Source organism: Paenibacillus sp. FSL K6-1122 (genome assembly GCF_037977015.1).
Taxonomy (GTDB): domain Bacteria; phylum Bacillota; class Bacilli; order Paenibacillales; family Paenibacillaceae; genus Paenibacillus; species Paenibacillus amylolyticus.
On record NZ_CP150272.1, the window covers coordinates 6,681,253 to 6,738,923 of the forward strand.

Consider the following 57,671-nt stretch of genomic DNA (forward strand, 5'->3'; position numbering starts at 1 on the left):
ACGATAAATATTATGGGGCAGACCATACGGAGGACCCCATTCAGTATGAGATGACAATTCCAACATCGGGGCCGCATAATCCGCATGATATCAAGTTTGGATTTTACACCGACTTCCCGGGCTATAATTATCTGGTACACAATCTGGAGCACGGGGACATCATCATCTATTATCGTGAGAACGCCAGCGAGGATTTGAAGGAACATCTGAAATACCTCGCCAAATTCCGCGAAGCTGGAGCAGGTATTCTGGCTGTACCCAACAAGGATATTTCCGAAGGCAGTGAAGTCGTGGTGACCGCATGGACCAAAACGATGAAACTCGACCAATTCGACGATGCCAAGGTGGGTACTTTTATCAATAAATATATTAATCAGGGACCTGAAAAGATTCCTGCCTCTGTTCGCCAGGGCGGCGGAACGATGTAATGACGTAATCACCCAGTCATGTGAAGCCCCTCTATGTAGTGACAATGAGATGTGTTCCAATGATGAGCATGGTCAATATAGGATTGAAACAAAACCAGCTCCCGGATCAAATTGACTCGGGAGCTAATTCTTTATGGACCGGATGCCGATATTTCAAGTAGAAAACTGTATATTTGATATACAATACATACGAACCAAAGAAGAACGACAAGTACCAAGTAAAGGGACAAAAAGACGATTGATTTAACAGATCAAGGGGGAACACTTTTACCAATGAACAGTTTGTTTATGAGGATCTTTTTATTTTTTTCCTGTCTGATGCTGGCCGCGGGTGCGGTTCTTGGCATTACCATGTACCGTTCATCAGCCCAACTGGTCGAGCAATCCATGGGGATGCGGGCACAGGCTGTGGGTGAACGGGCAGCTGCATTAATTGACACCTCTCTGTATGCACCACTCAGTACCGGACAGGACGAGACAGCGTATTATGGCATATTGCGTGAGCAGCTTAGTCAGCTGCGCGAGGCCAATGGACTCAAGTATCTGTACACCCTTGGTACACGCGAAGAAAATGGAACAGATACATATTTCTACGTTGTGGACGGGGCTGCTGCCGATGTGGCAGAGGATGACTTCTCCCCTTACGGTTCCGCAGAAGAGACCCCTTATGAAGGAATGCTGCAAGCTTTTGAACAGAATGAGCCTATTCGGGGTGAACTCACACAGGATGAATATGGCGCTACCATTACAGCATATGTGCCGATCCATGGGGCTGACGGGAAAGTACTAGGATTGGTCGGTGCGGATCTTGATTCCACTGCGGTCTATGAACTGATGTCCCGCAACCGTATGACCATGATCTGGACAGCCTTGGCTATTGTTCTGCTGAGTGTCTTGCTGGTGTATGGATTCGCCCATTACTTGACCCGACCATTGGTGAAGTTGAAGAAGTTAATTACCCAGGTAGGAAAAGGCGATCTGACCGTCAACGTTGAACTTAGTCGCAAGGACGAGGTGGGACAGCTCGCTTCCGAGTTCAAACATCTGGTTACAGGTACCCGTGATGTCATGACGGGCATCCGTCAAAGCTCCGACTCTCTGCTACAAGCTGCAGAAGGAGTATCGAAACATTCACAGGCGACTGCTGAAGCCAGCCAGCGCATTGCCGAGCATACCAATCATACGGCCAGTGGAGCTGCTGAACAGGTGGCTCGTGCTGGCGAAGTTACGGTAGCCATGGAAGAGATCACACGCAGCATGCAGCATATTGCGAATTCTTCTTCTATGGTTGCGGATGTATCACAGGAAACGACCAATAACGCGGTGCAAGGTCAAGCCAACATCAACACGGCGATGGACAGTATGGACAAAATTCATCAGGCGAATGTGCAGATGGTAGCCTCCACCTCCCAGCTGGAGCAGTACTCAGGTAAAATTGAGTCGGTGGCACATCTGATGAAAGGTATCGCTTCACAGACCAATCTGCTCGCACTTAATGCAAGTATTGAAGCAGCTCGTGCAGGAGAGTATGGCAGCGGGTTTGCGGTGGTTGCCTCAGAGGTTCGCAAGCTTGCGGGGGAATCAGAGCAATCGTCCCAGCATGTAACCGAACTGATCGCCGAGATGACACGCCAGACTGCCCTGTTGTCAGAACATATGTCTGCCAGCACATCAGCAGTCCAATCCGGTCTCGCTGTTGTTCAGGAGGCAGGCCGTTCATTCACATCCATTCATACCGGGATTGAGACGATGAATGAACGTCTGCACGAAGTATCCGCAGCATCCGAGCAGCTGTCTGCCAGTGCAGAAGAAGTGTCCGCTTCCGTGGAGGATATGGAACATATCTCACGCGAATCCTCTTCAAGTATCCAGAAGGTATCGCACGCTACCGATAGCCAGCTGCAATCCATGGATGAGATGAGTGCATCCGCAGAATCTCTGCGGGTATTGTCCAGTGAGCTGAACGGATTGATTAGTCGATTTAAAATATAGCGGGTAGCTAGATTGCAGATCAGCCCAAAACAAAAAGCCGCACGGCAGGGACGGGATTATGGGGTTCAACCCCATATCCAGACCACTGCCTGCGGCTTTATTTTTGTTGTCCTTTAATGTTGGCAAGCCTTACAGTTGCCTGAATTAATAGCGCTGCGGAGCAGCTTTTTTACCCAAATCCGTCATGTACGTAAAGAACGCTTCCGGATCGGTATCATACACCAGTTGTACTGGACGTCCGTCTGCTTGCTCCACCGTGCGGCCTTGGCTAGGACCATCCGGGATGACAATACAGTTTACGGTTTTTTTCTTCACGATGTCCTCGCGTCCAACGGAAGCCGTTGTCAGCACATCCCACAGATAGTATGTGGAATTTGTCTCACTGTACACCAGTGGCGGACAACCTGCGTAACAGTTACCCAAGAAGTCAACGCCTTCGAAGCGACGCTCTGCTGCCCAGCGGTTACGAACGGCTGGAGTCAGAGGTACTTTGTTTGTGCTTTCCAGTGCAACCAGATCGATCTGGATACCACTCTGCCATACACGATAAGCCGCTTCCGGGTCCCAGAATACGTTCCACTCTGCTGTGCCATCATGCTCAGGTTCTTCTACGTTACCACGCTCAAATGTACCGCCCATCCATACCAGCTTGTCGATTTTCTCTTCAATGTCTGGTGCTTCGTCCAGTGCACGCGCAAGGTCTGTCAGTGGGCCTGTGAACAGGAGCAACGTTTTGCCTTCGGTATTGCGCACTTTCTCGATCAGATGCTGGTGTGCCGGAATGGCAGAGAGTGGTGCTTCCATTTTGCCGGACTCGTTCAGTACAGGAAGTGCATCTACATAGAAGGAATGAAGTCTCCACGCCGCAGGAAATGGATTTTTCCCTCTGGAGTTGGATTTGGATACCTCTACGGAATATGTACCGAAACGATCGATAATTTTACGGCTGGCATCTGTTGCTGGCTCCAGATATCCGTCTGCCGGAATAACCGATACGCCGGTTACATGTACATTGTCCATTTGCAGAAGCATGAACAGCGATACGAGGTCATCCACGCCGCCGTCATGGTTAAAATACACATTAAGTTGGTTCGTCATGCTTGCTTTCATCCTTCCCCTGGTTGTCCCATTGATGTTGATCATCCGTCTGCCCAAGGCTGACGCTCTCTCTATTATGTCCCATAACCCTTGGTTACGTAAACCTTCCCCATGCAAAGAAAACAAGGATCACGCCTCATCCTGCGGATATTTTACAGTTCCACCATTCCATCTCAGGAGGACAACTGGTAGAGGTCATCATCGTTCGGAAAATAAAGAAATGGACAGCAGGCTTGAAGCCCCGCCGTCCATCTCACCCATTCCATGCATTACATGGAATGGTTCTGTTTCTCTTCATTCTTCTCTGCAATCGGCACATACTTGCCTGGCCAGAAGGCCCATTTACCCAGCAATGCGGTGATCGCCGGTACCATGAACGGGCGAACCAGGAAGGTATCCAGCATCACACCAACGGCTGTGATTATACCAAACTGCACCAACACCTGAATTGGCAATGTAGCAAGTACCGCAAACGTTCCTGCCAAGATCAGACCTGCAGATGTAATAACAGAGCTTGTCTCGCCAACACCTTCTCTAATCGCTTGACGAAGCGGCATCGTTTTGCGTTTCTGCCAGATGCTAGAGATCATGAAGATGTTGTAGTCTTCACCCAGTGCCACGAGGAATACGAAGGAATACAGCGGAATCGCTCCCTGAATGGCATCTGCGCCAAGTCCGTAGTGAATGATGATCCAACCCAGACCCAGTGCAGAGAAATACGACAGAACAACCGTTGCAATCAGGTATGCTGTGGCTACGATTGAACGCAAGTACAACAGTAGTAACAATGTAATCATGCCGATGACCACCGGAATAATGATCTTGGCATCCCGTTCTCCGGTTACTTCAATGTCATACTGTTCAGCCGTCTGACCATCAATCCAGACTTGACTGTCCACATTAGCTACACCAGCATCTTGAAGCGCCTGTTCCGCAGTAGCCCGCAGATCTGGAATATGCTGCATTGCCTCCATGGAATATGGATTCAGATTAAATTCCACATCAAAGGCGGTAATGTTGGCATTCTCGGCACCCTGCTGAGCATCGCCTACTTTACTAATGTAATCCAGCGATTCGAGACGTTGCTTCAGATCAGTTTCTTTGCCTTCGGCATCAACGATCACTTTGACTGGAGCCAGCTCACCTTGGGAGAATTGTTCGCCGATGACGGTGAAACCTTCGCGGGAAGGCACATCCTCCGGGAAGGAAGACAACAGATCATACGTGAATTTAACCTGAGTAGAGAATGCCGCCAGTCCTCCCAGCAATACCAACGTAATTGCAAGAACGGTCCATGGCTTTGTTACTACAACACGGCCAATCCAGCTTTCCTTCACTTTGCGCGGGGCAGGAGCCGGTTTGCCTTTTTTCTTAGCACGCTCCACTTCCATCTCATGTGTACGTGGTACGAACGGGTAGAATGAACCCCGACCGAAGATCGCAAGAAGCGCTGGAACCAGTGTCAGACTTGCAATAAACATGATAAAGATGGACAGACTGAATGGTACGGCAAAGCGATGATATGCACCGTATTCAGCCAGCAGCAGTACCAGTAGTGCTGCAACGACCGTGAATCCACTCATAGCAATGGCGCCAGATGATCCGGTAATTGCCTGGAAAATGGCTTTCTTTTTGTCCGGCTCATGATAGAGAATCTGGCGGTATCTGGAGATCATGAACAGGCAGTAATCCGTTCCTGCTCCAAATAACAACACGGTCATGATCGAAATGGACTGTGCATCCACCGTAATCCAGCCTTGATCTGCCATGAATCCGAGTATGGGGCTTGTCACCATATACGCGAATCCAACCGCAATAATCGGGATAATTGCCAGTACAGGCGAGCGGTAGATCAACAGCAACAGTACTAATACCAGTACAACCGTAGCGATCAGCAAGGATACATCGGCGGAGGAGAATAGCCCGCTCGCATCAATGGATATCCCTACTGGCCCTGTCACACGGGCAATCAGTGTATTGGTATCATCTATGGCTACATCGAACGGATTTGCCCCGAAGATGTCTTGTGTTTTTTGCTCAAGTGCTTCAATAGCTTCCTTCAATTGTTCTGAATCGGCACCTTCATTGAAGAAAAGTGGCATAACCAAGGTACTTCCGTCTTCCGAAAGCTGGCCTTTCAATGCCTGTGGAGGTAATTGATAGAGTGGCACAACGGACTGTTGTTGTTCTACCGGATCTTGATCCAGTCGCTCCGTTAATGCCTGAATGTTCTGAATCTGTTCATCTGTCAGACCGCCGGCTTGACGCCATACGATCAGCGCGGGCAGTCCTTCACCACCAGGGAATTCCTTCTCGGCAAGTGCAGCTGCCTGAACCGATGGTTTGGATTCACTCAGATCCTGTGCGTTATTGGTTTCACGATCACCTACAGCAGGCCATACCATGCCAAGCACAACGGCGATAATGATCCATACCAACAGCGTAATCCATTTGCTTCGTTTGCCGGCAACCCAGCGGCCGTAACCCGAACCTTCCTGCATTGTCTCTTCATCTCCCTATTCTGTTTCTATGAAGCCCTAATATATGTGATGGTGTAGTAATGAACCACGGGTCATAGTATAATCGATTTAATTATATATACCGGAAGGTTAATTTTGCAATGCCTAATTTTGTGAACACGTCTAACAAGCAATTAAATACGTAAAGAGGTATGTACTTATGAGCAAAAAATCAAACATTCCCCGGTCACCGGGCAGACCCAAAACGGGTGTGGATCAAGCATCTGTGCAATCCAACATATTGATGACCGCGTCACGTCTATTTATGGAATACGGGTATGAACCCGTTTCTCTCCAGCAGATCGCTTCGTTATGTAATGTGACCAAAGCATCAATCTATTATCACTTCACCAGCAAAGCCGATCTGTTCACCGTTGCCATCACCCGCATGATGGCGATGGGCATGCAGCAGACTTCTCTTCGTCTGGATGAACCCGGTCCATTGCAAGAACGTCTGGTTAAGGTTGCCGAAGCGAAGATGCAGCACTCCCATATTGAAACGGAGACCATGATGCGAGAGGCCGAGAAACATCTGGACATGGAGCAACTCGCTCAGATTCGAGAAGCAGAGGTTCGCATATTCGAAGTACTAGCTACCCATTTTCAGAAGGAGATGGATAATGGTTATTTGCGGGTCGGGAACCCTATGCTGCTTGCCCATGCATTTACGTCACTGCTGATGCTCGCAAACCGCGAAGATGTACGCAACATGAATGGCGGCAGCATTGAGGAACTCGCGCAGGAACTGGTGGCGCTATTTCTGGATGGAGCGGTTAAGCGGAACTAAAATATATAGCTGTATCTCAAAAGCAGTTATGCCAAAAACCATCGGGCGATGCAATGAACACACCTACCGATGGTTTATTGGTTGAAATCTAATCATGATTATAGGACTCTGCTCCTGAAAGTTTTGAATTGATCCTGTAATTACTTACCTGTTACTTAATCGACAGTGATATAAATAGATATATTAGGGCCATCACTACTATTCTCCGTATAGAATTTACCTTCACCCGTTGGTCTTCCGTTTTTAAACATGCCCACATAGACTAACTTACCGTTTAAGTACCCTTTACCTTTGCCGGTAATAGCTCCATTTTTAGCCTGCCCATCATAGATGATTACACCATCTTCGTACAATTTAATTTTGCCAGAATACGTGGGTACTCCTTTATCAAATGCACCAACATAGGCAATTTCTCCATATTGATATGCTTTACCTTGTCCCTGTGGCAAACCATTCTTAAACGTACCCTGATAGAACATTTCACCATATTCTGTATACCACTTACCTTGACCATGAAACGAACCATTCAAAAAATCGCCCTTATATTTAACCGTTCCATTTATGTCGTACTCGGTACCTTTACCTGAGGGAAGCCACGTTTCCTTATCCACCTTACCAACATAATTAAACTTTCCATTTGGGTAATAGATCTTTCCCTGTCCATTAGAGATATCCGAGTACAGCTTCCCATCAGAGTTATACCTTTTTCCTTCATGAGGCCTCCCCGCTACAAACTTACCTTCAAAGCTCTTCTTCCCATTTGGAAAGTAGGATATTCCTTTACCATTAGGAACACCATTTTTGACTTCTCCTACATATCTGTGTTTTTCTCCAGAAAGAGTGATATAGATCTCTTTTTTCGCTGCTGAGACCTGTCCAGGTGAAGTAAACAGCGGTGTAACCAAAATTAAAAAAACAGTAAACCACTTCAAACAATTCTCTAACTTTCGCATTTCGTTAAATCCCCATTTCTATTCTTATAGAATCTATCGGCCTGCTAAGGTAAACTGATACGTCTCTTTAAGACTATGAATGTCTGGTTTACTACAACGCAGCTATGTATACAGTACAGCAAATCAAAATATGTAATTCGAGCAGAGTAATACGAATCTTCAAACTAGGTTTCTCTTCGACATAGCAAGCACGACAATACTTATATCGACCATTATTGCTACAAGCATGAGAAAATATGGTAAAGTGTTGTTAATTATCTATTTCCTGTTGATTAATACGATACATAACATGAATAACACTAGCCTTGAACTCATAGGAGGAAACAACAATGTCACCACCAAAACCATCCCCACGCATCCCTCGTCTGCTAGAAACGTCGCGCATATACCTGCGCCCTTTCGAGATTACAGATGTGGATACTTATTTCCCTGGACTGTTTGACGCCGAGATGCGCAGGCTGACGGGTACACAGAACAGTTTCACACGTGCTCAGGTTGAACGTTATGTTGAGAGCGCTGCACAAGATGACACCAGACTCATGCTACTTATTGCTTTACAGGAAAATGACCAGATCATCGGAGATGTCGTCCTGATGGACATGCATGCCAAGAATCGCAGTGCACATATCCGGGTTGCCATCGATCAGGCGGAGCATCAAGGAAAAGGTTACGGTAGCGAGGCGTTGCTACTTATGCTGGACTACGGCTTCGGCATCTGTAACTTGCATCGAATCGAGCTTGAGGTGTACGCCTTCAACGAGCGAGCAATTCGCACGTATGAGAAGCTTGGATTCCAGCGCGAGGGTGTGAAGCGGGATGTCTTGTTCTACAATCATCAATACCATGATGCCATTCAGATGAGCATGCTTGAGGATGAGTTCAGGCAACGTGATATGAGAGATCAGCCAGGGAATGTTTAAGTTTTCGATCAACTAAAATCAAACTAAAAAACCGGGGGATTTAATAACCCTCCCCGGTTAGAAACTTCAGATGACCCGTCAGCACCGACAGCTCGGCGGGTGTCTTCATATACAATTCGCCGTCCGTGTCAGCTGACATCGGCGCATCGGTCTTCACTTTTAACGTAGATGCCTTGAAGTATGAAATACTCTCACTCTGAGGTTGCCATTCTCCCTCTGGCTTGTGCGACAGAATCTCTCGCAGCAGCGGAATGCCTGTCTCATGAATAATGAGCACGTCCAGTTTGCCATCCTGCAACGCATCCGGTGCAAAGGGTAATGCATTTGTTCCCAGAAAACGGCCATTGGCTGCATAGATCATCACCGCTTCGCCTTCCATCTCTTTCCCATCCGCCTCCAGTTGGTAACGAAACGGCTCTGTATGACTAATTGTCTGTAAAGTGCTGATAAAATAACTGAGCTTCCCCAGCGCGCCTTTCAGATTCTCGTTAATATTCTGCGATGCATCACTGATCAAGCCAATGCCGAAAAAGTTCGTGAACACCCGATCATTAGCCCGTCCAACATCAATGGATACCACCCGACCTGCCAGCATTTCTTGTGCCGCAATCTCTGCATCCGGTGAAATGCCGAGCGAACGCGCAAAGTCATTACAGGTGCCTCCAGGCAATATGCCTATCAACGGAGGTTCTTGCAGATCGGCTAGTCCATTCACGCATTCATGCACCGTGCCATCCCCACCCAGGATAAACACCACATCGAATTGCTCCCCGCGTTCACGACACAGCTTCTCTCCTTCACCTGGTTCATCCGTACGCACAATGACGAGTTCATGAACAGCGGGAGCCAGCACACCAGCCACAAGGCCTACCGTATTCTCACGATTGGCCTTGCCCGAATGATGATGATGAATTAACAACGCTTTGTTAAATTCCATCCCTCTTCCTCCATTCCAATGCTTGTTACCCTTTACCCACAAAGGTTGAAGCCGTAAACAAGCCCTTCGCTAAGCACTCATCATGATTCCAAATAGGTTTCCCAATCAGGTATGCATCCTAATCCTCATTCATTCGTAATAGCTATATAAGTTCAACTTAAGAATATTCACACATGCCACTCCGATGCCAGAATAACCTTCCGATCGCTGTTATCCCCAGATTTTTCTGATTTACTTTTTAAAAAGGTGAAAATCTGGGGATAAGCGTATGCTTCCGATGTAGCTTTCTTTCAGAAAGCTTTTAGGCCAACACTTCGCTTCTTCAGGTTATTTCTGTCCTCTACGTTCTCGTGTAAATGTATAGTTAAACTTAAATAGATAACCCTTTTATCTAACTAGCCAATTCCTTGTTTAACCAGATGTATGCATGAGAAAAAGGGTTTCTCCGCACCTTAATGTCATAAGGTTGCAAATTTTGCTGGTGAGAACCCATTCAAATTGAGTCAAAACGGTTATATCTATACCATATACGAATGGAGGGATTCCCTATGATTCCGGCAACGTTGGAACAATTGGAGCAAGTTCGCAAGGAATGCCGTACCATGGTTCGCAAAAGAGCTACCGCATCTGCCGGTACAACACTCGTTCCGCTACCCGGTACAGACGTACTGGCTGATGTGGGGATGCTGATGCAGCTGTTGCCTGCCATTAACAATAAATTCGGATTATCACAAAAACAGCTGGACGGCATGGACCCCGAGACCAAATCCATGATCTATGGATTCGTGATGTCCATCGGAAGCAAAGTCATTGGTCGTATGATCACCAAGGAATTGGTTGTCCAGGTTCTGAAAAGAGTCGGCGTACGCGTAGCCACCAAATCCGTCGCCAAATTTGTCCCATTTGCAGGACAGGGATTGGCTGCCGCACTCAGCTTCACAGCCATGCGCTATGTGGGTAACAAACATGTGGATGACTGTTATGAGGTTGTCAAACGCATGATTGAGCAGCGCGAATTAATCCCGGGTGAACCCGCTCCGTCTGCGCTGGAGGAAGCTAACAGCGACGACGTGAAGGCAGAAGTAAGGTCGGTCTCTAGCAATGACACTGATGAACCTGCGAACGATTCTAAGGATCAGTAAAATGCGAGTCATGCTATGCCCAAACTGAGGCTTACAAAGTATCTCATGACTAATCTGGATGTCCCACTCGGTGAGCTTATGCTCGTATGCTTGTATCTAGATTGATGTACGATGAATTCAAATTATAAATAAACGGGACAAAGCAGTGTAGTTACACCGCTTCGTCCCGTTTTTATTTTTGCACGCATGGCATATGTAAGACAATTATGACTAAGGTTTATTAGAATATTTTAACGAACTAAGCACACTCTAATAGGCCCAATTCCACAATTCCGGCATTCTAACGAATCGTAGACACTTATTTTCTCATTCTGCAGTTTAATTTACCGCTTTGTGCTGCTTATCCGAGAAATAACATGTCTCAAGTTCGTTAGAATTGGGAGTGCTTGATAATCCTTCATATAAGGTGTCTACGATTCGTTAGCATGGACGAAGGATGAACCCTCATCCTGTCTGCATCTCACGCAAACAACTGAAAGGCTGACGAGCACCACAACCCCAATTACTATGCCAACGTTCCTTCATATCTTATAGATCCATCGTATCCAAACGGATCCAATCTGCTCCACATTAGAATCGACTCCTCTGGATACACGACAAATAGCCGGAAGCACCCCTAAGAGTGCTCCCGGCTATTCTAGTTAGTTACAGTGTAATCAGATCGCCTGCGGTTGTTGCTCCGCAAACTGACTATTGTACAGATCGGCGTAGAAGCCCTGACTTGCCATCAATTCATCATGATTACCCTGTTCAATCACGTTACCATGATCCATAACCAGGATCAGATCGGCGCCGCGAATGGTAGACAAACGGTGTGCAATGACAAAGCTCGTGCGATCCTTCATCAGATCATTCATTGCTTTCTGGATAAATACTTCGGTCCGTGTATCCACGCTACTCGTCGCTTCATCCAGAATGAGGATGGCCGGGTTCGCCAGAATCGCTCTTGCAATGGTCAGCAACTGTTTCTGCCCTTGAGAGATGTTCGACGCCTCTTCATTCAGCACCGTATCATAACCATCAGGCAGTGTACGGATAAAGTGATCCGCATGTGCCGCAACGGCTGCCTTGATTACATCCTCTTCCGTAGAACCTTCTCGACCATAGGCGATGTTGTCCCGAATCGTTCCGTTGAACAACCAGGTATCCTGAAGCACCATGCCGAACAGACTGCGCAACTTACCACGCTCCATGTCCTTAATGTCTGCACCGTCAATCATAATCCGACCATCCTGAATTTCGTAGAAACGCATTAACAGGTTGATCAGGGTTGTTTTACCGGCTCCCGTTGGTCCAACAATGGCTACCGTCTGTCCCGGTTTTACATCAATATTCATGTTATGAATGAGCAGTTCATTTTCTTTATATCCAAAATTAACACCTTGGAATGCAACCGCACCTTTAGGCTGCTGTAATTGCACGGGTTGTTTGGACTCCGGAACTTCTTCCTCTTCATCCAGCAACTCGAATACCCGTTCTGCCGAAGCAATCGTTGATTGAATAATATTGGAGATATTTGCAATCTGGTTAATCGGTTGTGTGAATTGACGGGAGTACTGTGTGAAGGCCAGAATATCCCCGATAGAGATCGATCCGCGTGTAACGAAAATCCCACCAACCACACAGATCAGTACATAACCCAAGTTACCCACAAAACTCATGAGCGGCATAATAATACCGGAGATAAACTGAGCTTTCCAGCCGGATTCATACAGTTCTTCATTGACCTTCTCAAATTGCTGTACGGATTGTTCTTCGCGTCCAAATGCTTTGACGACCTTGTGTCCCGTGTACATCTCTTCGACATGACCATTCAGTTCCCCAAGGGATTTCTGTTGACCCGCAAAGTGTTTTTGCGAACGAGATGCAACCAGCATGACAACAACTACACTGAGTGGCAACGTCAAAATCGTGATCAGCGTCATCCATGGACTAATCGTCAGCATCATGATAATTACACCGACAATTGTGACGATAGACGTAATGAACTGTGCCAAACTTTGCTGAAGTGTATTACTGATATTGTCCACGTCATTCGTGGCACGGCTAAGTGTCTCCCCAGTTGTGCGGGAGTCAAAATATTTCAAAGGAAGACGTCCAACCTTCGCACTGATCTGCTCACGCATGTCATACACAACACGTTGGGCCACACCGGCCATCAGGTATTGCTGAACATACATAAATGCAGCACTGAACAGATAGAGTCCGCCAAGCAGGTATAACACTTTCATCAATGCAGGAAAATCAATCCCGGCTCCCTGTACACCCTGAAGGATGGCAATGGCGCCTTTACTGAGAATATCCGTTCCTTCGGCCATAACTTTTGGACTGATGATGCTGAATACGGTACTCAAAATGGCTGCAACCAGCACACCTAACAGACGAGAACTATGGGGCTGGAGATAACGAATCAAGCGCCGTAGTGTGCCTTTAAAATCTTTTGCTTTCTCAGCGGGAGGTCGCATGCCCATTCCGGGACCTGGACCCGGCCCACCATGGGGACGAGGCGACTTACGTTCTGTACGTTCACTCATGCGATCTCCTCCTCTGTCAGCTGGGAGGATACAATCTCGCGATACACTTCATTGTGCTCCAGCAGCTCTTTATGTGTTCCTGAACCGACAATTCGGCCCTCATCCATAACCAGAATGCGATCGGCATCCATTACTGTACTTACGCGTTGCGCAACAATCAGCACAGCTGCTTCTGTCGTTTCGGACTTCAGTGCAGCACGAAGTTTAGCATCCGTTTTGAAATCGAGAGCAGAGAAACTGTCATCAAAGATATAAACTTCCGGACGGCGAACAAGTGCGCGAGCGATGGACAGACGTTGCTTTTGTCCACCAGATACGTTGTTACCACCTTGAGCGATAAGGCTGTCATATCCCTCTTTCATCTCGGTAATGAAGTTCTCCGCCTGAGCCGTGCGGGCCGCATGAACAACTTCATCCATTGTGGCATCATCTTTCCCGTGACGAATATTCTCCGTAATCGTACCCGTAAAGAGGACTGCCTTTTGTGGTACAAAGCCAATTTTGGCACGCAGATCTTCCTGCCGAATTTCACGCACATCCGTACCATTTACCCGAACACTGCCTTCGGTCACATCATAAAATCGTGGAATAAGGCTGAGCAATGTCGATTTCCCAGAACCCGTACCACCGATAATGGCTGTTGTCTCACCTGAGCGAGCTGTGAAGGAGATATTGGACAAAGCTGGATTCTCTGCGCCCGGATAACGGAAAGTTACATTGTCAAACTCAATCATACCCTGCATGGATTTCATACCACGAGGCTGCTCGGGATTGCTAAGATCCGGCTGCATATCAAGCACTTCGTTGATCCGTTCTGCCGATGCTGAAGCCCTTGGAATCATAACAAAGATCATCGAAACCATAATCAGTGAGAACATGATCTGCATTGCATACTGGATGAAGGCAATCAATGCACCGATGTTCATATTACCAGTGTCGATCCGCATTCCACCAAAATAAAGGATGGCAATCATCGAAAAGTTCATAACCAGCATCATCACAGGCATGATGGTCGCCATGAGCACATTAACTTTGATCGATGAATCTCTCAGTTCTGTGTTGGCCCCGTTAAAGCGCACTTTCTCATGCTCCCCACGGTTAAAGGAACGAACAACCCGAATCCCTGTTAACTGCTCACGCAGCACCAGGTTGAGTCGGTCCAGCTTTTTCTGAATGGTTTTGAACAAAGGTAAACCCTTGGCACCAATCAGCGCAATAGCTCCACCGAGTACCGGAAGCACGACCAGGAAAATCGTAGATAATTTGGCGTCCTGAGATACCGCCATGAAGATACCCCCGATACACATGAGCGGAGCCATAATCATCATGCGCAGCATCATTGTAAGTACATTCTGTACCTGTGTGATGTCATTCGTCGTACGTGTAATCAGCGAAGCAGTACCCATCTTATCGAACTCTTGGAGAGAGAAGTTCTCCACATGGCGGAATACTCTGCTACGCAGTTGTTTGGCAAATCCACCCGCTGTTCGAGATGAGAGATAACTGGCAATCACCGAACACGCTGTTCCGCCAATCGCGATGACCAACATCCATCCACCAATCTGCCAGATATACGGGATATCCCCTTTAATGATGCCGTCATTCACAATATCTGCCATTAACGTAGGCAGGTACAATTCAGCAAGCGACTGAAACAGTACCAACACCAGAATAAAAATAATCGGAATTTGGTATGGCTTCAGCATGCGAAACAGTTTCATCATGGCTTATCATCTCCTCTTGTCGAATCATCCTTTTGCAAGGAAATTAATGTATCAAAAAAGGTGTATACCTTTGTCAACAACTCAGCTAGCTGAGTACTGTCTTGCTCACCCAAATGCTCAACTAACTTATTGAATATTTCCATGCGTTCTTGGTGAGCAGCCCGAATAATTTCACGACCTGCTTCAGTAATCGTGATGCGGACAGCACGGCGATCCTCCGGGTCCATCGTCCGTTTGACCAGCCCCTCATCTTCAAGGCCACGAATAACAGGTGTAATGGTCGGTGACTTCACTCGTAGCAATGCGCTGATTTCCGAGACTTTCATCCCGGGATGATTGGATTCGATCGTGTCATTGAAATCAGGCGGATTGTCCTGCCAGTTCAATTGTTCTCCCGGATGCATCCCGTGGAGTAAACAACCCAGCACCATAATTTCATTGTGATTGCGCCCATGAGGTTTATGTTGCCTCCATTTGCCTTTATTAAACTGCATAATGGAGTACAAAAGCTTCTGAGCGACCGGATCTATACCAGTCATAATGGGTCCCTCCTTCTTTCTTTATCATTCCATAGACATCCAACATCATAGGACATCTATTAAATAGTAATACAATTAAATAGATGCACAATTAATTAGGTTTACTAAGTATATTATCGCAAGAAGCCATTGTCAAACATCTAAAAATAACCAACATAAACCCATAACCAAGAGCATACACGCGCTTGATTATGGGTTTTGTCATATGGCCTCCATTGGAGCCCACTATAGTTAGTATGTACAATTCCATGAATTCAACTTATAAAGAAACTCCCGTTCATAACTCCGGTGGATGATGGCCCGGAGGTAAGGAAGGGGAGCATTTTATTACGATTGAAAAGTAGACACAAAAGAATCTTCTTATTGTATAAATTGCATGATTAGGTGCGTTTGTTACTCATCAGGACTGTGAAGCAGAGACTGTTTTAGGCACTGAGGCAAACGGGAAATACTCTTTTGCATTGTTGTAGGCGATGCCCTGTACGATCTGACCAAGCAGCTCCATATCCTGCGGTGCCTCCCCTTGTTCGGCCCATTCACCGATGAGGTTGCAGACGAGACGACGGAAATACTCATGCCGGGTGTAGGACAGGAAGCTGCGTGAATCGGTCAGCATGCCAACAAAACGGCTGAGCAGACCAACATTCGCCAGGGCTTTCATCTGAGCGAGCATGCCATCCTTCGTATCATTGAACCACCAGGCGGCACCAAGCTGGATTTTGCCCGGAATACCCCCGCCCTGGAAGCTGCCGATGATCGCCGCGAGCACTTCGTTGTCCCTTGGATTCAGAGAATACAGAATCGTTTTGGGCAGTGCTTGTTGCTGCTCCAACGCGTCGAGTAATCCAATCATCGCTGCGGAAAGCGGCGTATCATTCACGGCATCGTAACCAGTATCCGGCCCAAGTTTGGCAAACATCCGTGTGTTGTTGTTACGGGCTGCATTAATGTGGAACTGCATCACCCAGCCCCGATCTGCATACAGTTTGCCAAGGAACGTCAGCGTTACCGTCTTGTATTTGTCCTCTTCCTCACGAGTTACCTTCTGACCCGCAAGTACCTTTGCAAAGATGGCAGCTGCTTCTTCGCGTGTAGCCACGCCGTAAGGAACATAATCAAGTGCATGGTCAGAGACTCTGCCGCCGACGGAATGGAAAAATTCCACACGTGACTCCAGCGCAGCAAGGAAAGATTCATAATCTGAAATGGCAGTGCCAGATGCCTGCGACAGCTTGCCCACCCATTCCACGAAGGTATCCCGGTTCAATTCCAAGCCTTTATCCGGGCGGAAAGAAGGTAATACCGCCGTATCAAAGCCTTCGATTTCCTGAATTTTCAGATGATACTCCAGAGAATCCGTTGGATCATCGGTTGTGCACACAACAGTGACATTGGATTTGGTAATCAGATCGCGTGCACCGAATCCGTCACTGTTCAGTTTGGCATTTACTTTTTCCCAGATGGCCGGTGCGCTTGTCTCATTCAATACTTCGTAGACGCCGAAATATCGCTGTAATTCCAGATGAGACCAGGCGTACAGTGGATTACCAATCATCATCGGTACCGTTTTGGCATAAGCCATGAAACGATCGTAATCGGTTACTCCCTCGCCGCCGGTCACATATTGCTCTTCAATTCCGTTTGCGCGCATGAGCCGCCACTTATAGTGATCACCGTATAACCAAGCCTCTGTAAGATTGCCAAAGGTTTTGTTCTCGTAGATCTCCTGAGGACTGAGGTGGCAATGATAATCAATAATGGGCATGTCTTTGGCATAATCCTCATATAACTTGATCGCCGTTTCATTGTGCAGCAAAAATTGTTCATCCAGAAAAGATTTCATTCGCCTCGCACGCTCCCTTTAGGTGAGTTTACGTTCATATGGGTTCACTTCCCATCTTTACGCTACACTGTTTATCATCAAAGTTCAATATAAAATGATAGCGTTATCAAAAAAGGTTGATTTAGGCATATATTCGGGAACAAGGTATACTGGATTTAACGCAAGGATGCTGATCTGAAGATCACACAAGGAGATGAAATGAATTGAAAATCACTTTTCTCGGCACTGGAGATATGTTCAGCGTGGAGCAGCACCACAATAGTATGTTGGCTGAATTCGGAGACACGCATCTTGTCATTGATTTTCCAGAATCAAATGCTAAAGCACTCAAGGAATATGGATTCGCCATGACCGATATCCACAACGTGTTCATTACGCATCTACATGAAGATCATATTAATGGTGTACAGATGCTGGGTTATTACGCACAGATCGTAGGCGACCGCAAACCCCGTCTGTTCATACACGAACAATTGGTAGATCCGCTCTGGAACATTCTATCCCCCGGCATGCGCTACACAACGGATGGTGAACGTACCATGAGCGATTACTACGATGTCGTTCCCCTGCCAGATGGAGGCACATTCGAACTGGGCGGCGTGACGTTTGAGACGTTTCGGACACAGCATGTTCCCGGTATGGTCAGCAATGGGCTACTCGCCAAGCCTTACTTCTATTACAGTGCTGACAGTACACTCGACCAGGAACGTGTGGAGCAAGTTGCCGCTGATGTGCAGCTGATTTTCCATGAATGCCATATGCACGATCTGGTCATCAAATCCCATACTTCATTGAAAGATCTGGAGCAGTTACCCGCGGAAGTGAGACAGAAAACCGTACTGATGCATTATCATGATGAGTACGCGGATGCGGACAGACGGGATCAGTTCAACCGCGAGCATAATCTGCGGATGGTTGGCACGTTGGAATCATTTGAACTGGAGTAGGTAAAACCACAAACCTGAGAAGCCTGGAGCATTTTCAATGGAACGAAGTGAGTTCAATCGAATGTGGGATACGATGAATCAGTATTTTGAAAAGTAATAACCTTACTATCTCAAATAGATGAACCGGCAGCGTCTACTCAGATTCCTCATACGGAACTGGCGGATGCTGCCTTTCTATTAATCTAATCTCTCTCCAATGACTTCATATACTCAATCGTCCTTGGAGACGGCTCGGCCTGAACATGAAAATAATCTTCCGTTCGCTGATCATTTGGGCCATAGGAAATTTTGATATACATATCTGCATAACGCTGGAGGATATTGCTGTCGATCTCCGCCTTTGGTTTCAAGACATAACTTCTGCTCAGACTCAATCCAAGCGGTTCCTTGTCAGACTCTAAACTAATCTCGTGTGTATTGCTCACATTGGAATGAAATAACTCTCCAGCATCTATTCGATTTATCATGTTGGGATCGAGGGTGAAGGACTGAATGACATTAACCATGGGCACCCGAGCCTCATTCACCAAAATCTCATAAGTAATCCGATCAACTCCGGATTCATGACTCACATCCACCGTTGCTGTCAAATTATAATCATCTGGCGAGTTCGTCTGAAAAGACTCAAGGTTCTTCGTAACCCGCTCATTCAAATCTCTTCGCTCCGAATTCAACGTATACTCATCGGTTCGCTTCGGTTCACCCGCTGGCCCCTGGTTTGGTCCCAAACTGCAAGCCCCCAGACACACGGCTATTACACATAGGTACATGACCAACGGGAAGAAACGGTTCATCTCTCTTTTGGGACTCATGCCGCCCCTCCTCTTCTCCATCTTCCGCAAAAAATATCGCTTATTACGTTCTCTCATTTTGTTTTCTAACACTCCATATTTGGATTATTGTACCATGTATTAAGATGTGGAACCGAACTGTTTCTTTCTCATTTCATGTTTTTAATTGTAGCAATGATTCGTTTGCGTATGGCGGCGACACTTAACCCACGTTAAGCTAACGAATCTGAGAGGCCTTATTCGGCTGAAATCCGAGTTACCAGTATTCTAACGAATCTCAAACGCGTTAATCAGGTGATGTTGCTCCAATTGGCGCTATTTCAATCGTTTTTGAGAGTAATAAGGTTACTGAGATTCGTTAGAATTCCAATAACGCTAATTCAGTGCAAATAAGGTGCCCTCGGTTCGTTAGGATGGAGTTTTAGTTGTACCTAGATAAATGCAAAAAACCACCTGGACACAGGTATACTCGCTCTCCTGTTCAGATGGTTTAACGATAACGATCTATCTATATACTGTTTTTATGCGGTCGGTGTACCTTTTCTTATCCTGCCTGGCACATGCCGTTACTCGGCGTCAGCGCAGTCCTCATTCTGTTCAGGAAGAGCCCATACCGAGACGCCTCCACCGCACACATGGAAGGTGGCCCAGCCGTCTTTCTCAATGGTAATCTGATCATCACAGCTCTTCGTCAGATCCACCCAAACTTCACCAGCACGATGCTCTCCGATGAACATTCTCTTCTCACCGTCATCCCCGTTGGAGATGACCACTGCACAACCGGAACCTTCGATTTCCTCTACGCCACGACGTACCCAGCCAATCGTATTGGCGTGATCAAAGTAATCTTCCTGCTCTCCATACGCCTTGTTGCAACGGGCAGACAGCAGAATGTCCAGAATTTCTTTTTTGCCATCCACAGGTTCAGGACCACCAATGCCATAATAATCCCCGTAAAATACAACCGGATACCCATCACGACGTAATAAAGTCAACGCATAAGCGCTCGGCTTAAACCAATCACCAATCCATGATTCCAACGCTTCATGAGGTTGGGAGTCATGGTTATCTACAAAAGTTACCGCATGTGTAGGATGCGTCTGCACCAAGGTATCATCAAAAATTTTGGAGAGATCAAAGTCTCTACCTGCAAGCGAAGCCTCATGCAACTTGTAGTGAAGAGACACGTCAAACAGGTCGATCTGATAGTCTACCGTATCGAGGAATTCACGACATGCATCCAGGTTCGAATTCCAGAACTCGCCTACGATGTAGAAATCCTGACCACGTTTGCGGATCATCTCTGCTGCGAATTCCTTAATGAATTCATGGTTGATATGCTTAATCGCATCCAGCCGGAACCCACCACACTGGAGGGTATCGATCAGCCATTTCCCCCAATCAATCATCTCGCGCCGAACATCCGGGTGGTTATAATCTATATTGGCGAACATCAGATAGTCATAGTTGCCAAACTCATCATCGACATTCTCATTCCATTTTTTATTCTCTCCTGCGATGCGGAATACACCTGTTCGTTCTCCCTTGGCATCAAAGTCCGTGCCGTTGAAGTGTTCAGAGTTCCATTTAAAAGAGGAGTATTGATCCCCGCGACCCGGGAATGTGAATTTGGTCCAGCCCTCAATCTCAAACGGCTCAGAAATTTCCTTCGTCCGATCATTCGGATCAACCTCAATCACTTTGAACACTTCTGTCTCATCTGCCCCAGCCTTGTGGTTCATAACCAAATCCACATAGACGGCAATGCCGTTCTTCTGACACTCAGCAATGGCCTCTATCAGTTCCTGCTTGGTGCCATATTTGGTACGCACGGTACCCTTTTGGTCAAATTCACCCAAATCATACAGATCATATACACCATAACCTGTATCCTCAGCTGATACGGCTTTGGTCACAGGAGGCACCCATACCGAGTCAATGCCTTTGGCTTTCAATTCCGGGGCCATTTCAGCCAGTCGCTTCCAATGATCTCCGTCTGCAGCCAGGTGCCATTCAAAAAACTGCATCATGGTATGATTTCTCTTCATTATAACCGACCTCCTTGATTGCTATCGAAGCGGACCGCGGAACGGATAGGGTAATCGCCGTTGTTCGTTCGTTGCTAACCAAGTTATAACCCTTTCACCCTACCCTTCAATCATATAAAGGAAAGAAAATCAAAAAATATATGCTGTATAAGCTTAACAAAGATTATTTACACTGACACTACAATGACAGAATAACCTTCCAATCGCTGTTATCCCCAGATTTTTTGATTCCCTTTTTCGAAGGGGAAAATCCGAGGATAAAGGCGAACGCTTCGCTTTTTCAGGTTTTTTCTGTCCTCTCCGTTATCGTGTAAATGATTAGTTCAACTTATATACATGCATCATTTCATTCATAGTTCTTTCATCAAATTCGTTTATAGTCCCGCCACTCCTCGGGCAGCAGGGAACGATACGGTTCTTGGATAAAACGATCATCGACCAGCACCAGCACACCCCTGTCTTCTTCTGTCCGAATCAGCCGTCCACCCGCCTGCAGCACCTTATTCATACCGGGGAAAATATAGGCATAATTGAATCCGTTGCGTCCTGTCCGATCATAGTAATCACGTAATACGTTGTTCTCCAGACCAATCTGCGGCAGCCCCGCACCTACCACAACCACGCCATTCAAGCGGTCTCCCGGCAGATCGACACCCTCCGAGAATACGCCACCCATGACGGCAAATACCAAGCGTGTTCGTTCAGGATTCGGCTGAAATCCATCCAAAAACTGCTCCCGTTCCAGTTCGTTCATGCCTTGCTTTTGTATGACCGTATCCGCTTCACTTGGAAGCTGTGCATAGGTTTCGTATATCTCCCGCATATAAGGATAAGAAGGGAAGAAGACCATTAAATTGCTGCGCGGCCACTCACTTACTAGCTGTTGCAGCATCTCCGCAATGGGGCGCCGGGACTGTTCCCTGTCCTTATAACGCACGGATAAGGGCAGGAGTCTCACATCCAATTGTTCACGCTGAAACGGCGATGGAATCTGCAATGTATAATCCTCTTCCTCTGCACCCAGCATATCCCGATAATAGCGAAGGGGTGACAATGTGGCCGAAAAATGAATGAGGGAGCGGAATCCTTTGGCCGTCTGACGAAGCAGTACCGAAGGATCGAGACAAAATAACTTCACTCTCACTTCACTTCGAACACACTCTGCATACGTAATAAAACGTTCATCATACAGCTTGGCAATACGCAGGAAATTCTGTGCCGTGAAGTAGGCATCCAACAGCAGCTGATCCGTCTCGGCATTCCCTGAACCACCTTCAACAAGACATTGCTCCGCAACCATGACAAAAGGTTCCAGTCGTTCAATCAGTTCCTCCGGTGCTTCCTGCTGGATGATCTTTCCTTCTTCTCCACCGTTTTTCCGAAGGGTAATCAGATACTTATCAATGGCCCCGGTGTAGTCAACAATGGCTTTGGCAGCAGGCACACTGCTGTCCAGCGACTGGAACTCTCTTTTCACATCCAGAAATACTGCCTTCTCCAGCTCAGCGGAAAACATCATTCGGCCACGATCAACCAGATTATGTGCCTCGTCCACCAATAACACCGTCTTGCGTTTCTGCTCCTCCAACATTCTTTTCAGAGAGATCCTCGGATCGAAAATATAGTTATAATCGCAGATCACCGCATCGGCTGCATACGCCGCATCCAGTGAAAACTCAAACGGACACACCCGATGTTTGCGCGCATACTGCTCGATGACCGGACGTGTCATCAACGTCTCATGTTCCAGCATGTCCAGCACGGCCCCGTTAATACGGTCATAATATCCTTCACACATGCCGCATTGCCCCGTATCACAAGCTTCCTCTTCTTTAAAACATATCTTGTCCTTCGCGGTCAGACTGATAACATGCATCTTCAATCCTTCCGATTGCATCCGGGCAAAAGCTTCTTCTGCCGCCACCCGTGTCGTCGTCCTCGCGGTCAGATAGAACAATCGGCTTGCTTCGCCTTCGCCAATCGCTTTGACCGTGGGGAACAGTACGGACATCGTTTTACCAATGCCTGTTGGTGCTTTGGCCATCAATCCCTGGCCTTCACGAATGGTCTTGTACACGGCTCCTGCCAGCTTCCGCTGTCCCTCCCGGTATTTGCGAAAAGGAAACGGCAGCTCTTTCACACTGATATCACGCTTTTCTTCATATGCAGCGATCATCTCTGCATATGGCGCATAACCGGCAATTACTTCTGCCGCAAACTGCTCCAGTTCCTCTCGTTCTGCCATTCGGCGGAATCGTCTTTCTTCATGAGTTACCGAATGCACGTACGTCAGCTGCACTTGCATGCGTGGTTCATCTTGCTGATCGGCGTACATGTAGGCATACATCATCGCCTGCGCCCAGTGTACGGGAAGACCTTCTCCCAGATCATCCAGATTGCCCGCAGTTGATTTGATCTCATCCACCGTCAACTGACCCTCCAACCGGATCAGGCCATCACATCGTCCCTCCACCACATAGGTCAGATCCCCATGTTGAATCTCAGCTTCGAGCACAATCTCTTTCAGATCCTCTTCGGTGTACTCCTTCTGTACCCGCTGATGAATTCGAGTTCCCTCCTGCATCGAGGCATTGGTCCGGAACCCTGGACGTATGCTGCCGCTGCGGTACACATACTCCACCAAAGGTCTAACCGATATCCGAATTGTTGTTGTCATACGATCACCCGTTCTGTTTGTAGTGATTATACTTTATCATGAAATATGCTTTTGGACACAGCACCACCTCGAAGAAGTGGAAAATATTATAAAGAGAGATTGACATCCCATCGTCGCATAAGTAAAGTTAACTTTACGTAAAGCGAACTTTACTTATGGGAGGATATACTTGCAAAATCTAATCAGAGACAAACGAATACATATGCACATCACACAGGAAGAACTGTCTCAACGGCTTAAGGTCTCCAGGCAGACCATCATATCGTTGGAATCTGGAAAGTACAAACCTTCTCTTGTGCTTGCTCACAAGCTTGCCCAATTATTTGGCTGTCAGATCGAGGAATTATTTATTTTTGAAGGAGATGAGAATATTGAGTTCTGAATTACTGAATCGGATGATCGGGATCGGTGGAATTGTAGCTGGTTTGTTATTTGCAATACTCATTATTTTTTTCACAAGGTTGATTGCAAAAAAGCACAACGGACTGGATGAGCGGTACCTCTATTGTATCACGAGAGCAAAAGCCTTCTCCTGGAATGCGACCACTATCAGTCTTGCTCTGGCCTGGATCCTCGTAGTTATGCTAGACGGAATATCGCTTTCCTTTTTCATTATTACTGCAGTGTTTGTCATTCATTGTTTATCTTCTATTGCGGCAAACCTATACTACTCAGCTCGGAATTAGCCCACCTGTCCGATACATGTGAACCGATTGGACTCGCACAATCCCATATGCTATGTTGAGATAGAATGTACTTAATAAGGAGGCAGCTTCTATGTATATCTATTTGGTTCCTTCACCGATTCCGGATGCACTTGCTGCATACCCGCATCTGACTTTGCGAAGCGAAGAGCACGTGCGTCTGGCTATTGAATCCGCAGAACGCCTGATGAATATTGAGTCTGATGATAAAGTAGCCGCATATGAAGCTTTCGATGCCGCAGGCTCCTGGACTGGCGGTGGTTACGCTGTTCTCAACAATATCCCTGTCACAGAGGATGGTCGTAACGATTTCGAAGAACGGTTTAAGAACCGTGCCCGTAAGGTAGAAGACGAGCCTGGCTTTGTCGGTATTCGTGTGCTTCGTCCTCTGAAGGATGACACGTATGTGGTACTTACACTCTGGCAGTCGGAGGAACATTTCAAAGGCTGGCAGGAATCCCAAGCATATAGTCACGCTCACCGTAACCGCAGTACAAGCGAAGGGCTGACTGCACAGAAGCCCACCATGTTCCCCAGACCTTCTTACGTCACAACGTACACTATAGAATAACAAAATTGGGTCGCATCTGGCTTTTATCGCAGTAGCCCATGTTTTTTCAAACCTCTTCCTGCATGGAAGAGGTTTTTTGCCGTCAATTGTAGAAGGCTCTCATTTTTGACACAGCCATGCTGAGATAGGATAATACTTGTTAAATGAAACTTCGGAAGGGAAGGCGGTACCTTGTCACGCAGTTCACTCACCCGATTTCTAAGCGGACCGTTTATATTCTTTACCATTATTATGATGATCAAAAGTTCACTGGCCTGGATCGTTATCTTCGATGACATCCCTGTCTGGAAACCACTGCTGACCGAATTGCCGCTCATCTGGATCGGCTTCTGTCTAATTGAGTGGTTTGCTGCCAAGCGGCGAATGTGGATATACCTTGCCATGAATTTGCTGCTCTCAGGGATTTTCTTTGCAGCCATCATGTACTACAAATACTATGGCGTAATCGTTAACTATCACGCGTTGGCACAAGTGAATCAGGTGACCTCGGTCAAGAGCAGCATGTTCTCTTTGCTTGACCCCTATTATTTGTTTATTTTTGCAGACGTTCTGATCATTGGGGGGATACTCATTCGTCGCCGGATCAAGCTCGGGAGTACAGAACGTCTGAACCGCATTCCGCTTGAACGACGTGCCAGAAGACGGGTTGCTTCGGTCATACTGACCTTGTCCATGATCCTGTGCATGCTTAACATCTATCCCAATCGGGCCAGCATGAGTGAGCTTACACAAGCAGAACAGATGGGTATCCTTGGTTACGAGGCGTATACCATCCTGGATCGACCTGATAAACCTGTGCCCATCGCTCACATTGATCAGACTGACATCGACCAGCTGAAACAAACGACCGAACTTCCTGCAATTGTGGAGCAGGGTGCCGCGAGCGGACGCAATGTGATTATGCTCCAGTTGGAATCGTTTCAGAACTTTCTGATTGGATTAGAGGTAGATGGACAAGAGATTACGCCTAATCTGAATCAATTGGCTAGACAGAGCCTGTATTTTCCGAACTTTTATCAGCAAGTGGGACAGGGAAATACATCGGATGCAGAATTTGTTGTGAACACATCGTTCTACACCCCGCCGAACGGGGCAGCAACAACTGTATATGCGGATAAAGCTCTGCCGAGTCTACCTAAGCTGATGTCAGCAAACGGATATCAGACAGCTACATTCCATACAAATGATGTTCGTTTCTGGAATCGGGATCAGTTATACAAGGCACTTGGATTCGACCAGTATTATGATATTAATTATTTCGGCACACAGGACTCTATCGCCTTTTCGGCCTCGGATGAAGTACTGTATTCCAAAACACTGGATAAGCTGGAATCCATGCAGTCTTCGGGTGATCCCTTCTATGCCCATATCATCTCCATGTCAGCCCACCACCCGTACACTTTGCCTAAAAACAAGGTGAAGCTGACGCTGCCAGAGCGTTACAAGGATACGTTGCCCGGTGATTATTTGATATCACAGCATTATGCGGATCAGGCAGTTGGACAGTTGATTGCTGGATTGAAAGAACGGGGATTATGGGAAAATAGCTTGTTTGTCTTGTACGGGGATCACCTGGGGCTTCCTATCTACTCACTGGATCGGGATGACAAAGTCCTTATGAAAGAGTTGTATGGTCGGGAATACACATCAGCAGATATGATTAATATTCCACTCATTATCTCGGCCCCGAGCGTTACCCCGGGTGTACAACTGGAACAGATCGGAGGCCAGGTGGACATTCTGCCAACGATTGCGGGACTCACCGGTGTATCGCTGAAGGACCAATTACACTTCGGACAGGATTTGTTACACGAAGATGGAAATCTCCTACCCGAACGTTATTACCTTCCTTCCGGGTCGGTACTAAACGATGCTTCTCTCTTCATACCGGCGAAAGGATACGGGGACGGAACGCATTATTCCCTAGCTGATGCGGGCAGACAAGATGCCGAGCAACAGCAGACGGGTGTTCCTTCAGAAGAGATATCGAAGATTTCGGCGGAAAAGGTACCTTCAGTATTCTCCACACCCAATAACAGTGAGGTGTCTCCTTCGCGGTTTATAACCAAGGAACAATATGATCGGGCATTGGATCTTGCACACTTGTCCAACAGTTATTTGAGCCAGCTCCCGGATCGAAAGGGCGCGAACTGATTTTATTTTTTTAATATTCTAAAAAGAGCTTCATAGTGAATCACCAAGTACTGAAGTTTCTTCAAGATTACACATCTATAACGTACATGATCAATCCTGCAAGGATGAACATGTGCGTTATTTGAATTACACACAATCGGCATTCAACCCTTTACCATTTCAGAAGGCTACAAGAGCTAATGGATCAATATTCTTTAAAATATTTAAGTAGTTCTGATTGGAAACTTTCAGCAGTAAAACTACGCTCTCGATTTTTATGAACAATCAGACCATGCGTAAAGCTTATTTTAGAAGTAAAAGGAAGAATTTTTAATCTACCCATCTTTAGTTCGTTTTTGATCGCTATTTTAGGGACCAAGGCAAAACCTTTACCACAGCATACAAGTTCCTTGATCATCTCAAGACTTGAAAGCTCTAACGCATCCTTAACCACAATCCCTTCATTCTTTAGAACATCTACAGCAGTCGTATGATACAAACAAGATGTGCCGTTACTGATAAACACCTCGTCATTTAGAATCTGCGCCCCTACACTTTCCACTTTCCAAACCAAATCCTCAGATGCAACAAAAACAATAGTCTCTTCCATAATCGGATAAAAGAGAATGTCATGTCGCTCAGGGTTTTGAGGAACAATGCCAAAATCCAGGGCATAATCCAGCACACTTTTTAGAATATCTTGATGCGCCCCTTGTTCAACACGTAAATTTACGCTTGGAAAGTTTCTCGTATATTCCTGTACAAATGGAAGCATGCGTGTAAGAAAAAAGGATTCCTGTAGTCTAATATTTATTGTTCCGCACGGCTCATTCATATCATTCATACTTTCTTTAAGGGATTCACTTAAGTGGACATACTGATAAGCATATTTGGAAAATACTTTTCCAGCTTCCGTAGGTTCCACCCCTCGTGGAAATCGATGAAACAACTTCTGTCCGCAGATCTTCTCCAGCTGTTGAATATGAGTTGTTACTGTGGACTGGACATAACCTAAGCGCTCCCCAGCTCGGCTGAAACTCTTCTCTTCAAGCAAAGCAATAAATGCCTGAAAAAAACGACCCTCTAAGGAATTTATCATATCTTTCACCCTTTTGTATTTCGATTTGAAATAGCTAGTATTCAATCTATTCGTTATTCAAATGAATAGTTTAATTATACAATAAAAACACGTCATCACCAGTTCTACAAGTAAGTAAGAGAAATAATATTGGACTTCTTAATGAATCCAGAAGGAGATGTAAAAAATGAAGATTAGTTATCAGCACCAGAAAGTTGGAGATGTCGAAGTTTTTTACCGTGAAGCCGGGCCTAAGGATGGCCAAGTTATTTTACTATTACACGGGTTTCCATCCTCTAGTCATATGTTTCGCGACCTTATTCCCAAACTGGCAGAACAATACCGTGTCATTGCCCCTGATCTTGCTGGGTTTGGTCGCACAACAACTCCACCGCGCAGTCAGTTTGACTTCACATTTGACAGCCTGTTTCGAGTTATTGAAGGTTTCACTGAAGCATTAGCTCTTAAGAAATATGTAATGTATGTGTTTGATTATGGGGCACCTGTCGGTTATCGCTTGGCAGTGGCTCACCCGGAACAAGTTCAAGCCATTATTAGTCAGAATGGCAACGCATATGTCGAAGGGTTTAGTGACGCATGGGGACCTTGGGAGATGTATTGGCACTCTCCAACACCTGAAAATCGTGAAGCATGTCGTGATTCCTTAACCCCCGAAACTATCCGTAACTTTCAGTATCTTCATGGAACTGATGCTAGCCTTGTTTCACCAGACGGATATTCACTGGATATTGCCTACATGTCACGCCCGGAAGCCGAAGAAATCCAACTGGATTTAATCCTCGATTATAGAACAAACGTGGATCTTTATCCTGAATTTCAGGCTTATTTCCGTAGTTATCAACCTCCTCTTCTAGCTGTATGGGGTAAAAATGATCCTGCTTTTCTTCCTGCTGGAGCTTTAGCTTATAAGCGTGATATCCCATCTGCAGAAGTGCATTTACTTGATACTGGGCATTTTGCTCTCGAAACACATGTGACAGAGATCCATGAGCTCATTCACCACTTCTTAAAGAAAATATTTTAAATCCATCATACATTGGCTCAATCTCAACCTTGAACTAAATAGAAAAAGCCCGTAGAAAGCAGGTCCAATAATGGCCTGTTCTACGGGCTTTTTGCATCTGTCATCATTCTTCAAGGTACTTGCAACGCCACTATGATCTAATGTTCTATCCCGTCCAGTTTACAACGGCAGTAGCGCAACCGACTTGCGAGCAGTCAATTGCTCTACCATGGCAAGCCATTCCTGCGGTTTGTTAGGAAGCACAGCATAATATCGATTCAGGAAATCAGCCACCAGACTGGCTGGCAGTTCACCAAGGGACTCATCGCCTGGCATAAAACACAGATCCAATCCGCCAACTGCTTCGCCGTCACCTTGCCAGGATGGATGAACATATGGGAAGTCCAGACGCTGATATCCCAGATGGGACAGAACTTCGCGACGCACATACGGGTCCATCGGCTTGATGCCGCCAAACTCGTGATCCTGACTCAGATAAGGGTTGTAGATTTCGGCAAACATACCGAACAATTCTTTCCCGTTTGCTGCAGCCAGCTTTTGCATATCACGCTTGCGGTGATTCGCCAGGAAACTGCCGATCCCCAGTCCTTCGCGCCCAATAATCGTGAAGTCCGTCATGGCAACGTTCCAATCCTCGTAATAACGGTACTCCGTCGCTCCAACAACCTGTCCCTCATGCACAGCCACGAACACCCGAATACCCGGGTCTTCCAGCGGTTCTTCCCACAGGGGGAAGTCCAGCACTTCTTCCCGCGGGAAAATCTCCTGCATCAACTTGTGCATTTGGGCAAACAATGGATCTTTAATAGATATAATACGCGTGAATTCCATGGATAAATACCCCCTCGATTGATAATGTATTTCATTTGATATTTTTTATTTGAACGGATTCCGCCACTCCATCAGGGCAGCATAATTACAGGATTCCTCATCGTCCAGATAGTCTGCGGTCACACCAACAGGCATGCGGCCACAGCGAAGCAGGAACGATATCACCGGGTCACGCCTCTCTCCCGCTGCTACCTGATCCAGATATTCCTGCGCAGACAGTTGGTCTGCAACCAGATGATAACCCGGCATTCTACCAGCACCCAGTAACCGATCCATCCCCTGAGCGATGACAAGGTGGTACATCGCCTGCATCATAAGTTGAGCCAGTCCCCATTTGCGGTACTTTGGACGAACACAGAGATCAACAATATACAGCGTGTTGCCATCGGACTGATGGTTACGAATATAACCGTCATCCGTTACTTCGGCCCAGGTATGACTTGCCGGATGTGCAGGGTCCCACTGCATCCGCAGCGAAGTCATCGAACCGGCCAATTCTCCATCGACTTCAATACAGATGGCACCCTCCGGGTAATGCTGCACATGACTGGTGAGCTGCTCGTGACTCCAGAGCAGCTCTTCCGGATAAGGAGGAGGGAAACTCTCCGCCTGAATGCGAATGAGTTCCTCAAAGTCGGCAGTAACATAATTGCGAACGACTGCTTTTACCCTTTTGCCACTTCGCTCCGGGTCGGTGATCAGCATTTCTTTGGTATACATGTTGCCGGGTCACCCCTTTCCACTGACAAAATGAATTCCCTACTCTGTTTCGTTCGGTTTTAAGAGCAACACCTACTCCCAATCGGTATACAGATCAGTACGGCGGTCACGCCAGGTCGTTACCGATCCACGTTCACGCACCTCATACAGCAAATCCAGATCCAGATCGGCGGTCACAATCATATCGTTGTTAATCTCACCCTCGGCCAGAATGCCACGTGTCGGGAACGGAATATCATTCGGCGTAATAATTGCAGCCTGTCCATAGTTGGCACGCATGAAATCAACGGTCGGCAGGTTACCCACTGTTCCGGTTAACACAACATACACCTGATTCTCTACCGCGCGGGCATGACTCGTATAACGCACACGGTAGAATCCATGACGATCGTCCGTGCAGGAAGGACAGAAAATTACGTCTGCGCCTTTGGCTTTGGCCATCCGTACGATTTCCGGGAATTCAATATCGTAACAGGTCAGCATGGCAATACGGCCTTTATCGGTGTCGAACACCTCAAGTCCATCTCCGGGAGCCATATTCCATTCTTGGACTTCGGTTGGTGTAATGTGAATCTTGTCCTGGCGAGCGATGCGACCATCCGGGTAGAACATGTGGGCTGTATTATACAACTTCCCTTCACGGCGAATGACGTGGGTTCCCCCGATAACGTGCATACCGTATTTGGCAGCAAGTGATGTGAACAGTTGCTCATATTGTTCCGTAAAGTTCGGCAGATCCTCAATTGTCAGAGCATTGCCTTGTTTGTCCCCAATGGACATTAATTGCGTTGTGAAAAATTCCGGGAACAGCACAAATTCGGTTCCATATTCGCTCGCTGTCCGTATGTAATGCTCAGCCTGAGCGGCGAACTGCTCAAACGAGCTGATTGTTTGTAGCTGGTATTGTACAGCGGATACCCGCAGTTTCATGTTCGTACACCTCCATCATGATTATGCTTCCATTGTAACAACGATCCGGGGTCAACAAAAGAGTATTTACACTGGGCACTAGAATGGAACAACCTTCCGATCGCTTCCCTTACTCACCCAGCATCGACTGTGTGAATCCGATCCACTCTCTTGTGGCAAAAGACAGATAGCGGTCCTTCCGCCAGATCATGCCGAGCTGCCATGGAATCACCGGTTCCACCACGGGTATAATGCGCACGCGCATGTTGTCTACCTCACGACAGATCGTTTCCGGTAGTAGAGCTACACCCAGATTGGCGGCAACCATTGCGCTGAGCAGATCCCACTGGGAGCTCTCATATACCACCCGGGGCTGAAACCCCGCATGCTGACAGGCCACAATAATCCGGTCATGCAACGCAAAATCCTCCCGAAACAATACAAAGGCATCATTTTCCAGTTCATGCAGCGCAACTGACTCTTTCCCTGCAAGCGGATGTGAAGGGTGTACAAGCAAGTTCAACTTCTCTTTGACAAACACAAAATGATCCAACAGTTCATCCACGGTTGGCAGTACGGCCACGCCAATATCCAGTGCACCACTGATCACATCGGCCTCTACTTTTTTGGCACCATCCTCAAATAGTTGAATGGTCACCTGCGGGTAGGCTTTGTGAAATTCACCAATGATCATGGGGAAAAAGCTGGACCCCACCATTGGCGGCAAGCCAATCTGCAGATGGCCTTTCTTCAAGTTCATCAGGTCGTCCAATTCGGACGACAGACTGCGGAATGATTTTTCAATCTCAAGTGCCTGCCGAAAAAACACATGGCCTGCATCGGTTAGTTCAACTTTCTTCCCATAACGGTCCAGTAACGTGATACCCAATTCCTCTTCAAGACTCTTGACCGTCTTGCTGATCGTAGGTTGGGTGATATACAGAACTTCGGCGGCTTTAGTGAAGCTCTGCTGCCGGGCGACTTCCAGAAAATATTGCAAATGGCGGATATCCATCGGTTGATACTCACCTCTCATAGACAAATGGAATAATAAACATTCTTAATATGCATTTTACTCATGAAAGAATGCCATGTAAAATTTGTGATATCAAATGAATCATTTTCATTTTCATAATAACTTAAACGATTACGTTGATTATACAAGGAGGGATTGAAGTGAAAAAATGGGGCCTTGGTATTGCACAGGTTGCGCTCTTAATGGTTTTTTCACTGCTCATGGACCTGCTGGCCCGTACTCTCCATCTTCCTGTACCGGGTTCCATACTCGGTATGGTTGTATTATTCATTCTGCTTCAGACTCGTGTCGTGAAGCTGCGCTGGATTGAAGTTGGAGCTGCCTGGCTGCTCGGTGAACTATTGTTATTTTTTATCCCGTCAGCCGTTGGCATTATGAACTATATGCCCATGTTGGAGCATGACGGATTGCAAATTTTATTCATCGTATTACTTAGTACATTCCTGGTCATGTCCTGCACAGGCCTGGTTGCTACACGAATTGCCAAACGAAAGGAGCGTCACACCGGATGATTGGATTCCTCTGCCTGTTGTTAACCGTCGGTATTTATTGGGTTACCAAACGAATATATTGCAATCTGCCGAAAGTATATCTGTCTCCACTGCTCATTACGCCGCTCCTCGTCGTTGGCATATTGCTCGCAACGGGAACGGATTATACCACTTATAGTAGTGGTGGCAAATGGCTGAGTCTGCTGCTTCAACCGGCCACCGTGGCTTTTGCCGTACCGCTCTATACCTTTTTCCATGTACTCAAAAAACATATTTCCGAGATTGTCTTCAGTGTCATGACTGGCTCGGTTGTTGCCGTACTTTCCTCTGCCCTGCTCGCCAAATGGTTGCGCCTGGATTCCGGTCTCATTCATAGTCTGATCCCAAGATCGATTACCACCCCAATTGCCATGAACGTATCCGCCACTATCGGTGGCATACCCGCAGTGACAGCTGTTTTTGTTATTATGACTGGTCTGCTCGGAGTAATTATGGGCCCTTCCATCGTCAAAATGCTGCGCATCGATGGGGAGATTGCACGAGGCACACTATTTGGAACCGGTGCCCATGGCACAGGGACATCCAAGGCGTTTGAACTGAGTTCCCTGACCGGTACCATCTCCAGCATCTCCATGGTGCTCGCTGCATTGTTCACTTTAGCGGTTGCACCCGTGCTTTCTAAACTTATTTTCCCATAATGGATGGAATTATCCACTTTTTTGAAATATTATTGTTGTATTAAAGCCCTTTCTTCCTTACAATAAGGACAGGTTTTTAATTGTGAATATTGCGGGGGAGATGCGATGAAAAGAACCGGAATGAAGAGATCTCTGGACCGTCTTGGACGAATTGTCCTTCCCAAAGAAATGCGGGATACGATGGAAATCCATATCGGCGATCCGCTTGAGTTTTTCATTGAAGGAAAAGAGTTGATTTTAAGAAAGTACAAATCAACATTATGTATTTTTTGCGGTGATGTAGATACGGAAATGTATTTCAAAGAACAATTCATCTGCCGGACTTGTGCAATTCAATTAAAACACCCGGATGACTCTCCCGACTGGTTCGTACCTCAGAACAAACAGGCTCCTGCACCCGTGGAGCGTCCTGCTTCCAAATCCGCCCCAGTCTCATCTCCCGCTAGGGAAGAAGGGACCACAGCTGACAACCAAGAATACCCGGACCTGCGGCCAAAGACGGCACGTATGCTGCAACAGATGAAAGAAATTGTTGAACAGAATCCCGGTTTGGCTCAACAGCAAATTGCGGAAAAGCTTGGCATCAGCCAAGGACGCGTCTCTCAATTAAAAAAGTTACTATAATCAAAATGGCATTTGATCATTTATAGTCAGAAGACCTTCCGATCAGGAAGTCCCGCTGCAAGAGAACCCGTTGTTTTTCGTGGGTTCTTCTTTTTTTTATATTCATATTGTAATGGAAAGGAGTTCTATGGATAAAATTCTGTATTTATCACAATTCGACCTCATGTCCTCCTTATCCGAGGCAGACCTGATTGAAATGGATGGGATGACTTCTATTACGACCATACCTAAAAACAGACAGATCCAGACACCCGATACGTTTACAGAAGGTTTCTATTTTGTAAAACGGGGAAAGGTTCGTTTATATACATTAAATCCGGAGGGCAAGCAGTTCACTCTCGATATTTTGACGGAAGGTAACGTGTTTGGAGAAATGAACGGAATCTCACTCGGAACACGCGCCGTTTATATCGAAACGATGGAGGAGTGTGATATTTGCCTGATGAGCAAACAACGTTTTGAACAGTTTCTGATTGAACATCCAGAATTTATGATGAGACTGATGAACGTACTAAGCGAGCGGATCAAACGAATGAGCGAGTTGACACAGACGCTCGCACTCGGAAACCTGCATGAAAAGGTGATACATAATCTCTTCCGGCTGGCTGAACAGATGGGATGCATCGAAGAAGATGAGTACTGCCGGATTCAACTCGGGCTTACCCATCAGGAGATTGCCTGGATGGCAGGAGCCACACGGGAATCGGTTACGATTGTCATGCAAGACTTGGCAAAATCTGGACGTATTCGTACCGGATTCAAATCAGTCTCCCTTCATCGTGACGAAATCGCTAACCTCCGGAAAATCACTGACCACTTGTAAGATGCCTTACATCCCTGTTCTCCAGCAAGTTGTACTGTATAACTCATGATGTTATACAACCAAGGAGGAGTATACCGTTGGATACTAAGCCAGATCTATTTATCCCTGAAGACATTTTTCTTCGCAAAGGTGCCCGTAAAGCAACGGAAATTCCTGAGCATATCCGCAATTGGCTACAAGCAGGACATATCGAATCGGTCAATCTGACCGAATGGCTGGCTGTAGATCATGTTTCTCTTTTTCAGAAGGTTACCCATGAATGGGGAATGGATGCCGAAACCAGAGCAATTACAGAGCAGTTAACACAGATGAATGAGCAGCGGATCATGAAAATCATCCCGGCCATAGCCATGCAATGGCTTGATCTGTTGAAACGTCCATCAGTCAATGAAAAAACGAATCTCTTTTGTTCCATTGCAGAGCATCGTTCAGACAGTGTTCGCTGCTGGGCGGCTTATATCATTGGGCTAGATTCCGGTCTGAACCTGACTGAAAAGTTGGAGCATATTCGGCCCTTTGCAGCAGATCATCACTTTGGTGTAAGAGAAATCGCCTGGATGGCTGTACGGGAGTCCATCTCTGCCGAATTATCCTTAGCCTTGCAGCAGTTAATCCCATGGAGCGTTGACCCTGATCCACTGATCCGTCGCTTTGCCATAGAATCAATCAGACCTCGTGGCGTCTGGGCCAAGCATATTCAGGAGTTAAAAGAAAATCCGGCCATGGCCCTTCCCTTGCTTGACGCAGTAAAATCCGATGCCCATAAGTATGTACAGGATTCGGTAAGTAACTGGCTGAACGACGCCAGCAAGACCAATCCAGAGTGGGTGCGGCAGGTCTGTGCCACTTGGACGCAGCAGTCGGATACCCAACATACGCGGCGAATCGTTACACGTGCCACGCGAAGTCTTACATAAAAAAAGATGACCACCGCTTACTGGCAGTGGTCATCTTCTGCATAGGCATCCGCGTTTACATTCCTTTTGACAGGAATACCTTTTCCACGTTGAACAGCCCAATTAGGTTCCCTCTTATCTTTAACTTACGCCTGAATCGCGTCCATCTGGCCTTCTTCTTCCGCTTCCAATCTGCGCATGCCCACAACCAAAACAATAATGTTAGCTACCAACAACACAGCCGGGAACGGAACAGCAGCGTATTGTGCATAGATCAGATGACTTCCCACGGCCCCAATCAGAATGAAGGTCAGTATGCCAGAAGCCAGGATGCGAGTCCGTGGAATCAGCAGTCCTACAGCACTAAGCAACTCCGCAGCGCCCAGCAGATACATCGTCCATGTCGGATAAGAGAAACTTTCGAATGTCTGAATCATCATTTCTGCCCCACTAATCTTGTTAAACCCCGTCATGACGAAGACACCTGCTAACACAACCAGAAAAACGTAACCCAAAATCTTGTTCATATGTAGATCCTCCTGTAACAAATTATATGTTCCTACTATGTAATGATTATTTTTGCTGCACATTGTAAAAAAGAATCTATGTAAAAGTTCCCAAAGGTTACTCTGTTTTCAACCGTTCAGCCCAGTTCAATTTTCAGAATAGTACGCGTTCATATTATACGTATTATTTATCACCAACTTACTTTTGTGAAGTTAGTATATAATAATAATATAATTTCTTCAAGTAATTTTTCACTGTATGATGTATAATACATACAAAAGGTATGTTACAGTATATTTTGTAGTAACCCTCATTTACTTGGATGTCCTATATTCTTAAAGCGGCAGAAATCATGTCCTTTCATATACAACTTTGAAGAAAATCATTATGAATCGAGGTGAACACGTTGAAGCTGAAAAAAGTAAAATCACCAAGTCCCTGTATGATCACTCAAGCCATAGACATCATAGGCAAGAAGTGGGTACTGTTAATCATGTACCAACTGTTGTCCGGACCCAAGCGGTTTACGGAGCTTGAAGCAGAGATGGCGATCAGTGGACGACTTTTATCGGAGAGATTGAAGGAAATGGAGACGGAAGGTATCGTAACCCGACACATGTTTCCCGAGATACCTCCCCGTGTAGAGTATGAATTGACACCGAAAGGCAGAGCCATTGAACCTGTCATTGATCAGATCTACAGTTGGTCATCCGACTGGTTGAAACAGCAGAAATCCGAGTAGTTGAATTGCTACTTAATAATCTCTACTCAACACAAATACGCCTGAATCAGGCTGATCTGCGGATCATTCCCTGATTCAGGCGTATTTATATTACCTTCAACCTTTTAATGAGAGAGACGTTTTGAAGGCTGAAGCTGTACCGGCAGACCGGAATCTGCCGATGCCAGCGCCGCCGTCGTAATCTCCTGTGTACGGCAGGCATCCGCATAATCGGACAGAATTCGTGAACGGTCTCCCGTACGCAGGGCGTGAATGAACGCTTCATTCTCACGCTCGTATGGGTTATGTCCTGCCGGAATCTCCAGACCTGCCATCGCATGTTTTGCGGCACTTGGCAGAAGCAAACGTTCTGGCGTCCAATCCCACACACCTGCATCCGTGTAGAACTGGAGTCCTGCGCCGCCCTCTCCGTCTGGCAACAGACATGTATTGGCGATACTGGCAATCGCTCCACTTTCCAGCTTAAGCGTCACATTTGCCACATCGGCTACGGTCACATGTTCATGCTTCTCATGCATGCTTCGCTGAGCTGCTACAGCATATACCTCCGTAACTTCTCCTGCACAATACCGAAGCAAGTCTACAATATGTGTAGTCTGCTCTACGAATTGCCCTCCTGAACCGTCCTGACGCCGCCACCAGGCGACCCCTGGCATTCCGCCCATCCAGCGGCCAAGAGCCATGCCGACCGTCTGTTCTTTCATCGCTTGCCGCAGGACCTGCGCAGCCTCCTGATAACGGAAATGGTATCCTACAGAGGTTAACAATCCACTCTTTTGCACCTGATCCAACACCTGACGTGGAACATCCATTCCAGTACTCAGCGGTTTCTCCACCAGGAATGGAATACCGCGGCGGATTAATTCGGACTCAATCGATCCGTGAGACATCGGAGGCACACAGATATACACCGCATCCAGCTTCTCACCATCCAGCATATGTTCAAGTTCCCCGTAACCAACAGCATCATAAACGAAGGCCATAGCCTCTGCCTTTTCGAGCGAAGTTCCACAGACACTCGCAACACGAACACCTTCCATCCGTGCGAGAATATCCGCGTGTACCTTACTGAACCAGCCTGTTCCAATGATTCCGATCTGTAATGTCATGGATGTAATCCCCTCTCTATGTTACACGCTTACATGTTCCATTCGACTCTCGATCTTAAAATCCTGCCTTAGATTTTGCCGGATGCTTCCAGCAACAGCTGATCCAGTTCCTGTGTATGTTTAACCACTTCCTCTTCTGACCAGTCCAAACGACCTGCCATATACGAGATAACTGCTGCTTTATAGCGACGAACTTCATTAATACGGAAGAATAAATCACCTGTTCTTCGTACTAAAAAGTCAGATGGGGTTACAGCCATCTCTTCATCAATCGCGTAATGTAGCATAAGCAATAGCTCCTGTGGCATGCCATGAAGCTCGGACTTGGTGCGTGGATCGGGCATTCGCTCATACAGTGCCTCCACATTGGAACCATACGTGCGAACCAGCCGCTCCGCAGCAGGTCGGGCAAGCCCGAGAGCAACACCGTCCTTGATCTTGCGCTCCGCATACGATACAAATCCAGCCGATCCCCCTACATCACCGCCGGAGATGGGCATCTTCTTCGTTACACAAGGGCCTATGGAATGTCCACTCTCCTGCTCCATCTGGCGTGCGACCAGATCAACAACCATCTCGGCCATTTTACGGTATCCAGTTAACTTGCCCCCGGCAATCGTAATCAGATTGGATTCGGATACCCAGACTTCATCTTTACGTGATATTTCGGACGGATTCTTGCCTTCCTCATGAATTAGTGGACGTACACCCGCCCATCCGGATTCCACGTCCCCGGTACCAATGTGTACATCTGGAAACATGCCATTAACTGCATCAATCACATAATCGCGATCCGCGTCGGAAATTTGCGGTTGTGCAGGATCATCCTGATATACAGTGTCGGTTGTGCCTACATAGGTTTTTCCATCACGTGGGACAGCAAAGACCATTCGACCATCTGGTGTATCAAAATAGACGGCCTGTCTTAATGGGAATCGTTCACCATCAAAGACCAAATGAATGCCTTTGGTCATCTGCAGTGTTTTCCCCTGGCGTGAACCGTCCAATTCCCGCAGACCGTCCACCCATGGACCGGAAGCGTTGATCACCTTGCTTGATTTTAGCGTATAGATCTGTCCATCGATCTGATCCACGGCTTCAATACCTGTAATCTTGCCATTCTCCTTCAGGAAACCTTTCGCCTTAACGTAGTTCACTGCCTGTGCCCCACGTTTGACAGCTTCTTTCATAACTTCTATGGTGAGCCTGGCATCATCAGTCCGGTACTCCACATAGAGTCCACCACCCAACAACCCCTGTTTGCGTAACAGAGGTTCACTGTCTGACACTGCTCCAGCATTCAACATTTGGCGCCGTTCACTGCGCTTCACCCCGGCGAGCCGGTCATACACCATCAGTCCAATGGATGTGCTGAAGCGGCCGAACGTGCCAGCCGTATAGATCGGTAACAACATCGGTTCCGGTGTGGTCACATGTGGCCCATTTTCATAAACTACAGCCCGCTCCCGTCCTACCTCAGCAACCATCTTCACTTCATATTGCTTCAAATAACGTAATCCGCCATGGACAAGCTTGGTCGAACGACTGGATGTACCTGCTGCAAAATCCTGCATTTCTACAAGCGCCGTCTTCAACCCACGCGAAGCCGCATCCAATGCAATCCCTGCGCCTGTAATCCCGCCGCCAATAATCAATACGTCAAAATGTGCATTCGCCATATTTTGCAAATATTCGGTCCGTTGTGCTGACGAGAACGTTTCTGTCATTCTTGAACCTCCCATTGATTTCCTTAATATTTCCGTAAAAAAACCAAAAAAAGGACCACGTCATTCGCTCAGCAATTGCTGAGCGGCACGTGGTCCCTCCCGATCTCCAGACATCATTTTTTTAACTTGTGCCTTTATCCTATCACAGATTTTTGACGGCGTGAAGTCCTGAAATGACACATTATTCAAAAAAAATTCAAAAAGTTGTTCTGCCAAAGGATGGAATTTCAAATGAATCCACTAACCTTGTTTTTTTCCTTATAGTGGGTATATATTTTGCCTCCTCCAGGAAGAATAACCCTGTAAATCATGCATCATTTTCCACCAGTAAATATCATTTATAACATATGTTTAGTTAAAAAGTACAAATACCCACACCAAGAAATATTCATTTCATTTCTTTTATTTAAAAGCCATTGCTGCATTCACTGCACGTTTCCAGCCTGTATACAGTTCTGTTCGTTGTTGCTCAGCCATAACAGGCTGGAAGACACGCTCCGTATTTTCATGATCCGTCAATTCATCCGCACTCGTCCAATATCCTACCGCCAATCCTGCCAGATAAGCCGCACCCAATGCAGTCGTTTCATTCACCGTTGGGCGTTCGACAGGAATGCCCAGAATATCACTCTGGAACTGCATGAGGAAATCATTGGCCGCCGCTCCTCCATCCACACGCAGAGCATGCACGGGAATACCCGAGTCGGATTCCATTGCCTCCAGTACATCTTTGGTCTGATACGCCAATGCCTCAAGCGTAGCACGGATAAAGTGTTCCTTTGTCGTGCCTCGTGTCAGGCCAAACACCGCACCCTTAACCTCACTATCCCAATACGGACTGCCCAGTCCCACAAATGCAGGTACCATATAAACGCCGTCTGTCGAAGGCACACGTGAGGCGTAATCCTCACTATCTTTTGAAGAGCGAAGCATTCTTAATCCGTCACGCAGCCACTGAACCGCTGAACCTGCAACAAAAATGCTGCCTTCGAGTGCATATTCAACCTTGCCATTCATCCCCCAGGCAATCGTTGTAATCAGTCCGTGATTGGATTGTACCGGGTTCTCTCCCGTGTTCATAAGCATGAAACAACCGGTACCATATGTATTTTTCATACTACCCTTGGTGTAACAGCCCTGACCAAACATCGCTGCCTGTTGATCTCCTGCCGCTCCCGCAATCGGAATCCGATGACCGAAGAAATGATAGTCTGTTGTGTGTGCATACACCTCGGATGAACCTCGCACTTCTGGTAGCATAGCCTTGGGAATGTCGAGGATAGCCAACAATTCGTCATCCCATTGCAGATCATAGATGTTATAGATCAGGGTACGTGAGGCATTGGATATATCCGTGACATGTGTACCCCCGCTCAGTTTCCAGATCAGCCAGCTATCAATCGTACCAAACAGCAGTTCACCCTTCTCTGCCCGCTCCCGGGCACCAGGGACATGATCCAGAATCCACTTCACCTTTGTTCCCGAGAAGTAGGGATCGATCAGTAATCCTGTTTTACGGCGGAAAAGGTCCCCGAGACCCTGTGTCTTCAGTTCTTCACAGATATCCGCGGTCTGTCTGGATTGCCATACCACTGCATTATAGATGGGTCTGCCTGTTTCTTTGTCCCATACCACAACGGTCTCACGTTGATTCGTAATTCCAATTCCGGCAATCTGGACAGGCTTAATTCCGCTTTCTGCCAGACATGAAGCCATCACGGCAAGAATGGAACTCCAGATTTCGTTGGCATTCTGCTCTACCCAGCCCGGTTTGGGGAAATATTGAGGGAATTCCTGCTGTGCAATGTGCACAATCTCCCCGCCACGGTTAAATAGAATAGCTCGGGAGCTTGTTGTTCCCTGATCCAGAGCCAATATATATTTTTCCATACAGCCAACCTCCTGTTGTGGGTTCTTTTTAAGGTGTAAGCGATTTCTCGAAGTGTCGGATCAGATCTGCGTTGGATGTGGTCACTGCCGTAGCCCCGACGCCAAGCGCAAGTTCAACCTCTTCCGGTGAACGGATCAATCCCCCTGCAATAATGGGTATCCCTGTACGCACAGATACTTCCGCAATAATATGCGGAATGACGCCAGGTAATACTTCAATATAATCCGGTTGGGTTTTGGCCAGCAGCAGATAACTTTTCTCCAGTGCATGGGTATCGAGCAGAAAAATACGTTGAATCGCTGTAATGCCTTTCTGCTTTGCCTTCTGAATGACACTCGCTCGCGTAGAGATCAGTCCTGCTGGGCGAATGTGCTGACACAGATACTCTGCCGCATACTCATCATTCTTCAATCCTTGGACCAGATCTGCATGCAAAAGTATCTTTTTGTCGTACCGCCGAGCCTCGTCCATTACACTCTGAAGCTGTGCAATATGCGTTTCCAGCATCACCCCATAGGTATAAGGGCCTTCAATCATCGCTTCAAACTGCTTCATGCTCTTTGCAGCCGGCAATATACGTTGTCCCTCAAATGGCACCTTGGTTCCTCCCGCATTCATCAGATGACTATATTGTATAATCCGCACTGCGGGAACGGCAAGCCATTCCGTGAATCAGGAAAACCTGATCGCTACCCTATCATCCATAGTAAAAAGCCGCTGTTGTACTTCTCCATAACAGAGAGTACAACAACGGCTAGCCATCTATTCGTATACGTCTATAAATAATGATTAACCCTGCGCATGCGGAAGTAGCGTCTCTGCCCCAGCCCAACCATCACTTTCTGCCAAATGACCGGAACGGTTCACTTTCGTTTGCAGATATTTCTCGTTGAAAGCAGAGCGATCTCCCCATAGTGGCACACGTCCGCCCACATTCAATCCCGCTTCCTGCAAAGCAGCCAGCTTCCGTGGATTGTTGGTGATCAATGTAACCGGTGCGGAGCGAAGCGCACGCAATACGGCAATCGCATCGTCATAATTGCGGGCATCGTCTGTGAATCCGAGTTGCAAGTTTGCATCTACCGTATCCAGACCTTCTTCTTGCAAAATGTACGCCATCGCTTTGCTGAACAGACCAATGCCACGTCCCTCATGGTTCGCAAGATAGAATAGTGCGCCTGCTCCGTGAGCGGCGATCATTTTCATGGATTGCTCCAATTGGAAGCCGCAATCACAGCGTTTGCTGCCAAAGATGTCGCCTGTATGACAGATACTGTGCATGCGAATGAGCGCATCCTGTGCTTCGGCAAAGTCACCATAGACCAAAACACTGGATTGTTGACGCTCTGCCAGTTCAGCCTCAGCAAGAGATTCGATTAACTCGCCGCTCTCCATCGCTTTGTCTGACTTCATCCAGCTATACCACTGGAATGTCTTGGTCTCCCCATCGAGGTTTACCGGGAGTTTGATTGGCCCCACCAGGTATATGAACTCTTTTCCACTCGGAAAAGTCTGAATTTTGGGGGCAAGCAGTTGAATAATATGTGAATTGATCATTGTCGTTCCTCCTGTTTAGGCCAACTTGTCTGTTGATTGATTCGCATCCAAAGCGAAAATGGATCACTTGGATGTTATATAGTACGTATCTATATTATTCTCATCATCATTAGTTACTTTATGTAAGTTAGTTTAGAATAAAAATTATAATGTGTCAAGTAACTTTTATTTTTAAAGTAACTACCCAATTTATGTTACGCAATCGACACAAATATGTGTTTCATTTTAGGAATATTGGGTATGAGTTTATAAACTGCTCATACACTAATGTTGTAGTCCAAAGCACTTCATGCCTCGAACTTAATGATGAGGGGGTAATACACATGATCCGCCGGAAAAGAACATGCTGGACAGCCATACTGATGGTCTGCGTCCTGCTCATAAGCGGATGCTCCATCTGGCCCGGACAGGACGATTCAGCGAACAACAAAAAGGTAGCGCTTACATTATGGTACTGGAATCGTTCCATCGATGATAAGTTGATTGCCAGGGCTAAGGAAAAGTTCCCCAATATCGAACTGACAGCTCAGAAAATCGGCGGTGATTTCAAAGCAAAACTCAAAACAACACTCGCTGCACGCTCAGGTGAACCAGACATTGTAGCATTGAACGACTGGATCATGGAGCTATTCCCCAGTGAGGACCGTTTCTATAATCTGTATGATCTCGGTGCAGGAGATATTGAAGACCAATATCTGCCGTGGAAATGGAAGCAAGGCGTTACGCCAAGCGGACAGATGATCGGTTTCCCGATGGATACGGGCCCAACAGCCCTCTTCTACCGAGAAGATCTGTTCAAGGAAGCCGGATTGCCATCTGATCCCGAAGACGTTACACGCCAGATCAACAGTTGGGATGCATATGCTGCTGCCGGAGAACAGCTCAAGGAAAAATTCGGAGGCAAGGTTTTTCTAACCGATAATATTGCAACCGTTTACAATCAAGTCATATCGCAGTCTGCGGAGCGTTATTTCCGGCCGGACGGGTCCTTTATCGGCATGGGTTCCCCTATTGTGGGCAAGAGCTGGGATACGGCCGTTGCTTTCAAAGAGAAGGGACTGCTAGCCAATGCAGATGGCTGGACTCCAAGCTGGAACGCCGCGATGAATAATGGCGAAATCGCCTCTTTCGTGGGCGCTGTCTGGATGAAACAAGTTCTTCAGGAAGCCGCTCCGGATACATCCGGGAAGTGGCGGGTCGCTCGGGCACCAGGGGGAGATGGCAACAACGGGGGATCATTCCTGTCCATCCTGAAGTCGAGTGAACATCCTCAGGAAGCCTTTGAACTGGTTCGCTGGCTGCAAAGTCCCGAAAATCAACTGGAGCAATATCAGACACTGAACCTGTTCCCTTCTGCACCAGGTGTGTTTGATGATCCTGCCATGAAAGAAAAAGAACCTTTCTTCGGTGGACAGGCGACAGGGCCTGTATTTGCCGAATCGGCACAGGATGTGCCGGATGCTTTCTTTGGCGAAAGATACCCTTCCGTACACAACATTATCACCCGGCGGCTGAATGATGTCGCGAAGCAAAATGCCGATCCACAGCAGGTCTGGACAGATACAGTACACCGCGTCGAGCGGGAATTGCAGCGTTAACCTGAACAACGTGTGGTTTCGTTATCCGCAAAGGAGGAATTCATATGGCTGTAACTGAACCTCGTCTTACTCCCGATCCCGGACATGAAAGACCTGATCTGGATCGGCAGAAGTCACTATGGGCGAGAATGTGGGAGCATCGTGCACTCTATGTTGCGATATCGCCGTTTTATATTCTGTTTGCGGTATTTGGGCTGTTCCCAATCGGGTTCTCACTCTATCTGGCTTTTCATAAATGGGATGGCATCGGTGTCATGACGTTTAACGGACTCAACAATTTCAAATACATGCTGACCGATGCCGAGTTCTGGCAAGCCGTGGGCAACACGTTCATGATCTGGATCTATTCGACAATTCCGATGCTCTTCTTCGCCCTGATTATTGCCTTTTTGCTGCATGCACCATTTGTGAAGTTCCGTACCCTGTTTCGGGTCGGTTATTTTCTGCCAAACGTCACATCCATTGTAGCGGTAGCCATTATCTTCGGTGCTTTATTTGCCAACAATTATGGCTTTCTCAATTATCTGTTGCAGTCGGTCGGGCTACCTGTTGTGGAGTGGCTTAATGCACCATGGGGCATTAAAGTCGCAATCTCCTCCATGGTGGTCTGGCGCTGGACCGGATATAACGCCGTCATCTATCTGGCCGGGCTTCAGAGTATTCCGCAGACGTTATACGAAGCAGCCAAGATTGATGGCGCATCAGCGATACAGTCCTTTTTCCGAATTACAATTCCGATGTTGCGTCCTGTGATCCTGTTTACGGTCATTACATCAACGATTGGCGGTATGCAACTGTTCACTGAGCCTCAAGTATTGGTAGGTAATGATGGTGGCGCAGGTGCAGCAGGCATGACGATTGTACTGTACCTCTACCGTGAATCCTTCATTAACAATTATTTCGGATATGGCGCTGCCGTTGGTTGGGGCATGTTCCTCATTATCGCCCTGTTCTCGATTGTGAACTGGAAGCTTGTTCAAGGCAAATCATCCTGATGTGATAAGGGGGAGCACACATGGCGACCAAACACCTCAAATCGCTGGTGTTGTATACCGGTCTTATCGGGGGCATGCTCATATCCATGTTCCCGTTCTATTGGCTGATTGTAATGTCTACCCGGACAACGTCCGATATCTACAAGTTTCCACCCCAGCTCTGGTTCGGGGGAGAATTGTGGAATAATATTACGCGGGTGTTACAGCAGATTGACTTCTGGGGCGCCTTTCTGAATACGTTGTTTGTGTCGGGCCTCGTGACCATTCTGGTGCTGTTTTTTGACTCACTGGCGGGATTTGCGTTTGCGAAGTTTGAATTTCCCGGCAAAAAGTGGCTCTTCATCCTGCTGCTCGCGACCATGATGGTACCTTCCCAGCTGTCGCTGGTGCCTTCCTTCGTACTCATGGCTACGTTCGGCTGGGTCGGTTCCTTCAAAGCTCTCATTATTCCGGGCATGGTGAACGCCTTCGGCATCTTCTGGATTCGCCAGTATGCAACAGAGTCCATTCCCAACGATCTGCTGGATGCGGGCCGCATCGACGGCTGTAATTTCTTCCGACTCTATTGGAACGTGGCGCTGCCAATTCTGCGACCTGCCTTTGCTTTCCTCGGCGCATTCACCTTCATCGGCGTATGGAATGATTATCTGTGGCCTCTGATTGTCCTGACGGATGAACGCAAATACACGTTGCAGATTGCGTTGTCTCAATTAAACGGGCTGTATAACACAGACTATGCCATGGTTATCGCGGGTACGTTGCTTGCCGTCATTCCGCTCATCGTTATGTTCCTGTTCATCAGCCGCCAGTTTATTTCGGATATTGCGGCAGGGGCGGTGAAGGACTAAGGTTGTGGCATTTTGATCCATCCCTCAAGTCTGATATTCTTATCTATAGATGAAATAACAGATGCCATATAAGTTGGATGAATAGCACCACCTTATATATTTAAGAAAGAGGGATGACAAAATGGCTTCTTCACCCTATATGATCGGCGTAGATATCGGCACGACCTCCACCAAGGCCGTCTTGTTCGAACAGAACGGAACCATTGTGGCTCAAGGCAGTGCCGACTATCCGCTATACACCCCCACACCTGCGATTGCGGAGCAGGATGCGGAAGATATTTTCAAAGCAGTCATCGAGTCCGTTAAACAGGCCACTTCCAAAGCGGGAGTGAAGCCAGAGGACATCCTGTTTGTATCCTTCAGTTCGGCCATGCACAGCATTCTGCCAGTCGATCAACACGGCAAACCGCTGATGCGGGCCATGACATGGGCAGATAATCGCAGTGCCGAGTGGACGGAAGTACTCAAATCCGAGATGAATGGTCACGAAATATACCTGAGAACAGGTACGCCGATTCATCCGATGTCCCCTCTCACCAAGATCATGTGGCTCACCCGGGATCAGCCTGAATTGTTCAGACAGACGCACAAATTCATATCCATGAAAGAATATGTTTTCTATAAATTATTTTCTGAATACGTCATTGATCACTCCATGGCCTCCGCAACCGGACTCATGAATCTGGAGAAACTCGACTGGGATGCTGAAGCGCTGCATGTAGCGGGCATTACGCCGGAACACTTGTCCCGATTGGTCCCAACCACACATGTGCTGAAACATGGGTTGCACCCGGAGTACGCCAAGGAAATGGGCATTGCGGTCACCACACCATTTGTCATCGGTGCAAGTGATGGTGTGCTCTCCAATCTGGGCGTGAACGCCATTGATCCGGGCGTCGTGGCCGTGACCATTGGTACCAGTGGAGCGATTCGTACAGTCGTAGATAAACCGGTGACCGATCCCAAAGGACGCTTCTTCTGTTATGCGCTCACGGAGGATGCCTGGGTCATTGGCGGACCGGTGAACAATGGCGGTGTTATTTTTCGCTGGATTCGGGACGAGTTTGCAGCTTCCGAGGTGGAGACTGCGAAACGACTTGGCATCGATCCATATGAAGTGCTCACTCGTGTCGCGAAAAATGTACCTCCAGGTTCGGAAGGTCTCTTGTTCCATCCGTATATGACAGGTGAGCGGGCTCCGCTCTGGAATCCCAATGCACGGGGTTCGTTTTTCGGCCTGACGCTGCATCATAAGAAAGAACATATGATTCGCGCCGCGCTCGAAGGTGTGTTGTTTAACCTGTACACGGTCATGCTGGCGATCGAAGAAAAGATTGGCCGTCCGAAAAAAATTCAGGCGACAGGCGGCTTCGCCCGCTCTGAGTTATGGCGCCAGATGATGGCCGATATTTTCGATCAGGATGTCATCATCCCCGAAAGTATCGAAAGCTCCTGCCTCGGCGCAGCCGTACTGGGCTTGTATGCTCTTGGCCGCATTGATTCCCTGAGTGCCGTCTCCGGCATGATCGGATCAACGTATCGGCACCAGCCGGACCCGGACAGTGTCCGCGTCTACCGGGAATTGCTGCCCATCTTCATCCGCATCTCCCGTAAGTTTGAAGAAGAGTATGCGGATATTGCTGCTTTTCAGAATAAGACGATGCAAGGGTAGGGAAGTCGTGGGATGTTACACGTCGGGGATTTAAAAAGTCGAACATGGAATACGCTAACGAATCGTAGACGTCTTATTTGAAGCTTTTAGCATGTTTTCAAAATCTAACGAACCTGAGCCACCTTATATCGGCTTACATGGGGCACGAAACTGCTCTAGAACCTAATATCTAGCCTACTAACTTGTCTGTGGTTCGTTAGAAAATTACTTTTGCCAAATATCCTCCAATAGCGCGTCTCAGGTTCGTTAGAATTGACAGACTATTGTCACCATGCAGAAAGTCACCATCTCCTAAGCTGCGTCTGGCTCAGAATAACCTAAGGCTCTAGCGACTACGTCTTATGCACGTTCATGAGGACCGTCCGCCATGTTTAAAACATGTGGGAGGGTCTTTTTCATGAACAGATTTTTATGTACAGATCTTCATGTACAGTTTTTGTGTACCAATTTCCCTGTAGAAACTGTGCTATCAGAGTGATGAAGCCCTCGTCCCCAGCGCCTTTAAAATCACCTAAATATGCGAACAAAAAAAGCCCCACAGCTTGAAAGACTGCGGAGCTTCGTTTCCTAACCATTGCATTATTACCTATTAATACTCCGCTATTACTGATTATACTTGTTGAACGCATTCTGGTCAGCCTGTACATTCTCTAGGTACACGATCTGCCCCGCATCATTCACACGCGCAATATCAATGCCTGCTTTGGCATATACCGTTCCGTCTGCCGCTTGTCCACATACCGCCCAGTTGGTCTGGTAGCTGCCGTCAGGCTGTTGCACCCACGCGTCCCACATATGTTTTACATCCTTATTATATTCGTAGAAAGCTTTCATAAAACCATCGAATCCTGTTCGGCTGGTGCCGTTAAGCACAATCTCCGCGTCCGGTGTAAACAGGGACAATAAGTCCTGCATGGCGCGCTCGTCTGTACGTGAAGCATCAAATAAACGGAAATAGTTGTTCAACAGTGTAGTGGTACTCATAGTACTCATTTATATTCCTCCTAGAATAAAAAGCCGTTTTCTAATCTTTCAGTTCGAATATTTTCGAACTAATTGAAAAGAAATGTATCATACTTCTTATACTGCCTGCAAGAAATATATAAGTTGAGACCGACTTTTACACTAACACGGAGAGTGCAGAACCAATCTGAAGAAGCGAAGCGTGCGCTTGAAAGCTTTCTGAAAGAAAGCTACATCGGAAGCATACGCTATCACCGGATTTTTCCCTTGGACCAAGGGAATAAAGAAAATCTGGGGATAAGAGCGATCGAAAGATGGTACTGCAATCGGAGTAAACAAGTGTAATAGTTACAAGTTCAACTTCTATAGTTCGAAATATTTCAAACATTGAAAGAGAAAGCCGAATATGCTAACGTCATAGATATGAGAACTCCAACGATACCTATGGCTTCGGAATTGAAGCTGACCACGGTCTGCAATGCATTGGGCGATCCGATCCGCATGAAAATTGCACACTGTCTGGCCAGTTCTGGCGAGAAAAACTGCTCCGCCTTCGAAGTTGACCATATTTCCAAATCCACGTTGTCCCATCACATCAAAATTTTACGTGAAGCTGGCGTGATCCAGCCACGCATTGAAGGTAAACAGCACTTTTATTCCCTACGAAAGGAAGAACTAAACACACGTTTTCCAGGACTCGTCGAGATGATTCTGAATACAACCGAGGAATACGTAGACTAAAGTAAGCAGGTTTGAAATTGAAGAACTACTTTCATCATAATTGCAATTCCCATAAAGGAGGCTAACCATATGGACAAAAAGGCAGCAAAGATACTGCTGAGCACCTTCTGGGGAGGTGGTGGCTGGAAAACAACCTCTCTACCCTTCTCCGGGGAGGAATTTGAATATGCCAAAAGCAAAGGTGTTATGTTCGATCCACTCACGATCACGCATGACGAGATTGTTCAGCGTCTGTACGACATGCATCAGGAGGACTCGTTTAAAGAACGGGTGATTTCGGCATTTCTACATAGTCTGTCCACCAAAAAAGTCTATCTACGCAGCGCATTATCCAGCTGGGCTTTAACATTGAACATGCCTTTACACACCTATGCGGAGCGCCCTGCCCTTCACCCTAACACCAGTGCCTGTGGAGATTGTAACTTCCTGCGTTTGCAGTCAGACAAGGAATATTCCGATGTCGACTTAAACGTCCTTAATTTTGAACGGATTAAGTGGGGCGGCGTGCGTCACGGCTGGCTTATCTATTGCCTGATGGATCTGGAATTACTGCTTCAGGACAACGATGCGAAATATGAAGTAACCCCTGAAGACCAAGCCATCCTGGTCAACCTGCTTGAAGCAGCTCAGACGGAAGACCCCAAAGACAGTGCTCGCTCACTTGAGAAGAAGTGGAAGGATCTCTTCCCTTCCAGCAAACAGGAGCGGGATGCCCTGCTGGAAATCTGGGCGGCAGCCGGCATACTGGCTCCTGGAGATAAACCGAGAAAACGTAAAGGTGGTTCCAGTGATTTTGTCTTTGCAGCAACCTGGCAAGGTGATGATGGCTATCATACAGAAACCGTAAAACATTATTTCGGCTCCTATCTTCCTCAAATGTGATAAAACCTGAACTTTTGCTCACCTTTGCATACATCTGGTTACAATAATGACATCGACAGATTTCCTGTTTAACTCGTATAATAAGGGGAAATTGGTAGATGGGAGTGAAACAAGCGAGTTTATGGTATACATACTGGCTTTTATAGTGTCTTTTGCTGTCGTGGTTCTGCTTATTCCACCGCTTGGTCGATTGGCTCACCGGCTCGATTTTGTGGACAAGCCTCGGGAAGATGTGGAGCGTAAGCTACACAGGCAACCTATCCCGCTCACGGCGAGTTACGCGATATTTACTGGATTTTTCCTGACATACATTGCTCTTACAAAAGAAATCACATGGGAAACAGCGGCTCTGGTCGCTGGTGGTATGCTTCTGCTAACGATTGGTACCGTCGACGACTGGTACAAAACAAAAGGCAAAGATTTTCCTGCCCTGCCCAAAATGCTCGTACAGGTCTCTGCTGCAGTACTCGTATTTGCTTCTGGCATTGCGTTTACCGGATTCGTGAATCCCTTCAACGCGGAATATGTCATGCTTCCAATCTGGCTGCAATTCATTCTCACGATCCTGTGGATCTTCGGGGTGACAACAGTCATCAACTTCTCGGACGGCATGGACGGACTGGCTGGCGGGTTATCGGCCATCTCGGCAATTACCCTGTTCATCGTGGCGCTTGCCAAAGGTCAAAGTGATTCCGCACTCATGTCGATCATTCTGGTCGGTGTAACGATTGGTTATCTGAAGTACAACAAAGCTCCTGCCAAAGTGTTCATGGGTGATGCAGGCGCTACGTTCCTTGGCTTCATTCTGGCGGTTATCGCTCTGGATGGTGCATTCAAACAAGCGACCATGTTGTCCATCTTCATTCCCATTCTGGCGCTGGGTGTACCGATCTTCGACAACATCTTTGTCGTTATCAAACGTTTCATTCAAGGTAAAGCGATCTATCAGGCCGATGCGAGTCAAGCTCATTATCGGTTGCTGCGTGCCGGATTGAATCAAAATCAGGTGGTGGGTGTGCTGTATCTAGTCAGCACATGTCTGTGTCTATCCTCCATTATTCTGATGTTAGTAGAGTTGTAAAACCAAAATAACGATGAAAATAATAGAAGCCACCTTCATTGCGTTGAGGGTGGCTTTCTTATGATGTTTTTTTGGATCGCTTGCCTTTTTTCGTTTCAGTTAAAGCGGAGTGATTCTAACTTACGATTTAACAGCCCCTGCCATAGCACCTCCAACAATGAAACGTTGCAAAGCAACATACAGGACAACCAGTGGCAAGGTAACAATCAGAATGCCACACGCGAGCAGCGGCCAGTTGTTCATGTACTGTCCATAAAATGTAAAGAGTCCTTTGGTTACCGGCTGATAATTCGGATCAGATAAATAAATGGTCGGCCCGATAATATCGTTCCATACACCAATCGCGGTAAGAATAATACCTGTTGCCAGGATTGGTTTCATTAACGGAACAAGGATGGTGAACAGATACCTTGTATACCCGCACCCGTCCATGGCAGAGGCCTCATCCAGTTCACGCGATATTGATTTGATATAACCCACAAACATGAGAAAGGCAATGCCCGTACCTGTCGTCTTCAATAAGATGTACCCGATTTGGGTGTTGTAAAGACCCAGATTATTGATCAGGGAAAACTGCGGAATGAGCGGGTTGGGAAGGTACATGGAAATCAGAAAGAAAATATAAATGAGTGTGCTGAATTTAACATATCTGCGTGCGAGCGGGAATGCAGCAAATATAGATAAAATCAACGTCAGCAGGGTGGACATCCCTGTATAGAGCACACTGTTCCACATATACTGAGAGAAGTTCCCTTTGTTCCATGCTTCGGAAAAGTTCTCAAGCCGGATCCCTTCAGTAAGAGCTACAGGATCGAGCAGATACTCTGTCTGTGTCTTCATGGATACATTGAACAGATAGAATAGAGGGAAAACGTACAACGCAAGCATGAGCAGAACGATAACGTAGCTGACCATTCTGGACGTTTGGCTCTGTTTCATTACGCTTCCACCTCTCTTCTGCGAAGGTAAAATAAAGCGACCATCGATATGGTAAATACAAAGAGGAACTGAATCATCGCCACAGCAGAAGCCAAACCATAATCAGCCGTTCCTGTGCCAAATGCCGTAGCATAAACATCAAACGCAAGCGTCGTTGTATTGAACTTGCCGCCTGTAAGTACATAGATAATATCAAAGGTTTGCAATGCCCCTATGATAGACAAGAGCATGTTAACGGTGAATGCAGGAGCAATCATGGGGAATGTAATGTTTGTAAATGCTTTCCACCCCGAAGCACCATCCATGTAACCCGCCTCATACAGATCGCTCGGAATAGACTGCAGACCTGCAAGAAAAATCGTCATGGAGTAACCCATGTACATCCAGATCTGAACAAAAATAATCAGTTCGAAGGCGATATTATAATCGCCAAAAAAGTTGGAACTGGTACCCAAGAAATTCAGAAAGGACTGGGCTGGTCCGCCCAGCGGATTTGCAACGAGTTGCCAAATGAGTCCAGACACAGTAACCCCCAGCACCACTGGCAAAAAGAATACCGCGCGATAAAATTTATCGCCTCTAAGCTTTTTATTGATCAAAATCGCTATAAACAAACCCACTGCATTTTGTATGATCACAACAGCAAACGCAAAGTATAAGGATCGCCCAATAGCATCCATTCGGTCTCCAGCATTGGATGCACCAAAAAATGTTTTATAGTTTTCAAAGCCGATAAAGCTCCATTCCTGGCCCCGAACACCAGTAGCATCTGTAAACGAAAACAGTATCGTCACAAGTGATGGACCGAAGCCAAACACGACATAAAGTAACAACGGAATGCTCAAATACAGATAAGGAATAAGTCTTGCCTTACCTTTCCCAAACGGATACATCATCCTCACACCTTTCATGGGGTAAAACTAAGACATAAGAAAACCGGAATAACAGCCTTGTCTGGCCTGAAGGCTCAGACCCGAGCGCTATTCCGGCGCATGCGGCCAACTTGTGCCATGAATATGAATGATTATGAATTACTTTGGAGCAGCAGCATCCCAGTCCGCTTGGGATTTACCCGCAAGCTCTTCCGGTGTTGCAATCGGTCCGGCTGGCTTGAGCATCTCTGCGTGAACGCTGGCCTCAGAAATGTACTGTCCTACATTCTGACGGTTAATGAACAACTGATCCCAAGAAAGTTTAAAGTCCTCCAGGTAAGGCTGAATGCCTTGGATAAACTCACTTGTCATCTCCACATCAGGCTGTGTAGGCAGGAAGCCGGCTGCATTCACAAATTCCGTGTAGTTCTCTTTCTCCGATAACATATCAAGCCATTTCATTGCGTAATCCTTGTTCGGTGAGTTATCCACCACCATCCAAGTCATATCGTATTTACCCGCCAGATTTTTGTTCTTGGCTGCATCATTGCTACCTGGAATTGGGAAATATCCAAACTTCAGATCAGGGTTGGCCGTTTGAATTGTTGTTGCATCCCAAGTGCCGTCAGCAATCATAGCCACCTTGCCTGTAGCGAACAAACTGGGCAATGTTCCGTAGTCAATACCCATGAAACCAGGCATTGCATTGTTCATCAGATCCTGAGATTTCTGCAAGACTTCAAGTTGAACCGGATCCGTCAGCTTGGTTTCACCAGTCCATAGACCTTTGATATAAGCAAGCTGATCTTCATGAATAGAGGCCTGAAGCCCTTGCACCGCAAGACCTATTGGCCATACATCTTTACCCGCCAGACCCAGCGCTTCGACACCATTGTCTTTGAACACTTTGATAACATGTTGCAATTCATCCCAGGTTGTAGGGATTTCCAGATTATATTTTGCGAAGAGTTCCTTATTGTAGAACAGTCCTGTGAATGCCACCTTGCCCATGTTTACACCGTACACCTTATCGTTATACGTCATTGCGTTCTGTACATCCGCTTCATTGTAGTTTTTGATAAAAGATTGATCAGACAGATCACCGATTAACCCGGCATCGATCCATTGCTTCCACATCGGATCAGCAGCACCACTGGACCATTCCTGCGGAGCGCCTACAAAGCTTGATTTGAGTGGAATGATATCCACATCCCCATTACTTCCGGCGTTCATCCGTGTTTGCATCAACTGATCGTAAGTCGCGTCTGCCGGAACGGTAGTATACTCCACCTTTACGTCCGGATATTTCGCTTCAAATTTCGTATTAAACTCTTTGATGTAGTTGTTAATATTCTCTTGCTGCCAGTGAATGATCTTCAAGGTAACTTTTTTGCTGCTGTCTGTAGCCTGAGTTCCTTCTGATTCCGAAGAGCTACTACTACAAGCGGCGAGCACACATAATAAAGCGGTTACAAGTACAATGGCTAAAGTCATTTTCTTCATTTTCGTTGTCCCCCATATTTTTGAATTAAATCTACGAAATCAGTTTCGTTAATTCCACCCTTATTATGACTTCAGATCTTTATTTTGTAAATAGTCATTTTGTTTTTTTGATTTCTATGCTCCAACCCGCTTAATAAAAGCTTTATTTATTGCGGTATACGTTGAAATCAAGGTAACCTTTACGATAGTTACGAAAGTTACGAAACACAGCACATGACATAATTTCATATACAGCCCCAGATAACCCGGTATTCCTTTAAATGGACTAAAAATCTGTAAAACAATTAAGATTACGAGCTAAAATCCATCCTTATTTTCGCGACAAACCTCCTTGATCACTTCAAACCTATGGATGCATATCATTTCAAGTGTGAAACCCTCTCTCTGCTGTTGACTCTCCGGTCTATGTAGCATAGAATACTTGCAAGAAAGCGAAAAAACCGATACAGCCCCAGTTTACGAAACCAGTTTAGGAATCCGAGGGATGTTTATGAATATCAAAACGATAGCGAGTTTAGCCGGCGTATCTGTAGCCACGGTGTCCAAGATTATCAATAACTATCCAGATATTAGCGAGGAAACGCGCCAGCGTGTACTTAAAATTATGGAAGAGACAGGCTATCGTCCATCTTCTTCAGCCAAAACACTGGCAACCAAAAAATCCAGCCTCGTTGGCGTTGTGTTTGCAGGGAAGCTGAACGTGGATTTCAGCCACCCTTTCTTCGTACAGGTTATCAATGCGTTTAAGAAACAAATTGGCTTGCTTGGATACGATCTACTCTTCTTCTCGAATGAGAAGTTTCTGGATCAGGGTGAGGACTACTTGGCGAGATCCAAGTATTTTCAAGTGGATGGCTGTATTATTATTGCGGGGGATGAGGTCGAGAGCAGCATATTCGACCTGGATGCCAGCCCGATTCCTTGTATCGGAATAGATATCGAGCTAACAGGACAAAGCTCCTGTTACATCATGTCCGATAACGATAAGATCTCAACCAAAGTTGTAGAACAATTTTATATGAACGGTTATCGAGATGTTGGTTTTATCGGGCTGGAGCGCGCCTCTCTTGTGATGCAACAGAGAGAGATGGCTTTCAAACGTTCACTAAATCAGTTTAGTCTTGATGAAAAGCCCGAGTGGGTTGTATACAGCAAAGATTATGCCGCAGCGGATGGATACGAAGCGGCCAAGAAAATGCTCGCCTTCAAGACTCTGCCACGTGCCGTGTTTGCAGCCACAGATCTACTTGCCTTTGGAGCTATTCGCGCCTTTAAGGAAGTGGGGTTACGCATTCCAGAAGATATAGCTGTGGCAGGTTGTGACGACATCGAAGCCTGCCGTTATACCGATCCACCGCTCACAACCGTCAAGCAGGATACCGACAAAATCGGACGCCTTGCTGCCATGATTCTGTTTGATCTGATGAACAAACAAATGGATAATCGTTGCATTAAAGTAGAGCCGGAACTGGTTGTGCGTCAATCCTGTGGCACAGCCATGCTGCTGGCACAGGAAATCTGAGCGTTAAGTCCTTGGGACTGGCTGCTGCAGATCAATTCACATCATAGACATAGCGATTTTTCATAAAACTCCACATCAAGAAAC

51 protein-coding genes (1 of these 51 running past the window's edge) are annotated in these 57,671 nt (G+C 46.8%); 25 read left to right on the top strand and 26 right to left on the bottom strand.

Annotation, left to right across the window (positions count from 1 at the left end; genetic code table 11):
• Both NSQ20_RS29695 and NSQ20_RS29700 read left to right on the top strand, forming a co-directional pair.
• Positions 1-428: the 3' portion of a DUF3105 domain-containing protein gene (locus tag NSQ20_RS29695; protein ID WP_340031358.1), read on the top strand. Its footprint begins 310 nt before the window's first position; only the last 428 of its 738 coding nucleotides appear in the window; the start codon falls outside the window, past its left edge; its stop codon occupies positions 426-428.
• A gap of 273 nt (positions 429-701) precedes the next feature.
• Entirely contained in the window at positions 702-2,420 is a 1,719-nt protein-coding gene (locus NSQ20_RS29700; RefSeq protein WP_340031360.1) for a methyl-accepting chemotaxis protein, read from the top strand.
• Between the two features lie 144 nt (positions 2,421-2,564).
• Here the strand turns inward: NSQ20_RS29700 and NSQ20_RS29705 are convergent, their stop codons facing one another.
• Both NSQ20_RS29705 and NSQ20_RS29710 read right to left on the bottom strand, forming a co-directional pair.
• Positions 2,565-3,518 carry a nucleoside hydrolase gene (locus NSQ20_RS29705; RefSeq protein ID WP_127548851.1) on the bottom strand — a complete coding sequence of 318 codons (954 nt, stop codon included), beginning with the start codon at positions 3,516-3,518 and terminating at the stop codon, positions 2,565-2,567.
• Positions 3,519-3,787: 269 nt separating this feature from the next.
• The gene (locus NSQ20_RS29710; RefSeq protein WP_340031362.1) at positions 3,788-6,019 is read right to left on the bottom strand and encodes an MMPL family transporter; all 2,232 of its coding nucleotides are present in this window, start codon (positions 6,017-6,019) and stop codon (positions 3,788-3,790) included.
• A 178-nt stretch (positions 6,020-6,197) separates the two neighbouring features.
• On the opposite strand from NSQ20_RS29710, the gene NSQ20_RS29715 reads away from it, so the two are divergent.
• Positions 6,198-6,824 carry a TetR/AcrR family transcriptional regulator gene (locus tag NSQ20_RS29715; RefSeq protein ID WP_340031364.1) on the top strand — a complete coding sequence of 209 codons (627 nt, stop codon included), beginning with the start codon at positions 6,198-6,200 and terminating at the stop codon, positions 6,822-6,824.
• Between the two features lie 155 nt (positions 6,825-6,979).
• Here NSQ20_RS29715 and NSQ20_RS29720 read toward each other — a convergent pair whose 3' ends face one another.
• Positions 6,980-7,777: a hypothetical protein gene (locus NSQ20_RS29720; RefSeq protein ID WP_340031366.1), complete on the bottom strand. Its 798-nt coding sequence runs from the start codon at positions 7,775-7,777 to the stop codon at positions 6,980-6,982.
• 329 nt (positions 7,778-8,106) lie between these two features.
• On the opposite strand from NSQ20_RS29720, the gene NSQ20_RS29725 reads away from it, so the two are divergent.
• On the top strand, positions 8,107-8,697 hold the full coding sequence (locus tag NSQ20_RS29725; RefSeq protein WP_340031368.1) for a GNAT family protein: 591 nt from the start codon (positions 8,107-8,109) through the stop codon (positions 8,695-8,697).
• A 40-nt stretch (positions 8,698-8,737) separates the two neighbouring features.
• Here NSQ20_RS29725 and NSQ20_RS29730 read toward each other — a convergent pair whose 3' ends face one another.
• Positions 8,738-9,634, bottom strand: a complete 897-nt coding sequence (locus NSQ20_RS29730; protein ID WP_340031370.1) for a diacylglycerol kinase family protein — start codon at positions 9,632-9,634, stop codon at positions 8,738-8,740.
• 548 nt (positions 9,635-10,182) lie between these two features.
• Here NSQ20_RS29730 and NSQ20_RS29735 point away from each other — a divergent pair.
• A complete protein-coding gene (locus NSQ20_RS29735; protein WP_036612896.1) occupies positions 10,183-10,776 on the top strand; it encodes a hypothetical protein in 594 nt (197 codons plus the stop codon).
• A 656-nt stretch (positions 10,777-11,432) separates the two neighbouring features.
• Here the strand turns inward: NSQ20_RS29735 and NSQ20_RS29740 are convergent.
• The 4 genes from NSQ20_RS29740 to uxaC form a co-directional block, all read right to left on the bottom strand.
• Positions 11,433-13,310 (bottom strand): ABC transporter ATP-binding protein, encoded by a 1,878-nt coding sequence (locus tag NSQ20_RS29740; RefSeq protein WP_340031372.1) that lies wholly within the window; start codon positions 13,308-13,310, stop codon positions 11,433-11,435.
• On the bottom strand, positions 13,307-15,034 hold the full coding sequence (locus NSQ20_RS29745) for an ABC transporter ATP-binding protein (RefSeq protein ID WP_036667885.1): 1,728 nt from the start codon (positions 15,032-15,034) through the stop codon (positions 13,307-13,309). Before NSQ20_RS29745 ends, NSQ20_RS29740 begins: the two co-directional genes overlap by 4 nt.
• Entirely contained in the window at positions 15,031-15,573 is a 543-nt protein-coding gene (locus NSQ20_RS29750) for a MarR family transcriptional regulator (protein WP_340031373.1), read from the bottom strand. Before NSQ20_RS29750 ends, NSQ20_RS29745 begins: the two co-directional genes overlap by 4 nt.
• A gap of 400 nt (positions 15,574-15,973) precedes the next feature.
• Positions 15,974-17,416 carry a glucuronate isomerase gene (gene uxaC / locus NSQ20_RS29755; RefSeq protein WP_036612908.1) on the bottom strand — a complete coding sequence of 481 codons (1,443 nt, stop codon included), beginning with the start codon at positions 17,414-17,416 and terminating at the stop codon, positions 15,974-15,976.
• A gap of 203 nt (positions 17,417-17,619) precedes the next feature.
• Between uxaC and NSQ20_RS29760 the strand changes: the two genes are divergently transcribed.
• Positions 17,620-18,363, top strand: a complete 744-nt coding sequence (locus NSQ20_RS29760; RefSeq protein ID WP_036612911.1) for an MBL fold metallo-hydrolase — start codon at positions 17,620-17,622, stop codon at positions 18,361-18,363.
• Positions 18,364-18,545: 182 nt separating this feature from the next.
• On the opposite strand, the gene NSQ20_RS29765 is transcribed toward NSQ20_RS29760, so the two are convergent.
• The 3 genes from NSQ20_RS29765 to NSQ20_RS29775 form a co-directional block, all read right to left on the bottom strand.
• Positions 18,546-19,175, bottom strand: coding sequence for a hypothetical protein (locus NSQ20_RS29765; protein ID WP_340031374.1), 630 nt, complete (start codon positions 19,173-19,175; stop codon positions 18,546-18,548).
• A 545-nt stretch (positions 19,176-19,720) separates the two neighbouring features.
• Positions 19,721-21,202 (bottom strand): alpha-amylase, encoded by a 1,482-nt coding sequence (locus NSQ20_RS29770; RefSeq protein WP_340031375.1) that lies wholly within the window; start codon positions 21,200-21,202, stop codon positions 19,721-19,723.
• 364 nt (positions 21,203-21,566) lie between these two features.
• The gene (locus NSQ20_RS29775) at positions 21,567-23,879 is read right to left on the bottom strand and encodes a helicase C-terminal domain-containing protein (RefSeq protein ID WP_340031377.1); all 2,313 of its coding nucleotides are present in this window, start codon (positions 23,877-23,879) and stop codon (positions 21,567-21,569) included.
• 169 nt (positions 23,880-24,048) lie between these two features.
• Here NSQ20_RS29775 and NSQ20_RS29780 point away from each other — a divergent pair, with 169 nt between their 5' ends.
• The 4 genes from NSQ20_RS29780 to NSQ20_RS29795 all read left to right on the top strand — a co-directional run bounded on the left by NSQ20_RS29780 (position 24,049) and on the right by NSQ20_RS29795 (position 27,308).
• Positions 24,049-24,261, top strand: a complete 213-nt coding sequence (locus NSQ20_RS29780; protein ID WP_036612923.1) for a helix-turn-helix transcriptional regulator — start codon at positions 24,049-24,051, stop codon at positions 24,259-24,261.
• The gene (locus NSQ20_RS29785; protein ID WP_051449528.1) at positions 24,251-24,565 is read left to right on the top strand and encodes a hypothetical protein; all 315 of its coding nucleotides are present in this window, start codon (positions 24,251-24,253) and stop codon (positions 24,563-24,565) included. The genes NSQ20_RS29780 and NSQ20_RS29785 overlap by 11 nt, the downstream gene beginning before the upstream one ends.
• Positions 24,566-24,656: 91 nt before the next feature.
• On the top strand, positions 24,657-25,154 hold the full coding sequence (locus NSQ20_RS29790) for an antibiotic biosynthesis monooxygenase (RefSeq protein ID WP_036612926.1): 498 nt from the start codon (positions 24,657-24,659) through the stop codon (positions 25,152-25,154).
• A gap of 171 nt (positions 25,155-25,325) precedes the next feature.
• The gene (locus NSQ20_RS29795) at positions 25,326-27,308 is read left to right on the top strand and encodes an LTA synthase family protein (RefSeq protein WP_340031378.1); all 1,983 of its coding nucleotides are present in this window, start codon (positions 25,326-25,328) and stop codon (positions 27,306-27,308) included.
• 184 nt (positions 27,309-27,492) lie between these two features.
• On the opposite strand, the gene NSQ20_RS29800 is transcribed toward NSQ20_RS29795, so the two are convergent.
• Positions 27,493-28,386: a LysR family transcriptional regulator gene (locus NSQ20_RS29800; RefSeq protein WP_340031379.1), complete on the bottom strand. Its 894-nt coding sequence runs from the start codon at positions 28,384-28,386 to the stop codon at positions 27,493-27,495.
• 166 nt (positions 28,387-28,552) lie between these two features.
• On the opposite strand from NSQ20_RS29800, the gene NSQ20_RS29805 reads away from it, so the two are divergent.
• A complete protein-coding gene (locus NSQ20_RS29805) occupies positions 28,553-29,410 on the top strand; it encodes an alpha/beta hydrolase (RefSeq protein WP_282319990.1) in 858 nt (285 codons plus the stop codon).
• Positions 29,411-29,569: 159 nt separating this feature from the next.
• Here NSQ20_RS29805 and NSQ20_RS29810 read toward each other — a convergent pair whose 3' ends face one another.
• From NSQ20_RS29810 to NSQ20_RS29825, 4 genes are all read right to left on the bottom strand, one after another.
• Entirely contained in the window at positions 29,570-30,241 is a 672-nt protein-coding gene (locus tag NSQ20_RS29810; RefSeq protein WP_340031381.1) for a GNAT family N-acetyltransferase, read from the bottom strand.
• 45 nt (positions 30,242-30,286) lie between these two features.
• Positions 30,287-30,961: a GNAT family N-acetyltransferase gene (locus tag NSQ20_RS29815; RefSeq protein WP_340031383.1), complete on the bottom strand. Its 675-nt coding sequence runs from the start codon at positions 30,959-30,961 to the stop codon at positions 30,287-30,289.
• Between the two features lie 72 nt (positions 30,962-31,033).
• Positions 31,034-31,891: a carbon-nitrogen hydrolase family protein gene (locus NSQ20_RS29820; protein ID WP_340031384.1), complete on the bottom strand. Its 858-nt coding sequence runs from the start codon at positions 31,889-31,891 to the stop codon at positions 31,034-31,036.
• 109 nt (positions 31,892-32,000) lie between these two features.
• Positions 32,001-32,885 (bottom strand): LysR family transcriptional regulator, encoded by an 885-nt coding sequence (locus NSQ20_RS29825; protein ID WP_340031385.1) that lies wholly within the window; start codon positions 32,883-32,885, stop codon positions 32,001-32,003.
• Positions 32,886-33,046: 161 nt separating this feature from the next.
• Between NSQ20_RS29825 and NSQ20_RS29830 the strand changes: the two genes are divergently transcribed.
• From NSQ20_RS29830 to NSQ20_RS29850, 5 genes are all read left to right on the top strand, one after another.
• Positions 33,047-33,418: a CidA/LrgA family holin-like protein gene (locus NSQ20_RS29830; protein WP_017691758.1), complete on the top strand. Its 372-nt coding sequence runs from the start codon at positions 33,047-33,049 to the stop codon at positions 33,416-33,418.
• The gene (locus NSQ20_RS29835) at positions 33,415-34,095 is read left to right on the top strand and encodes a CidB/LrgB family autolysis modulator (protein WP_340031387.1); all 681 of its coding nucleotides are present in this window, start codon (positions 33,415-33,417) and stop codon (positions 34,093-34,095) included. Before NSQ20_RS29830 ends, NSQ20_RS29835 begins: the two co-directional genes overlap by 4 nt.
• Positions 34,096-34,200: 105 nt before the next feature.
• The gene (locus NSQ20_RS29840) at positions 34,201-34,719 is read left to right on the top strand and encodes an AbrB/MazE/SpoVT family DNA-binding domain-containing protein (RefSeq protein ID WP_047840820.1); all 519 of its coding nucleotides are present in this window, start codon (positions 34,201-34,203) and stop codon (positions 34,717-34,719) included.
• Positions 34,720-34,846: 127 nt separating this feature from the next.
• Entirely contained in the window at positions 34,847-35,542 is a 696-nt protein-coding gene (locus tag NSQ20_RS29845; RefSeq protein WP_282319986.1) for a Crp/Fnr family transcriptional regulator, read from the top strand.
• Between the two features lie 77 nt (positions 35,543-35,619).
• Positions 35,620-36,459, top strand: a complete 840-nt coding sequence (locus NSQ20_RS29850) for a DNA alkylation repair protein (RefSeq protein ID WP_340031390.1) — start codon at positions 35,620-35,622, stop codon at positions 36,457-36,459.
• 125 nt (positions 36,460-36,584) lie between these two features.
• Here NSQ20_RS29850 and NSQ20_RS29855 read toward each other — a convergent pair whose 3' ends face one another.
• A complete protein-coding gene (locus NSQ20_RS29855; RefSeq protein ID WP_340031391.1) occupies positions 36,585-36,965 on the bottom strand; it encodes a DoxX family protein in 381 nt (126 codons plus the stop codon).
• Between the two features lie 422 nt (positions 36,966-37,387).
• Between NSQ20_RS29855 and NSQ20_RS29860 the strand changes: the two genes are divergently transcribed.
• Entirely contained in the window at positions 37,388-37,687 is a 300-nt protein-coding gene (locus NSQ20_RS29860) for a helix-turn-helix domain-containing protein (RefSeq protein WP_026081419.1), read from the top strand.
• 104 nt (positions 37,688-37,791) lie between these two features.
• Here the strand turns inward: NSQ20_RS29860 and NSQ20_RS29865 are convergent, their stop codons facing one another.
• The 5 genes from NSQ20_RS29865 to NSQ20_RS29885 form a co-directional block, all read right to left on the bottom strand.
• The gene (locus NSQ20_RS29865) at positions 37,792-38,796 is read right to left on the bottom strand and encodes a Gfo/Idh/MocA family oxidoreductase (protein WP_340031392.1); all 1,005 of its coding nucleotides are present in this window, start codon (positions 38,794-38,796) and stop codon (positions 37,792-37,794) included.
• A 68-nt stretch (positions 38,797-38,864) separates the two neighbouring features.
• Entirely contained in the window at positions 38,865-40,523 is a 1,659-nt protein-coding gene (locus tag NSQ20_RS29870) for an FAD-dependent oxidoreductase (RefSeq protein WP_340031394.1), read from the bottom strand.
• A 402-nt stretch (positions 40,524-40,925) separates the two neighbouring features.
• Complete coding sequence (gene glpK / locus NSQ20_RS29875) at positions 40,926-42,413, bottom strand: glycerol kinase GlpK (protein ID WP_340031395.1); 1,488 nt, start codon at positions 42,411-42,413, stop codon at positions 40,926-40,928.
• 28 nt (positions 42,414-42,441) lie between these two features.
• Positions 42,442-43,011 carry a glycerol-3-phosphate responsive antiterminator gene (locus tag NSQ20_RS29880; protein ID WP_026081418.1) on the bottom strand — a complete coding sequence of 190 codons (570 nt, stop codon included), beginning with the start codon at positions 43,009-43,011 and terminating at the stop codon, positions 42,442-42,444.
• Positions 43,012-43,203: 192 nt separating this feature from the next.
• The gene (locus NSQ20_RS29885) at positions 43,204-43,971 is read right to left on the bottom strand and encodes a GTP cyclohydrolase II (protein WP_036667921.1); all 768 of its coding nucleotides are present in this window, start codon (positions 43,969-43,971) and stop codon (positions 43,204-43,206) included.
• 362 nt (positions 43,972-44,333) lie between these two features.
• Between NSQ20_RS29885 and NSQ20_RS29890 the strand changes: the two genes are divergently transcribed.
• The 4 genes from NSQ20_RS29890 to gntK all read left to right on the top strand — a co-directional run bounded on the left by NSQ20_RS29890 (position 44,334) and on the right by gntK (position 49,084).
• Positions 44,334-45,569, top strand: coding sequence for an extracellular solute-binding protein (locus tag NSQ20_RS29890; protein ID WP_036667978.1), 1,236 nt, complete (start codon positions 44,334-44,336; stop codon positions 45,567-45,569).
• 128 nt (positions 45,570-45,697) lie between these two features.
• Complete coding sequence (locus NSQ20_RS29895) at positions 45,698-46,564, top strand: sugar ABC transporter permease (protein WP_036613110.1); 867 nt, start codon at positions 45,698-45,700, stop codon at positions 46,562-46,564.
• Positions 46,565-46,584: 20 nt separating this feature from the next.
• Positions 46,585-47,412, top strand: coding sequence for a carbohydrate ABC transporter permease (locus tag NSQ20_RS29900; protein WP_036612996.1), 828 nt, complete (start codon positions 46,585-46,587; stop codon positions 47,410-47,412).
• A 121-nt stretch (positions 47,413-47,533) separates the two neighbouring features.
• Positions 47,534-49,084 carry a gluconokinase gene (gene gntK / locus NSQ20_RS29905; RefSeq protein WP_340031396.1) on the top strand — a complete coding sequence of 517 codons (1,551 nt, stop codon included), beginning with the start codon at positions 47,534-47,536 and terminating at the stop codon, positions 49,082-49,084.
• 603 nt (positions 49,085-49,687) lie between these two features.
• On the opposite strand, the gene NSQ20_RS29910 is transcribed toward gntK, so the two are convergent.
• Positions 49,688-50,077: a nuclear transport factor 2 family protein gene (locus NSQ20_RS29910; RefSeq protein WP_340028149.1), complete on the bottom strand. Its 390-nt coding sequence runs from the start codon at positions 50,075-50,077 to the stop codon at positions 49,688-49,690.
• A 393-nt stretch (positions 50,078-50,470) separates the two neighbouring features.
• Here NSQ20_RS29910 and NSQ20_RS29915 point away from each other — a divergent pair, with 393 nt between their 5' ends.
• The 3 genes from NSQ20_RS29915 (at position 50,471) to NSQ20_RS29925 (ending at position 52,751) form a co-directional block, all read left to right on the top strand.
• Complete coding sequence (locus tag NSQ20_RS29915; protein ID WP_340030231.1) at positions 50,471-50,788, top strand: metalloregulator ArsR/SmtB family transcription factor; 318 nt, start codon at positions 50,471-50,473, stop codon at positions 50,786-50,788.
• 69 nt (positions 50,789-50,857) lie between these two features.
• Complete coding sequence (locus tag NSQ20_RS29920) at positions 50,858-51,670, top strand: hypothetical protein (protein ID WP_340031397.1); 813 nt, start codon at positions 50,858-50,860, stop codon at positions 51,668-51,670.
• A 121-nt stretch (positions 51,671-51,791) separates the two neighbouring features.
• The gene (locus NSQ20_RS29925; RefSeq protein ID WP_036613004.1) at positions 51,792-52,751 is read left to right on the top strand and encodes an MraY family glycosyltransferase; all 960 of its coding nucleotides are present in this window, start codon (positions 51,792-51,794) and stop codon (positions 52,749-52,751) included.
• Positions 52,752-52,871: 120 nt separating this feature from the next.
• Here NSQ20_RS29925 and NSQ20_RS29930 read toward each other — a convergent pair whose 3' ends face one another.
• The 3 genes from NSQ20_RS29930 to NSQ20_RS29940 form a co-directional block, all read right to left on the bottom strand.
• Positions 52,872-53,690, bottom strand: a complete 819-nt coding sequence (locus NSQ20_RS29930) for a carbohydrate ABC transporter permease (RefSeq protein WP_074092669.1) — start codon at positions 53,688-53,690, stop codon at positions 52,872-52,874.
• Positions 53,690-54,583 (bottom strand): sugar ABC transporter permease, encoded by an 894-nt coding sequence (locus NSQ20_RS29935; RefSeq protein ID WP_340033069.1) that lies wholly within the window; start codon positions 54,581-54,583, stop codon positions 53,690-53,692. Before NSQ20_RS29935 ends, NSQ20_RS29930 begins: the two co-directional genes overlap by 1 nt.
• Positions 54,584-54,721: 138 nt before the next feature.
• Positions 54,722-56,065 carry an extracellular solute-binding protein gene (locus tag NSQ20_RS29940; protein ID WP_340031398.1) on the bottom strand — a complete coding sequence of 448 codons (1,344 nt, stop codon included), beginning with the start codon at positions 56,063-56,065 and terminating at the stop codon, positions 54,722-54,724.
• A 490-nt stretch (positions 56,066-56,555) separates the two neighbouring features.
• Between NSQ20_RS29940 and NSQ20_RS29945 the strand changes: the two genes are divergently transcribed.
• Positions 56,556-57,587 (top strand): LacI family DNA-binding transcriptional regulator, encoded by a 1,032-nt coding sequence (locus tag NSQ20_RS29945; RefSeq protein ID WP_340031399.1) that lies wholly within the window; start codon positions 56,556-56,558, stop codon positions 57,585-57,587.
• The last annotated feature ends 84 nt before the right edge of the window (positions 57,588-57,671 follow it).

Coding starts and splice junctions, on each gene's coding strand:
- NSQ20_RS29700 (WP_340031360.1), top strand. CDS start 702: ATGAACAGTTTGTTTATGAGGATCTTTTTATTTTTTTCCTGTCTGATG.
- NSQ20_RS29705 (WP_127548851.1), bottom strand. CDS start 3,518: ATGACGAACCAACTTAATGTGTATTTTAACCATGACGGCGGCGTGGAT.
- NSQ20_RS29710 (WP_340031362.1), bottom strand. CDS start 6,019: ATGCAGGAAGGTTCGGGTTACGGCCGCTGGGTTGCCGGCAAACGAAGC.
- NSQ20_RS29715 (WP_340031364.1), top strand. CDS start 6,198: ATGAGCAAAAAATCAAACATTCCCCGGTCACCGGGCAGACCCAAAACG.
- NSQ20_RS29720 (WP_340031366.1), bottom strand. CDS start 7,777: ATGCGAAAGTTAGAGAATTGTTTGAAGTGGTTTACTGTTTTTTTAATT.
- NSQ20_RS29725 (WP_340031368.1), top strand. CDS start 8,107: ATGTCACCACCAAAACCATCCCCACGCATCCCTCGTCTGCTAGAAACG.
- NSQ20_RS29730 (WP_340031370.1), bottom strand. CDS start 9,634: ATGGAATTTAACAAAGCGTTGTTAATTCATCATCATCATTCGGGCAAG.
- NSQ20_RS29735 (WP_036612896.1), top strand. CDS start 10,183: ATGATTCCGGCAACGTTGGAACAATTGGAGCAAGTTCGCAAGGAATGC.
- NSQ20_RS29740 (WP_340031372.1), bottom strand. CDS start 13,310: ATGAGTGAACGTACAGAACGTAAGTCGCCTCGTCCCCATGGTGGGCCG.
- NSQ20_RS29745 (WP_036667885.1), bottom strand. CDS start 15,034: ATGATGAAACTGTTTCGCATGCTGAAGCCATACCAAATTCCGATTATT.
- NSQ20_RS29750 (WP_340031373.1), bottom strand. CDS start 15,573: ATGACTGGTATAGATCCGGTCGCTCAGAAGCTTTTGTACTCCATTATG.
- uxaC (WP_036612908.1), bottom strand. CDS start 17,416: ATGAAATCTTTTCTGGATGAACAATTTTTGCTGCACAATGAAACGGCG.
- NSQ20_RS29765 (WP_340031374.1), bottom strand. CDS start 19,175: ATGAGTCCCAAAAGAGAGATGAACCGTTTCTTCCCGTTGGTCATGTAC.
- NSQ20_RS29770 (WP_340031375.1), bottom strand. CDS start 21,202: ATGAAGAGAAATCATACCATGATGCAGTTTTTTGAATGGCACCTGGCT.
- NSQ20_RS29775 (WP_340031377.1), bottom strand. CDS start 23,879: ATGACAACAACAATTCGGATATCGGTTAGACCTTTGGTGGAGTATGTG.
- NSQ20_RS29790 (WP_036612926.1), top strand. CDS start 24,657: ATGTATATCTATTTGGTTCCTTCACCGATTCCGGATGCACTTGCTGCA.
- NSQ20_RS29800 (WP_340031379.1), bottom strand. CDS start 28,386: ATGATAAATTCCTTAGAGGGTCGTTTTTTTCAGGCATTTATTGCTTTG.
- NSQ20_RS29805 (WP_282319990.1), top strand. CDS start 28,553: ATGAAGATTAGTTATCAGCACCAGAAAGTTGGAGATGTCGAAGTTTTT.
- NSQ20_RS29810 (WP_340031381.1), bottom strand. CDS start 30,241: ATGGAATTCACGCGTATTATATCTATTAAAGATCCATTGTTTGCCCAA.
- NSQ20_RS29815 (WP_340031383.1), bottom strand. CDS start 30,961: ATGTATACCAAAGAAATGCTGATCACCGACCCGGAGCGAAGTGGCAAA.
- NSQ20_RS29820 (WP_340031384.1), bottom strand. CDS start 31,891: ATGAAACTGCGGGTATCCGCTGTACAATACCAGCTACAAACAATCAGC.
- NSQ20_RS29825 (WP_340031385.1), bottom strand. CDS start 32,885: ATGGATATCCGCCATTTGCAATATTTTCTGGAAGTCGCCCGGCAGCAG.
- NSQ20_RS29835 (WP_340031387.1), top strand. CDS start 33,415: ATGATTGGATTCCTCTGCCTGTTGTTAACCGTCGGTATTTATTGGGTT.
- NSQ20_RS29840 (WP_047840820.1), top strand. CDS start 34,201: ATGAAAAGAACCGGAATGAAGAGATCTCTGGACCGTCTTGGACGAATT.
- NSQ20_RS29845 (WP_282319986.1), top strand. CDS start 34,847: ATGGATAAAATTCTGTATTTATCACAATTCGACCTCATGTCCTCCTTA.
- NSQ20_RS29855 (WP_340031391.1), bottom strand. CDS start 36,965: ATGAACAAGATTTTGGGTTACGTTTTTCTGGTTGTGTTAGCAGGTGTC.
- NSQ20_RS29860 (WP_026081419.1), top strand. CDS start 37,388: ATGATCACTCAAGCCATAGACATCATAGGCAAGAAGTGGGTACTGTTA.
- NSQ20_RS29865 (WP_340031392.1), bottom strand. CDS start 38,796: ATGACATTACAGATCGGAATCATTGGAACAGGCTGGTTCAGTAAGGTA.
- NSQ20_RS29870 (WP_340031394.1), bottom strand. CDS start 40,523: ATGACAGAAACGTTCTCGTCAGCACAACGGACCGAATATTTGCAAAAT.
- glpK (WP_340031395.1), bottom strand. CDS start 42,413: ATGGAAAAATATATATTGGCTCTGGATCAGGGAACAACAAGCTCCCGA.
- NSQ20_RS29885 (WP_036667921.1), bottom strand. CDS start 43,971: ATGATCAATTCACATATTATTCAACTGCTTGCCCCCAAAATTCAGACT.
- NSQ20_RS29890 (WP_036667978.1), top strand. CDS start 44,334: ATGGTCTGCGTCCTGCTCATAAGCGGATGCTCCATCTGGCCCGGACAG.
- NSQ20_RS29895 (WP_036613110.1), top strand. CDS start 45,698: ATGTGGGAGCATCGTGCACTCTATGTTGCGATATCGCCGTTTTATATT.
- NSQ20_RS29900 (WP_036612996.1), top strand. CDS start 46,585: ATGGCGACCAAACACCTCAAATCGCTGGTGTTGTATACCGGTCTTATC.
- gntK (WP_340031396.1), top strand. CDS start 47,534: ATGGCTTCTTCACCCTATATGATCGGCGTAGATATCGGCACGACCTCC.
- NSQ20_RS29910 (WP_340028149.1), bottom strand. CDS start 50,077: ATGAGTACTATGAGTACCACTACACTGTTGAACAACTATTTCCGTTTA.
- NSQ20_RS29915 (WP_340030231.1), top strand. CDS start 50,471: ATGAGAACTCCAACGATACCTATGGCTTCGGAATTGAAGCTGACCACG.
- NSQ20_RS29920 (WP_340031397.1), top strand. CDS start 50,858: ATGGACAAAAAGGCAGCAAAGATACTGCTGAGCACCTTCTGGGGAGGT.
- NSQ20_RS29925 (WP_036613004.1), top strand. CDS start 51,792: ATGGTATACATACTGGCTTTTATAGTGTCTTTTGCTGTCGTGGTTCTG.
- NSQ20_RS29930 (WP_074092669.1), bottom strand. CDS start 53,690: ATGAAACAGAGCCAAACGTCCAGAATGGTCAGCTACGTTATCGTTCTG.
- NSQ20_RS29935 (WP_340033069.1), bottom strand. CDS start 54,583: ATGTATCCGTTTGGGAAAGGTAAGGCAAGACTTATTCCTTATCTGTAT.
- NSQ20_RS29940 (WP_340031398.1), bottom strand. CDS start 56,065: ATGAAGAAAATGACTTTAGCCATTGTACTTGTAACCGCTTTATTATGT.
- NSQ20_RS29945 (WP_340031399.1), top strand. CDS start 56,556: ATGAATATCAAAACGATAGCGAGTTTAGCCGGCGTATCTGTAGCCACG.